Raw genomic sequence first — 57,671 nt, 5'->3', positions numbered from 1 at the left:
GAAAAACCTTCAATATGATCTTTTTCTTTATTAAAAAGAGTTTTTGGAATCAACAAAGGAAAATAAACATTTTTAACTCCAACTTTTTTTAATTCTACATCTAAAAATCTTTGAATATTTTCCCAAATCGCATAACCATAAGGTTTAAAAATCATTGTTCCTTTAACAGCACCATAACTAATTAAATCAGCATTTAAAACAATATCAGTATATCATTGAGCAAAATCAACTTCTCGTGGTGTAATTTTATCTAACTTTTTCTTCATGATTTACTTCTTTCTATTTTCTGTTAAAAGATCAGAAATATTTCCTTTTTCACCTTGAAAAACTTTAATGCTTAAACGATTACTTTTAACATAAGTTTGAATTAGATTTAAATACTGATTATTTTTCATTAAAATCCAACGAATAGCTTCAGGTTTAACATCTTCAAAAATTTTTATTCGGCGGGTAACATCATCATATTCCCAATCCTTCTTTGTTAAAAGAAATAACTTTTTAATATCAATTGCGATAACAGCAATTTGCGATGGATCAACTTTTTGCTCTGCCACTCAACTTCAAAAATAATGCCGTGTTGAATTGTCTAATTCAAATTCCAAATGATCAGGCTTTTCTAAATAAGTTCAAACAACATATTCACTTTCTTTTGCCAAATGAATGTTTTGTACTGGTTGTAATCCAAATTCTAATTGACGTAAAACATTACTAGTATCAGTATAAAATAATAACGATTTAATCCGTTGGTGATTTAATTCTTTAATAATTTTATGTGTTTTACGACGTTTAAAACTAAAACCAGTTTTAATCTTGCCTTCGTCTTCATCATCTTCAAATAAGCTTGTTTCTAAATTATCGGTTATTAATAATTCTTCTTGTAATAAATTTCGTTTTTTTGTTTTTTTAGTTTCTGCCGCGGTTTCTTGCTCATCTTTCTTTTTTAACTTATCAAATAACATCATTAACCCTCCTTAAATAATAATTATACAAAAAAATTATACTTGATTTTTGCACAAGTTATAAGATTGGTGCAACTAATTTTAAACATATTAGTAATAACCGGTAACTTAATGGTTTATATTTAATCGGTCATTCATGTCATAAAATGGCATGTTTATAATCTCATTCCCATCGCGGAATAAAGTTTGCAACAACTACGGGGTCATAAATAACCGCTGTTGTTTGATGATCAGAAAAGAAACTGCGATAATCTAAATTGCATGTTCCAATTACCGCAACTTCATCATCAAAAATTGCAATCTTATTATGATTAAACATATTATTCATCTCATAAATCTTTACACCATTAGCAATTAAATCTTTACAATAACTTTTTGTTAAATCTAACACAAAGATTTTATCTGTTAAACCAGGAATTGTTAAACGAACATCAATTCCTGCTCGTGCTGCTAAAATCAAGGCTCGAATAACTTCATTTGGCGGAATAAAATATGGTGTTGATAATCAAATTCTTTTTCGTGCTTTATTAATTAACGAAATATATAATTCTTCAGTAATTGAATGATCAATACTGGGACTATGATTAACAATTTGCAAATGTGATTTTCCACTAATATTATATTTTTTTTCGGCAAGAATATTTGGTTCTAATTCGGTAATTTTTTCATGCCGTTTTGTCGCAAAGTACCAATCATCTGCAAAAATAACTTCTAAACCACGAACAGCTTCTCCTTCAATACGAACCTGCTTATCATGAAAAATCCCAAATTTTCATGATTGGTCAGCGTACAAATCAGCTAAATTAATTCCCCCCGTGTAGCCAATTAAACCATCAATAATAACATCTTTTCGATGATTACGATAATTCGCATTCCCGCTAATAAAGGGCGTAATAATTGGTAAATACTTATGAACACGAACCCCGGCTTTCATTAATTTTTTAATACTTTTTTTACTAATTTTAAAATAACTACCAACATGATCATAAATCATATAAACACGAACCCCGGCTGTAATTCGTTCTTTTAAAACTGCTAAAAATGATTCAAATAGTTCACCATCAGCAACAATAAAATAAGTTAACAAAATATATTCTTGGGCTTGTTGCAAATCAGTTAGTAATGATTTAAAAACTCGTGTCCCATTCGTTAGAATTTCAATTTTATTATTTTGATATAATGGTTTACTTGCACTATGCATTAATAACTCAACAACATTACCAAATTTTTGTTCAGGACTGGTGTATGCTGCTAAGCTCTTTTTGTTTTTTTCAGTATACATATCATATTCTATTTTATTTAAATGATTGTATAATAATGATTTTTTATTTGAATAGTGATATTTTCGACCAAAAAAAACATATGAACACAACCCAATAAAGGGAACAAAATTAATAAAAATAATTCAAGAAAATTTAACTTCATAACGCCGTTTTGAAAAGAAGAAAAAGAATGAAAAAATTAAATCAATAATAACAATTGCTAAAAAAATATATAAAAATTTTAGGTTAAGAATAACAGTTACCACAATTAAGCCCATAATTGCCATCCCAAATAAAAAAATCATTGATAAAATAATTTTTAATCAATTTTTCATTATATTTCCCCTTTATTGCACAATCTTAATATGTACATTATACCAATAATTTAAAAAGAGTTATGGACATTATAACTCTTTTTTGTTTCTTTTTAGTTTAAAATCAATAATTAATGGCGGAACAGGAGAGACTCGAACTCTCGCGCCGGTTACCCGACCTAACACCTTAGCAGGGTGCCCTCTTCACCAACTTGAGTACTGTTCCAAATCGATACCTTATATATTATACAAAAGATATCATTTTAAACAAGTAAAAATAGTTATTTTCTAAAAAACTAACCAATTAAGATATTTTCTTCAACATAACTATATTCTTTTTCCCCAGTTCCACGAATTGAAACTAATAATGTTGATGAAACTCCCAATTGTCCAATAAACATTAGTAAATTTAACACTAAAGTACTTAAAATCCCTAAATGATATAACTCAGTAAAGCCTAAAGTACTTAATCCCGTTGTTCCAAAAGCACTACAAATTGTAAAGAAGGCGTTTAAAACATCAATATTAGGATTCTCAGCACCAATGCAAATAATAGCCCCTATAATTAGAGCACCTGAAATTGTTGTTACAACTAATGCTCGTTTGACGGTTTCATTTGGAATTTTCCGTTTAAAAACATTAACACTATTATTATTCCGAATGATGGATCAAATCGTAATAATAATAACCGCTAAAGTTGTTGTTCGAATCCCACCAGCAGTTGATGATGGTGCTGACCCAATAAACATCATAACGGACATTACAATTCTTGATCCTGGTAAAAATTTACTCATATCAACTGTTGAATATCCAGCATTTCTAGTTGACATTGTATTAAAGAAAATATTCATAAACCCATTTCAATTAGAAGTTGAATTTCGTAAAATGGTTTCAATGTATGGTCCGTTAACCCCCGCTGTTGCATTAAGATTAGTAAACTCAATTAATCAAACACTTAAAACCCCTACAATTGATAATCCGACATAAGTTATTAAATTAATTTTTGTAAATAAAGTAAATTTAGCATGTTCTTTGCGTCGTCAAGCCACAAACTTACGTTTTAAATCGTAAAAAGTTGGAAAACCTAATCCACCAATAACAAATTGAAACATAAAGACAAATTGCATAAAATAATTACTATTATAAGGCATTAATGATGAATTCCCAATAATATCAAATCCCGCATTATTAATTGAAGATATTGAGTGAAAAATTCCACTTCATAAACTTCGTCAAAAATTATGGTAGGTCACATTATCAATCATATATTTTCCTTCAATTGATGCTGATGAAAAATAAAAATTACAAAATAATAAGATGGCACCAAAACACTCCAAAATAATTAGAAAAATAAAACTATTTTTAATTAAATCAATGGTATGTCCAAAATTACTACTTCCACGTTCACCTTGTACCAACATTTTATCTTTAATTGAAATACGTCGTCCTAATCAAACAAAAATCATAATTTTAAAAGTAACAGTCCCAAAACCACCAGTTTGAATTAAAATTAAAATTATTAATTGTCCTCAAAAACTATAATCTGCCGCTGGATTACTAATTGTAATTCCTGTATCAGAAAAAGCACTTGAAGCAGTAAATAATCCCACTAAATAATTTAATGAAAAATTATAGGTTCCTAAAATATTTCCATATCCATCAAGAACCACCCGATTAACATTATTAACAAAACCCGGAATTGATAACAACAATCCCCCTAAAAAAACAATTAAAATATAAACTAAAAACAATTTTCCCCGCTATCTTTGAGAAAGGTAACCAATGGCGACGACGTGTTAATGGTGCTCATAGGTCATTACTACGTTGCCGCTTACTATCATTTTTTCTTTTAAAAATATTTTTAAAATATAACTGAGAAAACACCTTTTACGCCCCTCTTTCATTAATATTATATACTACAAGTACTAATTATTGCTAATAATAAAAAAAATAGTATAATTAAAGTTGCAATAAGGGGGGCATTTAATGGCACGAAGAAAAAGTTTTGCAATTATTGGACTAAATAACTTTGGTCGTTCAATTATTGAAACATTAATTGTACGAAAACAACATATTATGGTTTTTGATGTTGATCAAGCCAAAGTTAATAATATGATTGCTAGTTATGACCAAGTTGATGGTGTTGCACTAGATTCAACGGTTAAAGCAAATTTAATTGAACAAGGATTAGATCAATATGATACCATAATTGTTACCATGGCAAGTAATATTGAAGCTAGTGTTTTAACCATCATTGGATTACAAGATATTGGCATTACAAATATTATTGCAAAATCAAAAGATATTCGTCATACACGAATTTTAAAAGCACTAGGAATTACTAATATTGTCCAGCCTGATACTATGGCTGGAAGTATTACTGCAACTAAAGCAATGTTTGATATTGAAATTGAAATCCAAACTGTTGATGAAAACTATGCATCATTAACTATTCAAGTAAGTGACCCAAGTATTGAAGGACAATCACTATCTGATTTACGTTTCATTAATAATAAAGATTATAATATTGTTTATGTTAAACGTAAAGGACGAGTTATTTTGCCAGGAGATGTTGACACAATTAAATTAGATGATGAATTATTATTTATTGCTAAAATCAGTGCAATTAATGATTTAACTATTAAACTACAAAAAATTGATCATGAATATGAAAAAGATGGTAATAATAGAGTGCACCCCAAAAAGTAAGTAAAGTAAAAAAAGACTTTGCTAAACTTTTAAAGGAGGTGCATTTTTATATGGCAAGAAAAGGTCAAAAATATAACAAATATACATCAGAATTTAGAACAAAAATCATTGAGGAAATTAAACAAAAAAGTTGTTGAGTAGTAGCAAAACAATATAATCTAAATGCAAATACAGTAGAATCTTGATGAGCAAATCATAAAAAAGGAAAATTAAACAATCATAAAGGACCTAAAATCTCTTTTGGTAAAAGAGATTTAGAATATTATAAAACAAGGTATGAATTATTAAAAAATCTCCATGACTTTTACAATTAAGCAAACTAATAATCGTCTCTTTTATTAAACAAAATTGTCATGAATATTCAATAAAATTATTATTAGAAGTAACGGGGTTAAAACGTAGTTATTGATATAAATATAAAAATTATGACAGTAGCAAAAAAGATAAAGAAGCAATAAATGATATTGTAAAAGTCTATGAAGAAAATTTAAAACAATTTGGATATCGAAGAATTACTAAATATTTAAAAGAAGATTATGATATAAAATATAATTCAAAAAAAGTTTTAAGGATTATGCGTTATAATCAAATACAACCTGAATATGTAAGAAAAATGAGAAGAAAAATGAAATATAAACAGAATAAAGAAAAAAGTTTATTGCAATATCCTGATTTAATTAATCGTAAATTCAATGATATAAAAACAAGGTTTTCAGTGCTATATACTGATGTAACATATTTAATTTGAAAAAGAGAAAAATATTATCAATCAACAATTATTGATGGATATACTAAAGAAATAGTTGATGTAAGGTGATCTAAATATAATGACAATAAATTAGTAATAGATAATTTAAATGATGCAATTAATAAAATAAAATTAATAAAAAAAGATCTGAATGGAATAATAATTCATTCAGACCACGGATATCAATACACATCCGCTATTTATCTCGATAAATGTGTATCTAACGGTATTATAATTTCAATGGGGAAAAATTACCACTGTGCAGATAATATTGTTATAGAAAGTTTTCATTCATTACTTAAGAAAGCTACAATCCATAATAAAATATATAATTCACATGAAGAATATATACAAGATGTTATAAAATGAAATACATGATATTCAAATCGTAAAGAAAAAGATATAATAAAAAAATAGTAAATACTTTTTATTAGTACTTACTAAAATGGGTGCAGTCTACACGGTTCTTTTTTTATTATCTATATTTTACATCAAAATAAAAAAAAGTAAATTGCTTTACTTTCAGTTAATTAATTAATTTATTAAATACATTCAAATTGTAACATACTAAATAAAAATTACTATCTTTTTTTTGCATTTTTATTATTTTTGTGATAAAGTCGCAAACTAAGAAAGAGGGTAAGAAAATGATAAATGTTGATAATAATTTTTTTAAGAATTTTATTAATTTATTATATATACAGAGTATTGAAATTATTCAACAAAGTTTAGAAGATTATGATGAATGAATTTTTAAAAATTATAAAATTGATGAAACTTTAAAAGAATTTAAAAATTATAAAGTAAAAGATAAAATTGAAAGAACATTAGTAATTTTAAATGGAAAAATAACTTTTAAGAGAAGAAGATATTATAAAATTAATTCAGAAACAGGTAAAGAAGAAGATATTTTTCCTTTGGATAAAATTTTAGGAATTGAAAAATGACAAAGAATAGATAATACTGTTAAAGAAAAAATATTATCATTTATTATCGAGAAAAAAAGATATAAAGATATTTTAGATACTATGGAACATATAAAAATTAGTTTAATGACAATATCTAATATTATGAAAAATGCAAAAAATGACGAAGAATATTACATTAATAAAACTAATAAAAAAATAGATATTCCACATACTTTATATATTCAAATGGATGGTACTTATTTGAAAATGTTAGATGCAACAAAACAAGGAAGAAAAAAGATAAAAAAACACACGATAGTATCTACTGTACACACTGGATATGATGAAAAAAAATATACTGTAAAAAGGCCTGTAATCGCAAATAAATTAGGTGTTATAGAACTAGATAATATTCCAGAATATATTAAAAAAATAGTAAATTAACTAATTTTGTTAATAAATTGCTTATTTTAATTACCAGTTATTATGATATTAATGACAATATTGAAATTATGGTTTTAGGAGATGGTGCCCCTTGAATTAAAAATATTGCAAAATTTATTCAAGAATATTTCCCTAGAAATAAAGTGCATTACACCATAGATAAATTTCATCTTACAAGTAGATTTAAAAAACTATATCCCTACCAAAGTAAAAACAAGCAAAATAAAGAAAAATATCATAAGGCAGTTGATTATTTTTATAATTCTAAATATGAAGAATTATTACAATTCCTAGAAAACAGTACTACTTTTATAAAAGAAGCAAAAATGAAATTCTTAAAAAAGACAATTAAATTAATTAAAAATAATGAAGAAGGTGTCAAAAATCAAACACTATGAAATAATATTGGTTGTCACATTGAAGGTGATATATCACATTACTGTAAAGGTGTTTTGGTTAAAAAAGCAACTTATCATGAAAAAACTCTTAAAAATAAATTAAATATTAGCATGATGAATTTTAAAAATAAAATTAATTTATTTAATACTAATGAACCATTAGAAGAAAATATAATTAATTATTCAGTTAATAATTTTGTAAATAATAATTTACAACCAAACTTATATTTTTATTAATTTTATCTAATAAATTAAATAACTTTAATAAACATGTATTTTTGTCGTGGAAAAATTTAAAAAAATAGAAAAATATATTGACATTAAAATTAAAAGTAATACAATTTAAGTAAGTGGTATATTGTTCCACAATTTCTAAGATATTAATTAAAACCCTTAAATAATAAATACAACCTATAATCTTTGCTTTTACCAGCATCAATTACTTCTTTTCTTGTTAAAGTTCCAAATGAATAATTCACATTTGTTGTTTGAAAATTAATAACATAATCTTGTCTAATTTCACTTTTTGATGGCACCCCAACATGAGGAAAAAAGTTAAACTCTTTTTTAGCTGTATCAACTTGATGTTTCTTTGTTGCAATAGCATCCATCGCTATTTGATAGAATTCTGCAAGAGGTAATTCTTGAATGATAAGTTTCTGTAATTTTATTGCTTTTCAATATTTAAATGTTAGGTATCCCGCACAACTTAATGTAACTAAACTTACAAGAATAAGAATAACTTGTCCAATCACCCCCAAGGAACTTAATACAGCTAAAAAGGAGAATCGAATATTGATAAAACTTATTATTAACAAAAATCATAATAAAAAAGTAATTGTCATTAAAAATCAATTTAAATACATATAGCGTTTTTAAAAATACTTAAAATTAATGTTTGTTAGTTTATGTTTCATAACCAGTTCAGTAAATTTCTCTGTAACACCGCTTCTAAAGATGTTATATTATTTTCCATTTGCTAATTTTAATTCCTTCATTAATTTAAAAAATAGAATTAGAAACAATTAATTATTGTCATAAATCTATTTTAACATCTTGGCGATCAGCAACATCTGCTTCAAAATATAAGAACGTATTCAAACGTAATGAACTTGTCGCAACATTTGATGGCCAAGTTTTTAAACTGGCATTAAAATCACGAACTGCTGAATTATAAAAACGACGAGCAACTGCAATATTATCTTCACAATCTTTAATTCCTGTTTGTAACTCAATAACACTGTTGTTTGCTTTTAAATCTGGATAATTTTCTAATAAAACATTAATTTTTCCTGCTTGACTAGTAATTGCATTATTAACTTTGTCTAATTCTTTCACATTTAAGTTTTGATTAGCTTGACTTCTTAATTCAACAATTGTTGTTAAGGTATCTTTTTCATACTTCATATATTGTTTTGTGCTATCAATTAACTTTGTTAACATATCAACTCTTCGTTTTAATTGTACATCAATATCTGATGCTGTTTCTTCAATTTTTTCTTTATTACGAATCAAATTATTTCTTGATAAAATAAATAAGAAAATTGGAAAAATTAAAATAAACCAAATATAAACAAAGAATTTGCCTAGAAAATTACTTTTCGCTGCAACTTCTGCATTATTTACTGTTGGATTATATCCCATTTTTGTTCCTCCTTTACGGGCCTCTTTGTAAGTTATTATATAAGAAAACAATAATAAAAACAAGATATAAACTTTTAAATAATAAAAAATAGCTCCTAAGTGAGCTATTTTTAAAAAGTTAATTATTTGATGATTGAAACAACTGTTCCAGCACCGATTGTACGACCACCTTCACGAATTGAGAATTTTGTTCCTTCTTCAATCGCAACTGGGGCAATTAATTCAACTGTCATTTCAACATTATCAGCTGGCATAACCATTTCTACTCCGGTTGGTAATTTAATTGAACCCGTAACATCAGTTGTGCGGAAATAAAATTGGGGACGGTAGTTTCCAAAGAATGGCGTATGACGCCCTCCTTCTTCTTTACTTAAAACATAAACTTGTGCTTTAAATTCTTTATGTGGTTTAACTGAACCTGGTTTTGCAATAACTTGTCCACGTTCAACATCGTCACGGTTTACTCCACGTAATAAAACCCCAACATTGTCTCCAGCTTTAGCGTCATCTAATAATTTTCTGAACATTTCTAAACCTGTTGCAACAACTTTTTTTGTTTCTTCTTTTAATCCAATAATTTCAACTTCTTCATTAACTTTAACAACCCCACGTTCAACACGTCCTGTTGCAACTGTTCCACGTCCTGTAATTGTGAAAACATCTTCAACTGGCATCATAAATGGTTTTGCAATATCTCTTTCTGGTTCGTCAATTCATTCATCAATTGCCTTTATTAATTCCATAATTTTTTCTTCTCATTGAGGATCACCTTCAAGTGCTTTTAATGCTGATCCTCTAATAACTGGGGTATTTTCTCCATCAAATCCATATTCACTTAATAAGTCTCTAACTTCCATTTCAACTAAGTCGATCATTTCAGTATCGTCACCCATCATATCACATTTGTTTAAGAAAACAACCATTTTTGGTACACCAACTTGTCTTGATAATAAGATATGTTCTCTTGTTTGAGGCATTGGCCCATCAGTTGCAGCAACAACTAAAATCGCACCATCCATTTGTGCAGCCCCTGTAATCATGTTTTTAACATAATCGGCATGCCCTGGACAGTCAACATGAGCATAGTGTCTTTTATCAGTACGGTATTCAACGTGTGAAGTATTAATTGTAATTCCACGTTCTTTTTCTTCAGGCGCTTTATCGATATTATCATATCCTTGTGCTTCTGCAAATCCTTTTTTAGCTAATACAGTTGTAATAGCCGCTGTTAAAGTTGTTTTACCATGGTCAACGTGACCAATTGTTCCAACATTTACGTGTGGTAAACTTCTATCAAATTTTTGTTTTGCCATTTTAATCTTTTCCTCCTATTTTTAATAGACAAATGTCATAACTATTGTAAATTAATTTGTCTTGCTTTGCAATCCTTTTTTTATAATGGTGGATAAAACCATGTTTTTAATAAACTTACTCGGCTGATTTTCCAGCTTTTTTAATAATTTCTTCAGTAACTGATTTTGGTGCTTCTTGATAGTGTGAGAATAACATTGTGTATGTACCTCGCCCTTGGGTAAAGCTTCGTAAATCAGTTGCATATCCAAACATTTCTGATAATGGAACTTTTGCCTTAACAACTTGAGCATTTCCACGTTGGTCGTTTCCTTCTATTTGGCCACGACGTGATGATAAGTTCCCCATTACATCTCCATAGTATTCTTCTGGAACAGTAACTTCAACGGCCATAATTGGTTCTAAAATAACTGGTTTACATTTTTTTGCTGCTTCTTTTAATGCTAAACTAGCAGCAAATTCGTAAGCCATTTGTGATGAATCGACATCATGGTATGACCCATCATATAAAGTTGCTTTAATATCAATCATTGGATAACCAGCTAATTTCCCAGTTTGCATTGATTCTTCAATTCCTTTTTTAACTGATCCAATAAATTCTTTTGGGATTTTTCCTCCAACAATTCCATCAACAAATTCAAAACCTTTATCATGGTTTGGTTCAAACTTAATTCATACGTGTCCATATTGTCCGCGTCCCCCTGATTGCTTAATGTATTTTCCTTCTACATCTGCACTATCTTTAAAGGTTTCACGATATGAAACTTGTGGTGCTCCAACATTGGTTTCCACTTTAAATTCACGCTTCATTCGATCAACTAGAATGTCTAAGTGTAACTCACCCATTCCAGCAATAATTGTTTGCCCCGTTTCTTCATCTGTTCATGTTCTAAATGTTGGATCTTCTTCCGCTAATTTTTGTAATGCTAAACTCATTTTTTCTTGGTCTGCTTTTGTTTTTGGTTCTAGGGCTAAACTAATAACTGGTTCTGGAAAGACCATTGATTCTAAGATTACTTCATTTTTTTCATCACAAAGCGTATCTCCCGTTGTTGTTAATTTTAGTCCAACTGCCGCTGCAATATCACCAGCATAAACTTCCTCAATTTCTTCACGATTATTAGCATGCATTTTTAATAACCGTCCAATTCGTTCACTCTTATCTTTTGTTGAATTTAAGATAGAACTTCCTTTTTTTAACACTCCTGAATAAACACGGAAAAATGTTAATTTTCCAACAAAAGGATCAGTCATAATTTTAAATGCTAAAGCCGAAAATGGTTCACTATCATCAGCATGACGTTCAACTTCGGTTCCGTCTTCTAAAACCCCTTTAATCGATGGAATATCAACTGGTGAAGGCAAGTAATCAATTACTCCATCCAACATTAATTTAACTCCTTTATTTTTAAAGGCACTTCCACAAAAGACTGGAAAAAACTCTCCGGTTAATGTTGCGGCACGAATTGCACTTTTAATTTCAGGAACTGAAATTTCATTTCCATCTAAGTATTTTATCATTAACTCTTCATTAAAGTTAACAACTGCTTCAACTAATTTCGTACGATATTCTTCCACTAAATATTTTAAATCATCAGGAATTGGAATTTCTTGAGCATCCTCATTCGCTGCACCATCGTAATGATAAGCTTTTCGTTCTATGATATCAATAATTCCTGAAAATTGATCTTCAGCTCCAATTGGAATTTGCACTGGGTGTGCATTTGCTTGTAAACGATCATGAATTGTTTTTACTGAATATAAAAAGTCAGCTCCAATTTTGTCCATTTTATTAACAAAGACAACACGTGGTACCCCATAAGTTGATGCTTGTCTTCAAACAGTTTCTGTCTGGGGTTCAACTCCTGACTGTCCATCAAGAACTGCAACGGCCCCATCTAGTACTCGTAATGACCTTTCCACTTCCACGGTAAAGTCAACGTGACCTGGAGTATCAATAATATTTAATCGCATATTTTTTCAAAAGGCTGTTGTTGACGCTGAAGTAATTGTAATCCCACGTTCTTGTTCTTGAGCCATTCAATCCATCTGACTAGCCCCATCATGTGTTTCTCCAATTTTATGAATTTTACCAGTATGGAATAAAATCCGCTCTGTTGTTGTGGTTTTTCCAGCATCGATGTGCGCCATAATTCCAATATTTCTCGTATTTTCTAGAGAATATTCTCTTGCCATTTTTATATTCCTTTCTATGTCTCTTATCAACGATAATGGGCGAAAGCTTTATTTGCTTCAGCCATTTTATGAGTATCATCTTTTTTCTTTACTGCTCCACCGATTCCATTTGATGCATCAATAATTTCACTCGCTAAGCGATCAATCATACTATTTTCATTACGCAATCTTGCATAACTAATTAATCATCTTAATCCTAAAGTAACTTTACGATCATCATTTACTTCAACTGGGACTTGGTAATTAGCTCCCCCAATTCGACGAACTTTTAATTCTAAATGTGGTGTAATGTTTTCGATTGCTTTATTAAACACATCTAATGGATTACTATTTGTTTCTTCTTTTATCATATCAAATGCACCATATAAAATTGTTTGAGCATTTCCTTTTTTCCCATCAACCATAATTTTGTTAATTGTACGAGTCACTAATTTTGAATTATAAATTGGATCTGGTAAAACATTTCTTTTTTCTGCTTGGCGTTTACGCATAAAATTCCTCCTTTCTTTCTAACTAAACTTTCGCTGCTTTTGGTCTTTTTGTACCATATAGTGATCTTCCTTGTTGACGGTTATTAACTCCGGCAGTATCTAATGTTCCACGAATAATATGGTAACGTACCCCGGGTAAGTCTTTAACCCTTCCTCCACGGATTAAGACAACACTATGTTCTTGTAAGTTATGTCCTTCACCTGGAATATATGCTGTTACTTCCATTCCGTTTGTTAAGCGAACACGGGCATATTTTCGTAACGCTGAGTTTGGTTTTTTCGGTGTCATTGTAGCAACACGTGTACAAACCCCTCTTTTTTGTGGTGAGGTTATATTAGTTGGTTTCTTTTGCAAATAATTTAACCCTCTATTTAAAGCGGGGGCTTTTGTTTTTCACACTTTATCTTTACGTGGTTTACGAACTAATTGGTTAATTGTTGGCATTAAACTTGCTCCTTTCTTTTTCACATATCCGAGTGTATCAAAGAATACAATCCATATATAATATTACATAAAACCCAAAATTAAGTCAATAATTATTTAACGGTTTATTAGAAAAAAGACCATATGGTCTTTTTTCTAATATTCTTCAGCTTTAGCAGCAATTCCGGCGGTAATAATATCTTTGGGATTTTTTAATCCTGTTCCAGCTGGAATTAAATGTCCTAACATAATATTTTCTTTTAAGCCTTCTAAACGATCAACTTTTCCTTTGATAATCGCTTTAACTAATACCCGCGTTGTATCCTGGAATGAAGCTGACGATAAGAATGACTCTGATTCTAATGGTGCTTTTTTAATTCCAAAAATAACATGTTTAGCTGTTGGTGGTTTTTTCATTGAGCGGACAGCTTTAATTGTTTCATTACGATAACGTTTAATTGTCACAATTTCACCCGGTAATAATTCAGTATCTCCCGCATCAATAATTTTAACTTTATTCAACATTTGTTTAACAATAATTTCAATATATTTGTCTGAAATTTCAATTCCTTGTAAACGATAAACACGTTGCACTTCTTTTAAAATATAATTGTGAACATCTTCAATTTTAGCAACTTCTAATAATTCTTTAATGTTAATTGAACCTTCCGTTAATTTTTGACCACGGACAACTTTATCACCAATTTTAACTCTTAAAACAGCATTATATTGTGTTTTATATTTTCGTTCATCACTATCTGACGCAACATAAATGGTATGGATTCCACTTTCATCACGAATGTCACTAATAACACCATCAATTTCTGAAATAACAGCAATTGATCCTTTTGGTGTTGTAACATCTAATAATTCTTTAATCCGTGGTAACCCTTGAGTAATATCAGCTCCCCCGGCAACCCCTCCAGTATGGAAAGTACGCATTGTTAACTGTGTCCCCGGTTCTCCAATTGATTGTGCGGCAATTGTTCCAACTGCTTCACCAATTTCAACTTCCATTCCTGTTGCAAGGTTTTTCCCATAACAACGTTGGCAAATTCCTTTTTCAGCTTCACAAGTTAAAACAGAACGAATAATTACTTCTTTAATATCACTAGCAACAATCGCTGCACTATCTTCTTCTGATAACAATGTATTAGCTGGAATTACTTTACCATTTTTTAATTTAATGTCTTTTAAATTATAACGTCCTACTAGGCGATCAAATAATGGCACAATAATATTTGAGTGCTTTTGTTCAATAATATCAGAAACAACAAAACCACGACGAGCATTACAATCTTTTATTGTAATAATAATTTCTTGTGAAACATCAACTAAACGTCTTGTTAAATAACCTGAATCGGCGGTTTTCAACGCCACATCAGCCATTCCTTTTCGCGCCCCATGGGTTGAAATAAAGAACTCTGATACGGTTAATCCTTCTCGGAACGAAGACTTAATTGGTAATTCAATAATATCTCCTTTAGGGTTATTCATTAAGCCCCGCATTCCAACTAACTGTGTAAAGTTTGAAACATTCCCCCGCGCCCCTGAATCAGCCATCATAAAGATTGGATTCTTATGGTCTTCTCGTAAAACATGCTCTAATTCTGTTTGAATATTATCTTTTACTTTTGATCAAACATTAATAATTCGGTGTTGTTTTTCACGACTTGTTAACATTCCCATTTTAAAGTATTCATTAATTTCTTTAACCTTATTACCTGCTTCTTTAAACTCTTCTTGTTTTTTATCATAAACCTTAACATCGCCCGCTGAAACAGTTACTCCTGATTTTCCTGAGTATTTAAACCCTAGATTTTTCATATTATCTAACATTTCAGCAGTTTTGTTAGCACCATAAATTTTAAAATAACGATCAATAATATTTGATAAATCTTTTTTCTTAAATGGTGGATTTACTTCCCATTTTTCTAAATATTCAATTAAATTAACATTATCTTTAATCAATGAATGGGCCGGTAATGCTGATAAGTTTTCAACATTTGGTTCATTTAAATATGGGAACTCTTCTTTAAAAATTTGGTTAAAAATAATTTTTCCTGGTGTTGTAATGATGTAATCATTCATTTCCTCAGATTTAAATTTTTTATTAACAAAACCACTAGCAGGAATTGCAACTAAGGCATGTAAAGCTACAGCTCCAGTTTCATAAGCAATAACTGCTTCGTTTAAATCTTTAAAAATTGTTCCTTCCCCCAACCGTCCTTTTTCCTCGTATGTTAAGTAATAATTTCCTAACACCATATCTTGGGTTGGCGTTACAATTGGTTTCCCATCTTTTGGTCCTAAAATATTACGACTTCCTAACATTAAACTACGTGCTTCAGCAACTGCTTCATCTGTAATTGGCACATGAACCGCCATTTGGTCACCATCAAAGTCAGCATTAAAAGCTGTTGTTACTAAGGGGTGCAAACGGATTGCTTTTCCTTTAACTAATTTTGGTTCAAAAGCCTGAATTCCTAAACGGTGCAATGTTGGGGCACGATTTAATAACACTGGTCGTGATTTAATTACTTCTTCTAAAACTTCTCACACTTTGTCATCTTGGTTTAAAATTAATTTTTCCGCAACTTTAATATTTGATGCTAAACCATCTTTCACTAATTTACTAATAACAAATGGCTTAAACAATATAATTGACATATCACGAGGTAACCCACATTGATACATTTTTAAATCGGGACCAATCGCAATAACTGAACGCCCTGAATAATCAACTCTTTTTCCTAATAAGTTTTGACGAAAACGACCTTGTTTTCCTTTTAAAATACTTGTTAATGATTTTAATGGTCGTTTGTCTTTTCCGGTTACTGGACGTGCTTTTCGTTCATTATCTAATAATGCATCAACAGCTTCTTGTAACATCCTTTTTTCATTATTAACAATAACACTTGGAGCCCCCATTGCTTTAACTTTTTTTAATCGTTCATTTCGAATAATAATACGACGATATAAATCATTAATTTCTGAAGTAGTAAAACGACCACCATCTAATTGAATAATTGGACGAATATCTGGTGGAATAACTGGAACTGCTCGTAAAATCATTCATTCTGGGCGTGAACCTGATTTTTTTAATGAGTCTAACACTTCTAAACGTTTCATTAATTTATTTTGATCTAATTGCGTTTTTTTATCTTTTAAATCTTGTTTAATTTTTTCAATCTCATCATCAATATTTAAATTTTTTAATAATATTTCAACTGCTTCAGCTCCAATTCCAAATCGAGCATTAGTATGACGATTAATAAACTGGGCACATTCATCCATTGAAAAAGGTAATGAAGTATTTTTTAAATCTTCAATCATTGTTTCACCAGCTTCATAAGCAATAGTGCCTTGTTCTAATTTATCTAAAATTTCTCGTAAGGTTTTTGTTAAACGTTGACAAGTTGCCGCCGAAGTTTTAGCATTTCTTAAATCTAAAACCATTTTTTGTTTTAATGATTTAGCATCACCAGAATCTAAAACAATATACGACACAAAATAAACAACTTCTTCTAGTTCTTTTGTTTTCATATCTAAAATTAACGCAATTCGACTTGGCGCTGCTTTTAACATTCAAATATGACTAACTGGTGCTTCTAATTCAATGTGTCCCATTCGTTCACGGCGAACAATTGCTTCAGTAATTTCAACCCCACAACGTTCACAAATTTTTCCTTTATTTTTTGATTTTTTATACTTTCCACAAACACATTCAAAATTTTTAGTTGGCCCAAAAATCTTTTCATCAAATAAACCATCTCGTTCTGGTTTTAAAGTTTTATAATTAATTGTTTCTGGTTTTTTTACTTCTCCATATGATCAACCGCGAATATCTTCGGGGTTCGCTAAACCGATCTTAATCATACGATTATTTTTTTCATTATTTTCAATCATTATTTTCTTTCCCCCTTAATTTAATTCTTCTTGATCATCAACATAATCAACTTCACTTTCAATATCACCGTTACCATAAGAATCTTCTTCTAAAATATCTTGCAAATCAAACTCATTTTCGATTTTAGCAAAGCCATCTAAAATGTCATCTTGTTGTGGTTCATGATTTGTATTTAAAATAAAATTGTCAATATCAAATTCATCTTCAAATTCATCACTATCTGTTAATAAGTCTTCATCAACATAATCTGATTCATCATAACTTTTAATATTTTTAATGTTTCCTTCTTCATCAATCATATGAATATTAAATCCTAACCCTTGAATTTCACGAGTTAGAACATTAAATGATTCTGGAATACCTGGTTCAGGAATTTTTTTATCTTTTACAATTGATTCATAAGCACGAGTTCTTCCTTTAATATCATCTGATTTAATTGTTAAAATTTCTCGTAATGTATGTGCCGCTCCATAAGCTTCTAACGCTCATACTTCCATTTCTCCAAAACGTTGTCCCCCATTTTGGGCTTTTCCTCCTAATGGTTGTTGGGTAATTAATGAGTATGGTCCAACATTTCGGGCATGTAATTTATCATCAACCATATGTGATAATTTCAACATATACATTACTCCAACCGAAACTGGATTATCAAATTTTTCACCACTACGACCATCAATTAAAACTTCTTTCCCAAAGTTTTTCATATTAGCTTTTTCCATAATTTCAATTAATTCTTCATTTGTCATTCCATCAAAAACAGGAGTAGAAACTTTTTGTCCTAATTTTTTAGCAGCCATTCCTAAGTGAATTTCTAACACCTGACCAATATTCATCCGCGATGGTACTCCTAATGGATTTAACATAATATCAATTGGTGTTCCGTCTTCCATATGTGGCATATCTTCTAATGGTAAAATTTTCGAAATAACCCCTTTGTTTCCATGACGTCCGGCCATTTTGTCTCCCTCTTGGATTTTTCGTTTTTGAACAATATAAATTTTAATTACTTCTAAAACATCAGCAGATAGTTCATATTTTTCACGCGGAAAGCGTTTAATTGCTTGAATAATTCCTTCCCCACCATTTGGTACTAGTAATGAATTATCTTTAACATTTTTTGATTTTTCACCAAAAATTGCTTGTAACAATTTATCTTCTGGTGATAATTGTGTTTGACCTTTTGGGGTTACTTTTCCAACTAAAATGTCACCTGGTTTAACTTCTGTTCCAATAATAACTAAACCATCATCATCTAAGAATTTACGAGCATTTTCTGAAATATTTGGAATTTCACGGGTAATTTCTTCTGACCCTTGTTTTGTTTGACGACGTTCAATTGTATATTCTTCAATATGAATCGATGTAAAAACATCTTCTGATACTAAACGTTCAGAAACAATAATAGCATCCTCATAGTTATAACCATTTCAAGTCGTGAAGGCAACAACAACATTTTGCCCTAACGCTAACTCACCCTTATCAATTGATGGTCCATCAGCTAAAACTTGGCCTTTTTCAACTTTTTGCCCATGTTTTACTAATGGAACATGTGTTAATGAAGTTCCTTGATTACTACGCATAAAAGTATCTAAATTATAGTTCTTTAGACCTTCTTTTGTTTTTAAGACAATTCTTGTTGCATCAACATAATCAACACTACCATCATATTGTGACACAATTGCTAATCCTGAATCACGTGCCGCCGCATATTCAACCCCCGTTCCAACATATGGTGAATTTGGCGAAATTAAAGGAATTGCTTGACGTTGCATATTGGCTCCCATTAATGCACGGTTAGCATCATCATTTTCTAAAAAAGGAATACAACTTGTCGCAATTGAAACAATTTGCTTTGGCGAAACATCAACATAGTCAACATCATTACGTATTGCAATAATATTTTCTCCCTGGAACCGTGCAACTACTTGCTCGTCTAGAATTTCTCCTTTATCGCTTAAACGAATATTTGCTTGCGCAACAACATAATTTTTTTCTTGATCTGCTGTTAAATAATCATTTTCAGCAGTAACCTTACAGTCAATCACACGACGGTATGGTGTTTCAATAAACCCAAAGGCATTAATCTTAGCATATGTTGCTAAATTATTAATTAACCCAATATTCGGTCCTTCTGGTGTTTCAATTGGACAAATTCGACCATAATGTGAATAATGGACATCCCGTACTTCTAATCCAGCACGTTCTCTTGATAACCCCCCTGGTCCTAAAGCTGTTAAACGACGTTTATTTGTCAACTCTGCTAATGGATTTGTCTGATCCATAAATTGTGATAACTGTGACAAATTGAAAAATTCTCCAATAATAGCAGACAACGGTTTATTATTAATAATATTTGATGGTTTCATTTTAAATAAGTTTGATGTTGACATTTTTTCTTTAACATTTTTTTCAATTCTTAATAAACCAATACGAAATTGATTTTGTAACAATTCCCCGATTGTTCGAACACGACGGTTTCCTAAATGATCAATATCATCAACTTCACCAACTCCATCTGTTAAATTTAATAAGTATGAAAATGTTGCCAAAATGTCTGGTACAGTAACATATTCATCTGTTGCATTTGGATCGATTCCAATAATATTTGCTACTCGAGTGCGAACCTCATTATCAACATAAACTTTAATTTTTTGGATTTTATTTGAACAAAGAATTTCATCACTAAATTTAACTTCTTCTAAACAAGCTCCTAATTTTAAAATTCCTTTTAATTTATTAATGGCCTCTTTATCCATTAAAGTTCCTTCTTTAAAAACAACTTTACCATTAACATCTTTAATATCTCCAGCTAAAACTTTATTATAAATTCGGTTTTCAACTGATAATTTTTGAACTAATTTAAAGCGTCCCGCTTTTGTTAAATCATATTTACGTTTATCAAATAATAATCCATATAAATATTTTGTTGCTCCATCAGGAGTTGCTGTCTCTCCCGAACGAATTTTTTTATAAATTTCTTGAACAGCAATACTTTGATCATATGCAATATCACAAGTATATGGGTCTAATTCATAAGTACTTTTTACTAGTTTATTATCCCCAAAGATATCTAACGCATCTTCTTTAATAATTCCTAATGCTGTTAAGAAATTAGCAACCGAAACTTTTCGTGATTTATCAATTTTTACATAAAAAACATTATCAAAGCGTTCTTCTTTTCCAACTTTAATTTTTTTATGATCTGATTCAAACTCTAACCATGTTCCTCGCGATGGAATTAAATCAACATAATAAACGTTTTCTCCATTTTTACGGTTTAAATCAATTTTATAATATGTTCCTGGTGAACGAACTAATTGTGAAACAACAACTTTTTCTGAACCATTAACAATAAAAGTTCCTTTTCCAGTCATTAATGGAAAGTCGCCAAAAAAGACCTCTCCTTCTTTTTCAATTGTAATATCCACCAATAACTTATCTTCTAGTCTTTCCTTAATTATTACCGTACATGTTGCTGTTTCATCGCCAGAGTGAATATCATAATAAATAACATCTGTTGATTTTTTTAAAATTGTGATCATGTGCCCAACACGTTCTTCAATTCATGATTTAATTAATTCTGGTTCCCCTTTAACAATTAATTTTTCTACTTCTAAATCTTTTGAATTAATTGTTAATTTTAAATTGGAATAAATTGGTGCTTCAAAAATTTTTGATTCATCTTTTGCTTGAGAAATAGTTCGTCGTGGCTCTCTAAATTCTCAATTTAACATCTCTAAAACAATATTTCCCTCATGTCCCACAATTGGAAATACCTCACTGAACACTTCGCTGATACCGATTTTCTTAAATCAATCATATGTTTCGGTTTGAATTTCAATTAAGTTTGGTAAATCTAAATTCCCACTTACTTTCGTATAATCAATTCTTTTAGCGTAATGCCCAAATTCTTTTTCTTTTAATGCCATTAATTATTAACCTCACTTTTCACAATATACGCTTATAAATTTTATATTGGTTTAAAAGAAAAGTCAATCATTTTTATTATTTCATTATTTTTTTTATAAGTTTTTTATTCCTTCTTGTTGTGATAATTAAAAAAAGCACAATGTGCTTTTTTTAATTATCACAAGTCTTATTACTTATGACGACCACAGACAAAAATCTCATCATCAACTGAACCAACCATTGCTTGTTTCATCTTTCTAAATAAAACTCCTGCTGCGCCGCCAGCGACACCTTGTTTTTCTTGTTCTGCAACACATTTAAAACATTTTGGATTAAAATTTGCCATCTGTTTTACCTCATTTAAGGTCTCCTTAATTTTACTAAAAAATAATTAAGTTTAGCAACTTAATTATTTATCAATTAAAATTCATGCTCATCATCCGTGCTGTACCTTAATATCCCCCGCATTTGAACCATATGCCGTATAAAAAATTGAATTTATCCGATCTTGTCCAAAAGCAAATGCTAAACAAAATGACCCGTTTTTAAAATTGAAAACTATTTTGTCTCGAATTGATTCATAATCATTTTGCCCCCCAATCCACAATGGTTTGTCCTTAACTAGGTTATACATATTAAATAACTCAAGGTCAGGTAATTCTTTTGCCATCTGACTACGTTTAAAATTAGTCAGAAGTTTTTTAAAGATTGCATTTGCACTTCTAATATCATTTTTAATTCTGTAAATATATCACCAACATGGAAGACACTACTATTTTTAAAATTATTAGCATCATTGCTTAAAAGAACTCGTTTTTTCAACTCAATATTATAATATTGATGAAATGCTACAATAATTTTTCCAAAATTAATTAATTTGTTTTCTAACCCTTGCCGACTAATTAAAATATTACTTTCAAAAGTTTGATTATTAATTTTTAAAACCCCCACTAATGGTAAGCCATATAATGAAATATAATTTAAATTAACATTTAATTTTGCTAACATCATATTGTTGTGACCAACATTAAAAATTGGCAGACTTTTCTTATATGCTGTCACAAAGTTCTCTGCTGTTAAACCGGGTGGATTAACACCTTCACCTGCTCAAAGCGCAGGTTGATAATTTCCAATATCCGCCTTTTCTGGAATTTGGCCGGAATTTTCTGCTGTTATTGTTCCAGAAACTAAGCGCATTAATCTTTTATTGCCATTATCGTCAAATACAATCGCATCACGAACTGCCTGCTCAATCTCAGAATCTTCTCTAATCATCTTCTTTAAATTATTAACAAAAATCTCATCCAATGGTTTTACATCTGTATTATAATTAATCTGAAAATTAGTATAAAGTAAGCGAAACTTGTCATCTTTATCAATAACCACTTTTTGATAATTATTAAAGAATTTAATTAAAATTTTAGTTACTACTTGAATAGAATTTTGTAAAAGTTTTTGAATTTCTTCTGGTTTATTTGTAATAATATAGGTCACAGTAAAAGGTATTGGTTGGTTTAAATTTTTAAAACTTAAATTTAATACAAACTTGTATTGTAATTGTACTGCTTTAACACCTGATAATGGGATATTGGTTAATTTACCAATTTTATCTAAATCAATATAATTTAGGACAAACTTAGTTTTGTTTTTGTCAAAAGTTAATGGCACAGTATCTAAATAATAATTCGAATACTCACGAATGATTTCAAAATTTAGATTATCAAAAACAGCATAAAAACCATTCTCAATATTTTCTAACCCCGAACTAATATTTGGATTTGTTTTATCAAGTTCAACGGTCGACTGATCTTTGTTAACTAAATCATAAAACGCTGTTAATTCTGGAAAGGCATTTGAATCCTTTACATTACCATTGTTATCATAATCACTAATGACAGAACTAACTTTACTAGCAATTTTAGTTAAACTTATCATATCATTTTGCAAATTCGAATTGTCATAATCATTAACAACATTTTTATTATAACAACCAACCATATTGACTGTTCCACTAGTTGTTATAACCGAAATGGTTAAAATAGTTAATAGTTTTCTCATACTTTATTTCCTCCAAAAAAATACATTTTTTACATTATATATAAAAAAAAAAAAAAAGCAAGGAAATGAACAATAATTAATAAAAAAACAACCAATGGTTGTTTTTTAACGAAGGGACTTGTCAAAAGGAATTCCTGATGCTTTTGGAATTTTAGAGTATTTGGAGAACGCGACCATTGTTACCAACGCTAAAACAAATGGTAAGATTTTTAGCAATTGGTTTGATGGGTCAGCAATATTTAAACCAGTAAATCGTCATAATGTTCCTGCTAACGCAATTAGGAAACTAAATAAAACGGCCCCTAAAGTGATGTATTGAATTCTTCACTGACCGAAAATCATAATTGCTAAGGCAATATAGCCTTGTCCTTGCACATCGCCACGAAATTGACCCGAAACATAATGGGTAAACATTGCTCCTGCCAAACCAGCTAAACATCCTGAAATAATAACTGCTTTATATCTTGTTTTAATCACATTGATTCCAGCAGCATCAATTGCATTTGGGTTTTCTCCACACCCAGCATAACGAATTCCTGTTTTAGTAAATTTAAAGAAGACAAAGGTAAAAATGGCTATAATAATTGCAATAATTAAGAAAATATTAATAATTTGCGCTCTATCAATCCCGATTGTACTAAAACCAGTTTGAATCATATTTCCGGCAGCTAAAGCTGGAATACTGACAAAGAATAATCCTAATCCAGTTGCTAATAAGTTTAAGGCTGTCCCCGAAATTACTTGTTGTGCTTTTAAAGTAATTGAAGCAAAACCATGTAATAAGGCAAATGCTCCGCCAGCGATCGTTGCAATTAGTAAAGCAACAATTTGCATACCATTGCCATATTGCGAAAGAAATTTTCCTAATAGAGCATAAACTAAAGCCCCAATAATCATCATTCCATCAATCGCAATATTCACAACACCGGCTCGTTCTGAATATAATCCAGCCATTGCAGCAATTAATAGTACAGCAAAAAGGACTGAACCATTGGCAAATAATTGTGAAACTGCTTCCATTAGTTTTTTCCTCCTTCTTGCATTAATTTATGATATGCCGTCTTTTGACGAAGATACTCTGTTTTTAAAATTTTATTATCTTCACCAACAGCCGTAATAATTGTATTTAACTTTTGATTTAATTCATTTCTTCATTGTGGTAAATTTAGACGATGTTTTTCTTGAGCAACTTTATTTTCAGCATTAAATTGTTGTTTCATTGTTGCTAATTGTGTTGCTAAGTTTTGTTTTAACACCATCACTTCTTTTTGAACGCCATGATCATTTCTTAATTTAACATCAATTGTTTTTAATTCCTGCTTAATTTCTTTTCGCACCTGACGATTTGTTATTTTAAACTGATGCATTTCTTGCCGCTGTTGTTGTTTTAGTTTTTTGATTTCTTGATTTAATTGTTTAATAACAACATTTTCTTTACTTTGCAATGTTTTAAAATCAGTTAAATATTTTTGTTGAATTTCAGCAAAGACAGGATAATAACTTTCTCGTAATTTTTTAATAACTTCTTCTTGTCTTAAGACTAAATCACCATATTGTGTTTGTAATTGCGCTAATTTAGCATATAAATCTTTTTTAGGCAAACTATAAAGCTGTGAAAGTTCTTGTCTTGTTTGTCCTTTGGATTTTTTAACTGCTTGAGCATAATTTCGTTTTAAAAAAGTAGCTTCTTGTTTTTTTACTAAATACTCGTTTTTTACTTGCACAAAATGATCCATTGCTAAACCAAGAGCAATAAAAACAGCTAAATCATATTTTGTTTTAATTCCTCGTTGACCAATTTTTGCCGCTTCTTTATATTTTGAATTTTTAAAAAAACGCATTTCTGTTTTTAAAGTTGTAAGCTTCCCAACATATAATGTTAACTGATCATTAATTTCATTTCGATAATTTTTAATTAGCTCCTTATCCCCTTGTTGTTTTAATTTATGAATTTGAGCCCGATAGGTTTTATTAAGCGCTTTAATCTCTTTTTCATATGTTCTAATTTGTTGTTTATATTCATCATATTCCTGTTTTCAATCAACATGATGCCGAATATTTCACCAACGACGAATTCAAAAGATTGGTTTAAAGTAAATAAACAATGCCGAAATCGCAGTCATATAAATGATAATTCCAAAAATTAACTGTCCCATTTGTTTTGACATTTGAAAATCTGGTAATTGTGTTGCTTGTAAAGCTGCTGTCTTAATAATTCCTCATAATAAGGCAATTGGTAAAATTGCAACTCCATTGGTAAAAGCAACTAACGCAACAGCAATCGCATCAAACCCGACCACTGGTAAAGCATCTGTTGTAAACTGTAAAACTGTTGATTGGGTCATATAATATAACATTCCCAAAACCCCAGCCAGACCACCCGATAAGGCCATTGAAACAATCATATAGGCACGAACATTTGTTCCAGCATATAATGATGCATTTTTTGATTTTCCAACCGCTTTAATGCGGAATCCTAATACTGTGTAATTCATAATAAAAATAATTGTTACTAACAATAATATTGCAATAATAAACGGAATGATCCATGTTTGACCATTTAATATTAAATTAAAATTAGGTGCTGCTGTAACAATGTCAATTGTTGAGTTATGATTTGAATTTCACATTCCGTGAGCTGGATTCATAAACATTCATTTCATTACATATCAAACAATTCAGTTTAACATAATTGTTGAAACTACTTCATGAATATTAAAATACGCTTTTAATGCTCCAGCAATCGCTGCTAAAGCTGCTCCAACTAAAATTGAAATAAGTAACGCCCCAACAACACCAGCCCCTTGACTAATAGCTGGGTTTTTTAGTCCTAAAACAATCGTCATACTACCAGCAAGTAGCATTTGTCCAGGAACTCCAATATTAAATAATCCTGCTTTAAACCCTACCGCAACAGCTAACCCTGCAACAATATAAATTGCTCAATATGTTAACGTTTGATCTTTTAATAAAGGATGAAAAGCTAAACGAAAAACATAACTAAAAAATAGCAATGGATTTGAAGCATTTATACCAATAATAAAACTAAGAATAGTTCCAGCAATAATGGCACAAATAGATCCCTTAAAATAATTCATTTTTGTTTTGAATTCATTTGAACGAAAGAAAATTTTAGTTTTTTGTCTTAACAATCAACCATAACTTTTAATTTGTTTTTGCATCAATTTGACTTCCTTTCTGTTGATATGTGCCAGCCATCATTAGCCCAATTTCTTCACGTTTAACCTTGTTTCCAAAAACTTCTCCCGTCACCCGACCATTATGTAAAACGACAATCCGATCAGCTAAACTGATAATTTCTTCTAATTCATAAGAAACAAGAAGAACTGCTTTACCTTGTGCCTTTTCTTCTAAAATTTTATTATGAATATATTCAATCGCCCCAACATCTAATCCCCGCGTTGGTTGAACAACAACCAAAATATTATGTTGGCGTGATAATTCACGACTAATAATTAATTTTTGCTGATTACCACCCGATAACCCTCTTGTCATAGCAAAACCTGAATTCGCCCCTCGGACATCATATTTTGTAACAATTTGTTGGGAATATAACTGAATTGCAGCTTTATCTAATAACCCATAATTCGAAAATGGTTTTTGATTAATATTTTGTAACACAACATTATCAATTACATTAAAATCCAAAATCAAACCATATTTATGACGATCTTCAGGAATATGTGACATTCCATTTTGATAATGTTCATAAATACTTTTTTTTGTAACATTAATATCATTAAAAATTATTTTTCCTGATGTTACTTTTTCTAATCCTGCTAAAGCATTAACTAACTCAGTTTGACCATTTCCTTCAACACCAGCAATCGCAACAATTTCACCAGCTTGGACTGTCAAATTAAAATCATCCAAAGCCATTAGACGGGTTAAACCTTTTTTCTTTACTGATAAATTTTCAATTTTTAATAAGGTTTCCTTTCGCGGTGCTTTTCCAGCATTTTTAATGGCAACCAAATTTCGCCCCACCATTGCTTTTGCAATTTCTTTTTCATTTTTATCTTTAACATCAAATGTTTCAATAACTTTTCCACGCCGAATAACAGTTGCCCGATCAGCAATTTTTTTAACTTCATCTAATTTATGCGAAATAAAAATAATTGTTTTTCCATCGTTTTTTAAATCTAACATAATTTTTAATAACCCCTCAATTTCTTGCGGTGTTAAAACCGCTGTTGGTTCATCAAACACTAAAATATCAGCACCACGATATAAGATTTTTAAAATTTCTACTCGTTGTTGCATTCCAACTGAAATATTGGCAATTTTCGAACGAAAATCAACTTGTAAATTATATTTAATCGCAATTTGTGCAATATGTCGTGTTTCTTTTTGTCGATCAAGAAACACTTTACCAACTACTTTTTCATGCCCTAACGTAATATTGTCTAAAACAGTAAAAATATCAATTAATTTAAAATGTTGGTGAACCATTCCAATTCCTAATTTGTTTGCTTTAATTGGATTACTAATATATTCGGGTTTACCATTAACAAGGATTTCACCTTTAGTTGGTTCATATAAACCAAATAAAATACTCATTAAGGTTGATTTCCCAGCACCATTTTCACCAATTAAAGCATGAATTTCACCTTTTTTAACTTTCAGGGTAATATCATCATTTGCAATTAAATCACCAAAAACTTTTGTAATTGACTTCATTTCAATTGCATATTCATTATTATTTGCCATTATTATGTCCTTTCTTAACTATAAAGCTGCTTCAATTGCATTTAAAATATAATTTTTTAATTTATCACTACTTTGGTAAGTATTTGTTAATGTATGTGAAAATGCTTCAGCAGCAACTGGTGGCTGCCCGCTAATTCCGCGTGAATAAACATCTTGTAATACTTCAAAGATTTTATCAAAAACAGTATCTTTTGCGTGTTCATCTGTTTCATTATGAATGAATGTAACAGTATCTGCATTAATTGCTTTTGTTTTTTCAATTTCCGTTCAAGTTGGATGCTGAATTGATGATTGATCAATATTAATTCAACAATCAGAAGTTGCTTTACTATTATCTCATATTTTATTATTTTCTTGATAACCACATGTTGATAAATAAATATTTTTTAATGCTTCTGAAGTTGAAGTTGCAATTTCTTTTAAAGCACTTGTCACAATAATTTCTTCCCCATAAATTTTTGATTGCTCAGTATCAACTCCAATAACTTTTGCCATTGATTTAGGATATTTAATGCTATCAATTGTGTCTTGTGTTTGGGGGTCCAGCAACTGGAAAAATAATATTTGCTTTACGGGAAATTAATTCGTCAGAAATATCTTTTCCATGTCCAACCTCAAATGATTGTGAAAACCACGATTCATTACTCTTAACAACATTTTGAACTTTGCCAATTGGTTGTAATGTGTTAACCTTTGGATTCATTTTTTGAACTTGTTTTAAAATATCATTTTTAATCTGATGTAGTTTCGGAAAACTACTATTATTAAATAATTGTATTAAAGATATCAGCTGCAACAATAAAACCTCACATATAGTTTGAAACAGCACCAGGGTTATCCATTCCACCATAAGTTGCAATTTTTAAACCATCAGGATATTTTTCTTGATTAGCATTCAATCACAAGGCTGCTGCAATTCCAGCAAAGAAACCAGAAGATTCATCTTCATAAGTTATTCCAATAATATTTTTCACTAATGGTCTTGTTGTATCCATTCCCAAGTGAATGTTTTGACTGCTTCCATCAATATAAATAATATTTTGTGCCACTTCTGCTGCCCAACCAATTGTATTACCATGGGCAAACCCTGGTAAAATTATAGTTTTAGCTCCAGCAATGTTTGCTGTTACATAGGCCGCTCTAAAGTCAGAAGGGGTTTGACTTGCTGGTTCAAAATAACTAGCTCGTCAATTACTTTTTTTCCAATCTACAGCGGAAACTTTCGGGTCTTTTTGTGAAACAACATATTTACTTGATCCATCTCATGCCGATTCATTAAATGATGCGTCAGTAATTGTTCCAGCATCAGTAATAACCCAAATATAACTATCAAAAGTGTATTTTTTTGCACAAGCGACAAGAGAAATACCCAAAGTAGTTACTAACGTTGCTGCCGTTAAAAAACTGAGCAATTTTATCATAGTGTATTTCCTCCTATTATATTTTTAATTTTCTTTTGGCAATTGAATATTTTCTTTTATATTATATTTATGATTTTTGACGCCCCAACAATGTAATATATCATTGCTAATTTATTTTTTGATAAATTTATTATTATTTTAACTATTTGCCAAAAATAACATAATTTATAACAAAAAAATAAAAAATATTGCATTATTATTAAAATTTATATATAATTAATTTGTGGTTAAAAAAATGAATTTACCAGTCAAATAAACTACGATTGTCAGTCAGGTTTCCAAAGCGACTGATTTTTTTATTAGGTTAATTTAGTTAATATTCATATTAATACAAACATTAACAACATGATTTTGTAATTTAACTGGTAAAGCCATTAATGAAGGGAAGTTCATACATAACACCTCCATTAATGTAGATATCATGATTATCTACTAAGGTAAGTATAACAGAAAAAAATAAAATTGTCAAATTTACTATTTTTTATGGTATAATATTCCATTTTAAAATTATAATAATAAATTACCTTAATAAAAAAAATACCTTAGATAAAACTAGGGTATTTTTTTATTTACTATTCTTTTTGCAAAATGGACAATTGGTCTCAAAAGGAATATCTTGTTTTGTATATTTTGAAATATTATGTAAATTAAGATGATTATAATCGACACGTTGGTTATTATTTATCATCACTTCATCTTGTCCTGATGAAGGATTCTTTGCACGATAATAACTTCCCAAACCATACGGGACATCACTAGCGCTAGCTGCGCCATATGTATTTGAATATCCCTTTTTATTGTATAAATTATAGCGTGTTGAAGCTAAGTTAAGATTATCAATTTGTGGATAAAACTGATCAATTGGAACTACCCCATGATAATTAATATATTTTTTTGTTTCAACATCGGCAATTTTTTTTGCAAAATCAACTGCTTTTGTTTCCAATGTTTCCACTTTTAAAGTTAAACTAGTTAAATATTCTTGTACTTCACCTAGTGTTTTTGTATGTGCTGATTGTAAATCAATTGAATTTTTAATTAATTCTTCCAGTTTTTCAAATCGACATTCAAGATTATTATCACCTTCTGTTTGAGATGGTACTGGCACCCGTTCTGGTCCTAGTTCTTGTTTCATTTTTGTTTTGGCCACTGGTGCGGCTACTTGCTCAGTTTCATATTCAATTACTTCATCATCAAGATTTGAAAAATCACCATTCAAAATTTTATTATCTAATTCATCTAAACTATATGATATTTCATCATCTAAAATTGGTTTAATTTCTGATGGTGATGATTTAATTGGTCCACTTAAAACCACATCATCTAATAACTCACCTTCATTATCGACATTGTTCATAACTAACTTATCTTTAATATGTTCCAAATTATTTACTGTTGCTGCTTCTGTTTGAAAAGATGCTATTTTGCTATCGGTAACTGTTGCGCTAAAACTTGCTATTTTTTCAGTAGTTGCTGTGGTCGTTTCTGGCTCAACAGTAGATTCTGGTTGTTCGGGTAAACTTGAATCATTTACATTTCCGTCTGCTTCTTTTGACATTTCTTCAACATGTTCATCATTTTTCAATGTTACAACTTTATCATCATCAAATTTATTTGCAGTTACAATTGAATCTGCTTCATTATTAAAATCATCTAATCCTTTTAAATCAGAAAATGTATAACCATGGCTATCATCAACATAATTAATAACTTCCTTTGTCTGATTATCTGAAGTTTGAATATCCGATAATAATTCCCCTTCCAATTTATCAATATTATATTTTTTTGGAATAAAGGTAAGATCTTCTTGTGGACTATCTTGTGCTGTTTCTACTGCAACAGTTGTTTCAAGAATAACTGCATCATTTTTAGAATTTTCTATTGTAGTAGCATCACTACCATCATTGAATTCATCAAGCACTAGATCATCTGTTTTTATTGAACTATCAACAACATTATTATCTTCTTCCCTATCAATTGTTTCATTAGAAATGTTATCTAAAAGATCATCGGTTGGTACAATAACGTTTTCGTTAAGAAAATCAGTTGTTGCTTGTGAATTATCCCTGAAGATTTCAGCAATATGCATTATTTCCAAATGCTGGTCAGCCCCCAATTTTAACTTTGTTACCAACCCATTTGCTTCTTTCGCAATTAAATTATAAATTTTAGTTTTCTTTTTAATTGATTTAGCTGGAGCATTATTATTTTGAACTTCTTCTTCTATCAAGTTTTTAATATTAAGAGCTTGTTGGTACATTTCACTTCATTTATTGAAAAGTTTTTTCTCTTTTTTTGTTAATACTCTTGCATCAGATACTGATGAAGGATTTAATAATTCATCGTTTAAGAAATCAAAATCAATTTCTTTAGCTGCCGTTGAATCTTCTTTTGACCCCTCATCACTTAAGTTATCATTTTCTTCTAGAGTTGTTGTTTTATCAACAAAAAAATCAACATCAGCATTAACTGCATAATCAGCGTTAATATTAGTTTCTTTGTTAAAGACATTAACATCTTTATTTTCTAACGTACTTGCCTCAGGTTCAACATCCGCTGCTGGTGCAACCGATAGTTCTTCCGCCTTTGCTGTTTCTATTGTTACATCCTTAACAATATCTGTTGGCAATGGTGGTTTTGTTAAATCATTAGGTTTATTCAATTCTGAATTAGAAGTACTAGACACTGTGTGTGTCATATCACTAATTAAATTAGCTAATTCATTTTCATCAACATCATTTTTACCGGAATTAAATAAATTATTTAATTCATTTGATGTAAAAATTGCATTTGATTTCTGCGTAAATAATTTTTTATTATCATCCACGTTTACGTAATCATTGTCTTTGAAATTTTTTCCGGTATATTCGATCCCTACGGTAGTCGCGCCAACTCCCATAGTTGCGCTTCCATGATACTTTCCCTCTTTATTTACCTCTCTTTCAAGTTTTTTATCCTGATGGTAAATAAAAATCATGTTTCGTTCTTCAACAAAATTTTGTAAAGCTTCTACATCAAATAATGATGATTCAATAAATAATAAACCAATAAAGATGAATGCAGCAAGAACTAAAACAGCTACTTTTCCATATACTAATGAAGCAATAATTAATGCAACAAAAATCATCTTAATATATGGTTTTGCAATTCGTTGTCCTTTTTTAACGCGGTTAATTTGAAATGATACTAATGTAATTGTTGCTAAAGCAACAAAGATTGATAATGCGATAATAGTATATGCTCATGCATCCCCAGTTAACTGGTTTAAAATTTCTTCTTGTTTAAAAATTGATGTTTGAAAAATATCGTTTATTGAATTTAAAATTGTTGGAAGCGCAACTTGTTGAATTACCAAAAGATTTAATATTGCCGCAAAAATTTGAACTATTGCGCCAATTATGATTAGGACTCATCCTAAAGTTACTAAAAATGTAAACATATAAACTTATCCTCCTCTAATTTACTTTCCGCCACGCATAGCTCAATAATCAAACCTAATTGTGTCGTCATCTTCTTCCTCTTCAACTGGGGCAAAATTTTGCATTGAATGCTGCGTCTCTTCTTCTACTTTTGATGTTACTTTTTCTACAGAACTACCTTCATCATCATCTCTAATAATATAGCATTTATTAAAAATACTAATTTCATGTTTTATTAATTGGTCTGTTAAATTATTACCATAAATTTGTTTAACATAAGTTTCAATTAAGACTGGATTCAATGCAACAATAAACTTGAATTGAATAATTCCTTTAAAAATTGCGTGCACTAAACTAAAAACCGTTTTAAACTTAGCATATCCAACTAAATCAATGTTATTAAAAATTATTACAATATTATCTTTAATTTCATATGCTCCTAAAATTTCTTCAAATTCTTTCTTAATATATTCTAGTGGATCATCAAATTCTAATTCATTAATAATTACCACTGAATTTGAATCATTAGTTTGTTCTGATAATTCATTGTTTTTTAAAGTTCTTGCAAACAATTTAACACGATCTCATAAAACTTTTTTATCTTCTAAACTAACTTTTGGTAACCCTTTAATAATTCTTTTAAGCAAGAATAAGAATGGTGAAGCATATAACTCAATACGTAACAAATCAATATTAACCAGTGGCATTGAAAAAAATGAACTAACAATTTCGGGCATTGAATCTTGATGTTGATTATCAACTATTGTTAAGAAAAACTGCATCTCATTATTTTTTTCTTTAAATGTTTTTATTAAATCACGAACAATTTCATAATTTGATAATACCATGCCATCAATCTTACCTAATTCTTCTTCGTTTTTATTTTTTTTAACCTCATGACCACTATTTTTAAATAACTCTACTGCCATATCTTTATCCCCATTAACAACCTGTGTTGAATTCATTTTTTGTTCATTGTTCTTTAAATTATTTGGTTTTGTTTCTTCTGTATTTAATTTTAAATTTTTCATTCGTTCGAATGGATTGATGTACATGTTTAGCCCTCCTGCATTATTTCTCCATATTTAAATTATATCATATTTACTAAAAAAACTTATAAAAAAAATTGCAATTTAAAGTGCAATTTGGTATGATATTATTCTTTTTTTATAAAATTAATCTTCTTCCTCTTTTTTTAACTCGGCTAGTTCTTTTTCTAATTGCTTAATTTTTTCTGCTTTTGATTCTTTATTTTTATCTTTTTTACGGTAATCATCAAATAACTTTCTTGTTCCATCTTTAATGTTTTCTTTATTCATAAATAAAAAATGGCCCATAAAATAACCAGTTACTCAAATTCCTAGCAACAAGACGCTAATTAAAAATGCAATTGTATATTTTTTTTGATTAATTACAAACAACACTGTAAAAACAATAGTTAAAATAATTAAACAACAAGATTAACAATTGACATCGTGTACGATGAAGCGGCAAAAAACAACTCTTGTTAGAGTTGTTTTTTTATTTGAAATAAAACAATCTCTAAAAGGAGGTAATGATAATTAAACAACAAAAAATATGTGATGTTAATATTGCTATAAATCAATATCATTCATTACCGAATAATTTGTATCAAATAAAGTTTTATGAACTTGTGAAAAAAATAAAGATTTATTAAATCGCACAAAAGATAAAACACAAAAGAAATTTTATCAAAAACTAGAAAATTCAAAAATTATCTTTGATTATGAAACTGGTTTATTAAAACTTTGATTTTATAAAACTTAATGCAGAGTGGAACGGTTATTTTAAATAACTAAGTGTTTTTTTCCACAAGAGGCGGTCTATCCCGGTGGTAATCAGTCCGGAAATAATAGACGTTTTAACAAGCGATAGTCGTTATAAGTCCAAGGTTAATATCGAACGACAATAAAAAATAGGGGTAGTGACTTTATAAATAAATTTGCGTATAGCATTAGGATCTTCAAGGTGCGAGTGAATTTATTTTAAAAACTGAACGTTTTGACCTGAAATGGTGCGGATGAAGAGAGAAAAAACTCTCTGGCTCCCAACTATAAAAACAACTACACTTTGTAGTACTTTGTAGTTGTTTTATCTTAATTATCATAATTAACAATTTTAAATAAGAGAGGATGAAATATAATGGGAAAAATAAATAATGCAAAAATAGGAACATTTGAATATATGTATTTTGATGAAACAGGTCTTAGAAAAAAGATTTGAAATGCAAAATATAGTGATGAATTTATTATTAATTGTCTAAAAGAATATTATTTTAGTAATTTAACCAGTATGAAAATAGAAGAAAAATATAATTTACCTAATGGAACTGTTAGAGATTGAAATTCAAGATTTAAATATGGTAAAAGTTATCGTTTTTATTGTGAAGGTGGAATTTGTGATCAATTAAAAGGAATAATAAATTTAAAAGATTATATATGTCTCGATTTAGATAGACCAAACAAAAGTAAATATACTGGTAAATATAATCAAATTAAAAATATGTATTTACAAGGATATAAATATAAAGAAATAACTAAAAAATTAGCTGTACACGACCCTACTATTGCACATGTTATTAAAAGATTTAATTTACCCAGAAGAAGACCTGAATATCATACATTAGATTTTATGTGGTAATTTATTATGAAAAAGTTAAATAAAAAAACTATTAATAAATTAAATTAATTAATGCTTAAAAGTTATGCAGTCTCATTTGAAGATATGACTGATGAAAATTGATCATTAGGAAAAAAGAATTAGAAGGAATTAAATTATGAATAAGAAGATAACAACATTAAATGACAGGGAGATAAATAATGATGATGAATTTAAAAGATTTATTAAATGAAATGTTTGATAATTATCCAGATTGTTATAAAGATTATGGTTTAGCAATTATGGATCGTTATGAAATTAAAGTTGCAAAGAAAAAATTAACTCCTGAAGAAATTGATAATCAATTAATTGGTATTAAAGGTATAAAAATTAAAATTAAAGGAGATAAATAACATGGTAAATGAATTACAACAATATATTAAAGGTGCCGTTATTAAATATGAGTTAAAAGTTAATGATAAATATTTAAAATAAAATATACTTGCACTTGAAGAATTAAAAATGAAAAATGGACAAAGTTATTTATCATTAATTAATAATGCAGATAATTCTAAAATTACAGCATTAGGAATTATTAAATTAAGTAATAAAGGTTCAATTTTTAGTAAAGATTTTAATATTATTCCATTTAAAAATAAATTAACAACAATTATTGATAGTAAAGTTTATTGTAAGAAAATTGAAGAAGCTGGATATAGACCAAGAAAAGCAATCATATTTAAAGGCGAAAAATTTGAGTGAGACAGTTTAAATTCTTGTCCCAAAATACATGAAATTAATTTTAATGCTAATACTAGTGATTATAACGAAATAATTGGAGCTTATGCATTTGCAAAAGATAAAAATAATAATTTTCAAGGTATTTTATTAAGAAAAGCGGATATTGATAGACTAAAAGGATCTAGTCAAAGTAGTAATAGTGAATATAGTCCATGAGTTAAATGACCAAAAGAAATGGTAGAAGTTAAATTATATCGTAAATTAGCGTTAGAAATGGGAATTGATATTTCTGATATTGATCTAGATGAAAAAGAAATTCAAGAAGATGGGAATTTTGATTATATTCCATTTAATGATATTACTGTCGCCAAAAATAAGGGGCAGATGAGCGATGAACCCTTACCAAATAATATAAATACCCCATCTTATACAAAAATAGCGGACACAAACGATAATGTAGTTAAAGAAGAAGATATATCAAATGTAGTACCAGTAGTTAATAATAACAATGATGAGGAATGAGCAACTTGATAAAAATAGGTATTTACCCATCAGGAACTGGTACTACCGCTATTGTTGAATTTAATAAATTAAGGGAAATATTTATTGAAACACACCATTTTAAAGATTGAAAAAATCTTAATCGTTTAAATATTGATAATGAAATAGAAAATTATAACATTATTATGAATATTGAAAATTGTTTATATACAAATGCAAATGGATCAAAAGATAGAGATGATTTATTACGATTGTTAGGTGCAATAGAAAATAAATTAAATGAATTACAGATTGATTTTAATTAAGTATCCCCTCGCCATACTAAATCAGTTGTTAAAAACATGGAAAATTTAAGTAAATATAATGATAGTTGTATATGAGAATGTGAAAAAGATAATAATTTAACTTATGAATATGGTAAAGGTTGATTTTATAATAATCAAAAAATAAGTAATCATTTACGAGATGCCATTATTATTGCTAATTATGAAAGTAAAAATAATGAAAACTAATTTAGGTGAATTATATTTAGGTGATAGTTTAGAAATATTAAAAACAATACCTGATAAAAGTATTGATTAATATTAACTGACCCACCATACCTTTACCCTGATATTGCTAAAAAATTAGCAAATAAAGAAAAACATATTGAATATAACTTAAAAAAAATAAATGATCCTAATACATCTAGTATTCAATATCAAATTCGTAAAAGATAACTTGAATTTTTACAAGGTTAATTTATTGATAGTTTTGATATACCATCATATTTTAAAGAATGGATGCTAATTATTAAAAAACCAAATTTTATAATTTATTTATCAAAACAACAATTAAAAGATTATTTAATTGAAATTGATAATTATAATTTAAAGTTTGAGCCAATTATTTATCAAAAAACAAATGATGCACCCACCAATAATGCATATCGGAAAGACAAAGAACTATGTTTATATATTTATGATAAACCAATTTCTTATAGTAATGTTTGAAATCAAGATATGAAAACTATTTATCAAATAACAAATAGTAATAATCAATTTATAGGAACTATTAAACACCCCACCGTTAAAGACATTAATTTAATTAAATTACAAATTAATAAACATAGTAAAGTTGGTGATGTTGTATTAGATTGTTTTTTAGGAAGCGGTACAACCGCTATTGCTTGTGAACAATTAAATCGGCGTTGAATTGGTATAGAAATTAACGAAAAATATTATAAATTAGCAAAGGAGCGATTAAAATATGTCCAACCTAGTTTATTCGATTAAAATAAAATGTGATCAATGTCATAAAAATATTAATAGTGTAAATATCGTTGCTAAAAATAATAAAGCAATGCATTATCTATGTTATAAAAGGTTATTTAAAAATGAAATCAAAAAAATATCAAGTTGTAATTAGAAATATTAATGTTTATCTTAACAAAGAACAAGAAAAAATATGAAATGAATTACCTAGTCTATACACACATAGCCAACGAGTACAGCATTTTATAAATTATTATATTGTCAATGAAAGTAAAAAGATAATGAAAATGGTTAAAATGAATAATTATATTTTATGTTATCGTTCTGAAAAAGGTAATCAACCATGTAAAACTCTACTTAGTGAATATATAACTGGTACTGATGTTGAAGATATAAATATTAATTCAACTGAATATTGATAATATTTATTACTTACATACGGAAAAGAAAACTTAATTATATTAAAGAAAAAATAACCTTAATTGGTTATTTTTTTAAATACTATTTGTTAGTTGTCTAATAGCATCTTTTTGTGCTTGTTTTTTGTCATTTACTTTAACTTGTTTTTTAACATTTTTAATTTGACCTGTTTTTAATGCTAATTCTGTTGCATAATCAGGTCCTCGTAAATGTTTTTCGTGTGCAATAACAGCAGTTCTTAATTCTCTGATTTCTGCTTTATATTTTTTAATTTTTTTAGCAGATAATCCAAGAATACCAAGACTACCCATTCCACCAGTACCCACTAACACAAGTAAAGTAATCATTAATGTATCATTAAACATTTTTTTAATTCCTTTCTTATCCTCACTCAAACAGTGGCCATCCATTTTTTCAGAACAAAATAATTTATTAAATTAAACTATATAACCGCCCAAAAATATCAACCGCCCCTATATATAGTCTATTTTAAATTTAATTCTTTGTTATTTTCATTTTGTATATTTTTTAATTTTTTTTTAGTATATTCATCTTGCATATTTTTAAATATCTCTTCTGTTATACCATCTAAATTATTTCATTGTTTTGCTATTCTTGGCTGAATAACTCGCGGATTAATCCAACAATCTAAACAATGTCTTAAATGGTCTTTTTTTCATTTTGATTTATCAATTCAAATGATAATTAAAGAAATTATTAAAGTAATTAAAGGTAATATTGTAAATACTAATCACATTTTAGATATTTTTAATCGTGGTATATCAATTTTCATATCTACTTTCGGTTTACTACTAGCAACAAATATGCCTTGAATTCCATGTGTAAATAAAGGTGTTAATAATATTGCAATTCCATTACCTCAATATTGTCCATAATTATATCAATTAATTTGATCCTTAATACCATTAATCATCCCATATTCTAACCAGCCATTAAGTAATAAAAATAATATTGTATAAAATCCAACTACTCAACTACGAATTTTATATTTTCTTTCTCATTCTCTAATATCTTTATGAGTTCAATTTGAGGTAGGAATATGATCTTTTTTAAATCAATTTCAAGGTAAGGCACCTTTTAATCAAGTTGTTTTATCTTGTTTCATTATTAACTCACCAATTTTCTTTTAATTTTTAAATTCCTAATTTTTTATAAAGTATTATATTTTGAATTAGACCCCTAGGAAAATTTACAAAAAATATTTTTCCACTTTCAGGATGTATACTTACAATTAAATTATCATCTTGTGTCGGAATATATCTTGTTCATTCAACACTACCGTTATAATTTAAAGGTGTTTCAATAGAAGTAGTTAAAGTATCATTCTGTTGATACTTATAAATTAATCATAATTTATATTGATATTTTGTTTTATCAAAACCTTTAATAAAATAGTGTGGTATACTTGGTATAAAATCACTTGTATCAACCACTTCTCATTTACTTTCACTACTAATAGAAATATCACCATTGCCTAATAATGAATTACCATTAATAGTTTTAATATTTGTACCACTTACTAATTTATCTTGTTTTGTATTAATATCTTGTGATGTTTTTACAATATATTTATCATTTTCTTTATCAATATAATCTTTATTTAAATCACTGTCTTTAATAACATCTGATGGTATATCGCCACCTTGTTTTGTTTTTCAAACATTATTTTCATAATAAATAGTATCATTATCAAATGGAACAATAAGTTTAATATATTCGTTATAATCAATTTTAGAAAAGTCATTAATAGTTGTATAAGTAATATTTATTGAATTATCTGTTTGTAATCGCTCTTTTAATCAAAATAATAATGTTGGATAAAAAGTTTTTTTACTAATATGTTTATATTCTTCTTCTCATGGATGAGCATAATTATCTAAACTATAATTATAAGGTCTAGATACTGTTTTACTAGATATAATATCAATTATTTCACCCGCTAATTTTAAAGCATTTTTAACATCACGAGTAATATTTTCATTTGCTTCTGGGTCATTAGTTTGTGAATATGCTACACCACCTTGTGAAAATGAAGCACTACCAGTTAAATCATTAACTCCTTTGGGTAAATATCAATTTATAACTGCTAATAAACAAGCAGATTGAATATAACTTAATCATTTATCATATTCAATTAAACCAGTATAGACTGCACCCATTTTAGTAAGTACTAATAAAAAGTATTTACTATTTTTTATTATATCTTTTTCTTTACGATTTGAATATCATGTATTTCATTTTATAACATCTTGTATATATTCTTCATGTGAATTATATATTTTATTATGGATTGTAGCTTTCTTAAGTAATGAATGAAAACTTTCTATAACAATATTATCTGCACAGTGGTAATTTTTCCCCATTGAAATTATAATACCGTTAGATACACATTTATCGAGATAAATAGCGGATGTGTATTGATATCCGTGGTCTGAATGAATTATTATTCCATTCAGATCTTTTTTTATTAATTTTATTTTATTAATTGCATCATTTAAATTATCTATTACTAATTTATTGTCATTATATTTAGATCACTTTACATCAACTATTTCTTTAGTATATCCATCAATAATTGTTGATTGATAATATTTTTCTCTTTTTCAAATTAAATATGTTACATCAGTATATAGCACTGAAAACCTTGTTTTTATATCATTGAATTTACGATTAATTAAATCAGGATATTGCAATAAACTTTTTTCTTTATTCTGTTTATATTTCATTTTTCTTCTCATTTTTCTTACATATTCAGGTTGTATTTGATTATAACACATAATCCTTAAAACTTTTTTTGAATTATATTTTATATCATAATCTTCTTTTAAATATTTAGTAATTCTTCGATATCCAAATTGTTTTAAATTTTCTTCATAGACTTTTACAATATCATTTATTGCTTCTTTATCTTTTTTGCTACTGTCATAATTTTTATATTTATCTCAATAACTACGTTTTAACCCGTTACTTCTAATAATAATTTTATTGAATATTCATGACAATTTTGTTTAATAAAAGAGGACGATTCTTAGTTTGCTTAATTGTAAAAGTCATGGAGCTTTTTTAATAATTCATACCTTGTTTTATAATATTCTAAATCTCTTTTACCAAAAGAGATTTTAGGTCCTTTATGATTGTTTAATTTTCCTTTTTTATGATTTGTTCATCAAGATTCTACTGTATTTGCATTTAGATTATATTGTTTTTGCTACTACTCAACAACTTTTTTGTTTAATTTCCTCAATGATTTTTGTTCTAAATTCTGATGTATATTTGTTATATTTTTGACCTTTTCTTGCCATATAAAATGCACCTCCTTTAAAAGTTTAGCAAAGTCTTTTTTTACTTTACTTACTTTTTGGGGTGCACTCTAGTGCACTCTATATTTTTTTTTGTCTTTAATTTTATCTTTATCAGTATCAGATAATTTTGTTATTCTAAGTATAAACATAATATTTCAATTATTTTGTTCAGTTAAATATAAATTTGGATAATATCCACTTGACAAACAATTAGTATAAGCAGTAGCAAATGTTTGAACATCATTTACTTTTATATTATCTGTATATAAAGTTATTGTATTCTCAAAATTAACATTATCCTTTTGTTCTAATCCTGTTTTTTGTAAAGTTATATTAGATAATAAACCACCATTTAAATTGCAACCATTAGCACCACCAGATAAATTAACATCTCTATCACGAATAAAATGTTCTATATCGGGTTTTAGACAGTTAACTTGTAAATTAGCCAGATTACTTATTTCTATTTTTTTATAAGCATCTTGGAATTTACTAATACTTTGAATTGTTGGGTCAATTTTTCTTAAATCAATTTCAGTTTCATAATAACCATAACTAAAATCATTAGGAAATAAAGTTGGTGAATATTAAATTTTGTTATTTTTACATTGTGCTGGTGCTGTAATTTTAGTTATTAATGCTTGTCCTGTGTTACCATCTCAGATATCTTTTGTATAAACTTGATAATTATATGGTACTGGTGACAATACATATTCAGGGTAATTAAATGTTGGTATTTCATAGTTATGGGGTAATAAGAAACTAGTTTTATAATTAGTCGTCATATCCCGTAAATAATTATTTAATACACTTTTTGTTTTACCACGAAAACTTCATACTGATAAGCGTAAATAATCTTCTTCATTATTAGTATATGGGTTATCAGCATAAAAGATAATTTCAAAATTACCTTTATATAATGCTTGGATTGAAAACATATCAATTATATAACTACAATTTGTTCCATCAGGTTTTTGTAATAATTCACAATCATTATCTTTTTCGCTATTTCCAACTGGGGCTGGGGCATCTACTGCTTTTGTTTGTTCATTAATTAAATATATTCGATTAGTTTTAGGATTTAATTGTTTTAAATTATATGTTGAATAAACTGTTCTTGTATCTAGTTCTCCATTAACATGTAAAACATCACCTAATACTTTATCAGTTAATAAAGTAGTAAAACCTAAACTAGTAGCATTTGCACCAAAGATAGCACCAACTTTATCATTACCTTGTTCTCTAAATATTTCAAATGGTAAATAACCTTTACCTTTGGCATCATAACCTCAAAATGCATCATTATAAAAACTATAAATATTAGCAATCATAAAACAATTTAATCATTGAAAATTAGGTCAAGTTTTTTCATCTTGATTAATAACTCATCCTCATGGAATACCAAATGAAATAAAGTTTAAGAATTTACCAACTCCACCAGGTATTGTAAAAGGATTAAATACTAATTTTTGTGTATAGTTTAAAGGTAATATTGTTATTTGTCGATTAATAAAATTATTTACATTTAAAATATCTCAAACATTACAAGACCCCATTTTATTATATTCAAATTGAACTTGCCCAACTGTATTACCAAATTCATCTTTTCTTCTAAAATATGATGAAGCTTGAGTACTAATAATATTATCAACATTACCACTATTTACTTTTATTTTATTAGGTGGAGTTATATTTCAATTTTTAGATCAATAAAATTTAGATTCTTTATTTTCTGTATGAATATTTCTACCAACACTAGCATTAGTAGCTGATGTAGTAGCGGGGTCTGTTATAACAATACCCTTACTATTTTTTGAACTTCAAAAATCATATCTTGCTTCCATAAAATCTTTTCAATCTTTAAATACTATTATCATTGTTGGTTGAATACCTTGAATATTATGTCAACTTACATCAGGTGAAGCATAAGTATTTATTTTATCCGGAGGAGAAGGATACATATTATACATTAATAAATCACGAGAATTCATTACTTTTTTATTAAACTGACCTTTAATAATTGGACGACCAATAACTGGTATATCAAATAAAATTGGGTTACCATAAAATTTAACTGACATTGCTCTAACACCAGGATCTTTTAATAAAATATCATCTAATTCAACAATACCTTTATTTAGTTTTTCATCATAAGTTATTTTATGAAAACAATAACCTTCACCTGGGGCACTTGTTTGAATAAATTGTCTTACTGATAAACCACTATGACTAATTTTGTCATTAATACTTGAAAATGTAATTTCTTGTCATAAGAAACTACCATCATAAGGTGAATAATAATTAATAACATTAGAGGGATATAATCATTGTCTATCTTGGGGTGCAGAATTAATATCACCCACCACCAATATTTAAACCACGATCATTAAATACAGTTAAATACAGTATAAAAATTATAATAATCATTAATATTTAATTTATCAACATCTTCATCTAAAATTAATAAAGTATATTGTCTTTCTGTTGATTGTTGAGTAAATACTTGTTCAAATTTAGCTTCACCGAATTGGATTGAACTTCTATCATCAATCATATAAGCATCTCAATATTTACCAACTTTAACTTCTTTTGTATAAAATTTATCATCTTTATTATCATTATTAATAAAATAACTTAATTTATATTGGTTTAAGTATTCTAACATTCTATTAATATCATAAATGTTTTCACCATCAATTAATTTTCAATAAACATTATTATTTTCATCTTTTAATTTTATTGAAAAAGGTGTTTCATTATTTGCTCATATCGTTGAATTAATAGGTTGTTTATTAAAATCATCAATAGTTAAAATAATAATTTCTTCACCTTTATATTTTTGAACTATTTTGTCATTGAGCAATTGTACTTTCCATATTATAAAATATTCTTGTATAACTTCCATAATCACTTGGCTTTGCATTATTCGGTTTTCATCCTGTTTCTGTATCAGGAATATATGAACTATAAACATTAAAAGGAAATACCATTCAATGGCGATTATCTTTTATGTTTTCTCTTATATCTATTAAAGTATCGTGAGCTTGTCTTCTTAATTCTTCCATAACACCGGGGTTAATTCTATTCATTTTTTAATTCTCCTTAATTTCTGTTCTACCTTGTACGGCATTTTGATTATTACCAGTTTCATCATATTCTATTAATTTATTATTATGTTCAATTTCTTTGGCTTGCATTTTATCTTGTCATTGTTCTATTTTTTGAAAATGTATATTGTAAACCAAATGCAACACTTTATGAAAAATAAAGTGTTTTTTTTATTTTTCTATTAAAAAAACATAAATTATTTGCATTATTCATCGGATAGTATCTTTAAATTTAGAATTTTTATCATAAAAACAGATTAAGTTCTGTTTTCCCTACACAAAATAAACGATATTTTTATAAATTTCCTTTCAAATAAAGGTATTATCCGATGAATAATGCAATACCAAAACTTAATATTTTGATGCTTAAAGATGAACAACTCATCTATGGCGCGAAGCTTTAAAGAAAGTGTGAAAGCGAATGGATTTACTCCTATTTATTTCTTTAATTCTCGGCAAGATTAATCACTTGCGAAATGTCAGAGCACGTGTTTTTTGCTTGTTTTCATAAAAAGAGTGCTGTTAAACCGAAAAAAACAATATCGGACACTAAAAAAACAAAAGGGTTGGAGCTCCAAAAGGTTATTTTCTTTATATAAAGTTGTCTAGGGATGGATGAAGCGTAATTAATAACTGGGTAAACTTTTTTACTTCCGTAGGGGGGTAAACTATTTCTAAATATTCTACCGCCCCCCGCTCACCCCCAAAGTGAAGCGGGCGGCGAAATAAATAAATACTAAAATACAATACATTATTTACTAAATATCAAAACATTAACCAACAAAGGAATTTTCTGTTTATTTAAAAAATAAATAAAAAGAAAGGAATAAATATTATGCAAGAATATAAAAGTAAATATATCAATAAAACTTGAAATGAAATAACAACATCATTTGATTGAGTTAATTGTCAACCTGTTAATTGTCGTATTTCCCACCATAAAAATCATTATGATTTACAGTGTTTAGAGTGAGCAAAAATGTATTTAAATTTATTTGCAGATAAATGAGATGTTGTTGCTTCTTATATGCAACATTACAAAATTAATGATATTTTAGATTTGGCTGCGGATGGTTGAAAAATATTACAAATTGAGAAAAAAATAAAACAAATAAATTAAAATATATTATTGCAATTGACCCCGCTGGAAGTGGACAAACTGGTATTATTATTTATAATGTTTTACAAAAGAAAATAATTAATAATATTACCTTTCATTCTAAAAATGAAGAAGAAGCAATAAATAATATCTATTTAATATTAAATGAATTTAAAAATAAAACTTGTTCTTATTTAAAAAAAGTTCTTGTAATAATTGAAGATTATCAACTTCATAAGGGATTAAAAATAACAAACCCACTATCTACTCCTAAATTAATCGGTGGTTTAAAGGTTTTATGTAAATATCTATTTAATTTAAAATATGTTTTACAATCGCCCGTTGTTAAGAAAAATTATATTTATAAAGGAAATATTAAAATGTCAGAGCATGAACACGATGCATGAAAACATTTACAATATTTTTTAACAAAAGGAGTTGATAAAAATGGCACAAACAAAAAGTAATTTACCTAAAAAAACAGCTATCAGTAAAACAAAAAATAAAAGAGTTAACAAATTAGAATTAACTGTTAGATTACATGAAAACCCAATTAAAACTAAAATTAAGGCTTTGGTTGCTGGTGGTGTTGAAGTTGATGCTTGCTCTGCTAAATGTCAATGAGAAGGATTAAATTATTCAACATTATCAATTTATAATCCGTCGGTTGTATCTGCGTTTTTGAAATTAAAAAAAGATGATGAGATAAAAATTAAAGGCTCCGTATTTAATCAACTAAATTTAAAAAATAAACGCTACTTTTTATCTTTTCGAGTTGATAGTTTTGAAATTATCCAAAAAGCAATTAGAAAAAGAACAAATATTAAAAAATAAGGAGATAAAGAAATGATAAAAAATGTAAAATATGTTCTTATTGATAAAAATAATGAGCCTATTAAAAATGAAGATGGTAGTTTTGACATTAAAACTTCTGAAATTATTTTAGAAAATACTGCTGAAGTTGAAGAATTTAATGCAAGTAATTTAGAAAATAGCAATCATCAAATCAACGAATTACAAACAAAAAACACTGAATTAATTTCACAATTAGAACAACAAACCCTGCAATTAAAACAAATTGAAATTAATAATTTTAATAATTCTTTAACTGATAATGAAGAATTTAAAAACGTCTTATTAAAATCTTATGATATTAATGATGATATTGATGTCATTAAAACACACTTACAAAGTGTTTACGATGAATTAATTAAAGTACAAACTGTTAATACTGGTGGTGTACCAAAAACAGAAAATAAAGAAACTAATATTTTAGATACAGACAATGTATTTAATAAATAGAAAGAAGGAAATAAATTATGGCACAAAACCCACAAAGAATATTTGGTGATATTGTTAACCAAGCAACAAAAAATGATCGTGAAACATTTGAACAATGATATTTACAAACTTATCAACAAAAATTTAGTTGAGAGGCATTATTTGCATGAAAAGAAGCCAATAAATTTGGTTTAACATATAAAAGAAAGAAAAATATTCAATATAATAAAGGTTTAGGAAAAGATGAACAAGTATTTAATACTGACGATAGTCTTTTAAACTACACTGAAGTAAAATTTGAAGATGGAACAGTTGAATTAGATACAATTTTAACTTTTGCTCGTAAATTAGACCCTGTAGAAAGTGATTTTAATCCCAATCTTTGAGCTGCAGATATTGAACAAGCAATGGATACTGAAGTTGCTTATAAACGCAATAAAATTTTAGAAATTATTAATAAAGAAAAAGTTACAAACTATTCAAGGGCAAAAAGCAGATGATAAAAATGCTTTACAAATTCATGATGAAATTATGGATAAAATATATGAAAATGGCTTTACCCCGTCAGAAACAGTTGTCTTGGGTTCGGCTGATTTTATTCGTGGCATTCGTAATAAATTACAGTTACAACTTGGAGCAAACGACCAAATAAATAGTGTAATAACAACAAGCGGAGCAATGAAAACTGTTGAAGGAACAACATACTATATGGTTCCTAAAAAATTACCAATTATTAATAAAGATGGTTCGGAAGGAACAATTAGTTTATTACCCGATGGCGTTAATGCAATTGCCTTTAAGTTTAGCAAGAAATACGACCCTCTTATTTTACGCAAAAAAGACCACACCCCATTAAGGGTTGGCGCTGCTGCATTAGGTACTGGTATGGGTAATACTTTGATTATGGAAAGGGTTTTATATTTAGGTGGAGCAGTAGTTGAAGCTAAGGGAATTATTAAACATATTGTTGCAAAAATTGATATTAGTAAAATTAATAAATTAGACAAACCAACTATTCATGTTACAGATCCAACACAAACAACATCCGAACAATTAAAACCACAATTTAAAGATATTGTTTTAAAAGCAGTTAAAACAGTAGATAGTTCTTTAACTGAAAATGATTTTGATTACTTTATTGAAAACAAAGGTGAAGATTGACCGATTGATATTACAAACAATAAAACTGTTGCTGTTCAAATTGAAGGAAAAAACAGCGCTACTGGTCAAACAAATCCGATTGATGTTGTAATTAAAAACACTTAAGTACTAAAAAATAGTACTTTTTCGTTTTATAAAATATGCCAATTGGAACAAGTAAAACTGCTCTGATTTATCCTGTTAAAAAAACACCAACTAGATTGTCCATTCAACAACAAGAAAAAAGTTTTGGTTTACAATTATTAAAATTTTTAGGAATACAAGTTTTAGCTCTGGGTTTATCTATTTTGACAGGGGGAATTGCTTCTGCTATTGGATTAGGAGCAGGATTATCTAATTTTGCTGCAGCATTTATCTCATTTGGAGTAGAAACAGCAACAGATTTTGCTGTAAATCAAATATACGATAAATTAACATCAGAAGTAACTGCAAAAAGTACTGCCTTAAATTTGTTACCAGCAATTGGCGGTATTGGTAAATTAACGCGTGCTGCTCGAACAACTAGAATTTTAAAATTAGCAAAAGAAACTAAACTACTTGAAAAATTAGGTGTAATAACTGCTAATAATTTAGAAGATGTTGTAAAACAATTTACGGGTAAAAAGATTTTATCTGATAAATTAATATTTGATTTTACAAAACAGGCTAATAATAAGACTTTATTATATACTATTGGAAAATTAGCGCGAAATGATTTTTATAAAGGTTTTAAAGTTTCTAATTTAGAAACAATTAATAATTTATTAGAAATTGAAAAAAATATTCAAAAAATAAGTCCTACATTAGTTCAAAAAATACCACGCGTAAATGAAAAAAATGCTAATAAATGGTTATCTGAATATGGATTAAATATTAATAAAATAAGCAAAATTAGTACTAATGAATGATATAACATTATGGCCAATCTTCATAAAAAAGGTGTTGGTAAAAACGTCTTGTTAAATGCTAATTTAATGCGTAGCAGTAAAATATATAATAATAAATTATTAAACATTTTGCATCAAACGCCAATTAAATTAAATAAAGTCTTAAATTATTTAAACCCAAATTTTTATATTCAAAAAGTAACTAAAAAATTATTAGCCCCCATTGAAAAACAAATAATTACTATTAAACAAAAAGTAATTAGTAAAATTACCGATAAAACTAAAAAAATATTATCTAAGTATGAAACTAAAGCTATTCAAAAAGGACAATTATTACCTTTTGCGTATGGTTCTGATGTTTTTCTAGCAGTTAAAATTGTTCCTTTATCAGTTGCGGATGAAATTGCCCTAACTATATATTATAAAAACCCTAAATATGCCCCTATTGTCGTTATGACAACTTTAATCAAAGCAGAACAGTTTGTTTTGGCTCCTGAACCGTTTAAATTCTATATGAACAGCGAATGGTTTATTGGTTGGGGATTTAAAAAAACCAGTTTGTTTAATTTAGTTTCTTTTGCCCCAGTTGCTTATCAACAAGTAGTAAAAGATAGTTTTAAAATATATCGTTCAATTGCTAAGGTATTAAAGTTGCAAGAACAATTTAAAAATAATTTTACTAATAAAGATAAATTGTTAAATACGCTAGAAGATAGTGCGGTTACTAGTTTATTGGGTAATGGGCTAGCATTTCAAACATACAAACAAATAAGAACAAAACAAGATTTAAACAAAACAATTAAAACAAAAACACTATTAAATAGTAAAAATTTTATTTTAAATAAAATATATTCTAAAAAAAGTAAATGATAAGGAGATGATTAAATGTTAAATGAATTATGACAAAATGTTACTTTGGAAAATTATAATAATTTTATTCCAATGACAGGTAAAATTACACAAGTTCCAGTTCGTTATAATAAGTTCTTTAAAGGTGATGTAGAATTATGATTTAAAACATTTGCTTTAAGAGCCCAAAATATGATTAATTCTTACTTAAACTATCCATTTTCAAAAATAAAATTTGAAACATTTAAAGACCCGTTATTAAAGAAAATTTGTATTAATATGGTGTTTATTACCATTGAACATTGAACATTTAACCGTATTCCAATTGAGTTTTTTACTTCGGCAAATATGAGTATTGGTAATATTAATTATTCTTCACAAAATGACCCCATGGCAACATGACAAGGTCTATTGCCTACCTATGCAAAATCATTGGCTAATTTAACAACTTTAAAGAAAATGTTTCGTACTTTTCAAAAAGAAGGTATTGATTTAACAATGATAGATTTAGAAGCATATTATACCCAATTAGAAGTTGATGCATTACTAGATATGGTTGTTATAGAAAAAATTAAAGATGATAAACTTGTAAAAATAAAAGAAGAAATATCAGATGAATTAAAAAAATTAATTGTTATACAAGGTTTCTCGGATTGAGAAGTTGTTGATACTAGTGATTTTGTATCTAATAGTATTTCGGAATATAAAATTAAGAATTTTGATAAGTCAAAATATGTTTATAAAATTTGAGCTAATATTGAACAATATCCGATATTAATGGTAGAAACTTTTAAAAATTATAGTGAAGATATTCATTCGCATTCTCAAATTACTTTATTTATTAAAAAAAACGGGAATGTTCTTATGTGATTAAATAATTCACCCTATAATATGTCAATATTACATATTCAAAGAAAAAAAGTAAGTTAGAAAGGAGATGATTTTGTGCCAAAAGTAGAAGTTAAAGATGTAATTATGTTTTTGAAAATCTTTGGAGTTTCATCATTGTTTTTTATCGCAGGAATTATTATTTGTTTTATCGGAGAAAAAACATTAGGTATTTCTTGACCAGCGTATGTTATTGTTTCAGCAATGCTTATCGGGTCTGGAATTATTGTTTTAATTATTGAAACTATTAGATTTATCAAAACTCATAACAAACAACAAAAACAAGATAGTATTGAAGATGTTATTAAAAAAGAAGATACAAAATAAAGAGGTGATATAAATGGGATTGTTACCAGCCAAAAAGAAATTAAAGAAAAGCTATGATATTGATAGTTATTATCTTAATTTAGCATCAACGATTACTAATCGCAAAAATGTTACTGTTCAAAAACATAATGAAATTTTAGAAAAAAGAATTTGTGAAGATAATGCTAATTTTTTAAATCCACGAGATTTAGAAATTAGCATTTATAATCCACTTACTAATCAAAAATTAGATACTAAATTAATTAATAACTTTTTAAAAATGCAAGACTTTACTAATAAAAATTGATATAACGAATATAAAATTAATAGGAATGGTAAAGGTGCATATTTTATTTTTGCTAATAATTCAAAACTAAATTTTATTACCATTGATTTTTACAATGACCAATATGATGAATTAGGTAATTTAGTATCTTGTACTTTTGATTATGACCCTTATCTTAAAAATAACCAGAGTATTTTTATTACTGAAAAATTAGAAATTGATTATGTAACTAAACAAGTAAAAGTTATTAGAAAGTTAAAAACACGATTATACAGTACTATTACCGACTTATATATTGATGATGTTAAATGAAATAACTATACAACATTACAAAGAGAAGAAATATTACCAATTGATTTTATACCAATTGAAATTATTCCTAATAACCCTAATTTTGAACCTTCTGCTCGCTATGGTAAACAATTTGCTAGTATTTTAGATATTATTGCTGAAAAGATAATGTTAGACCCATTATTAAATAGTGGTAAATTTACTATTAATACTAATGGAGTGACTGGTGTTGTTGACCAAGAAATTAGTAAAATGTTAGCTTCATTTATTGAAAATGATTTGTTATTAGTTGAAGGTGACCCCGATAGTAATTTTCAACCAGTAGACTATATTGCTGGTAATTTTAAAGGTGAACAATTAACCAAAATATATGATTGATTATTAACTAATTACTATAAAATAAATCGCCATCATGTTCCTGCAATTGCTAAGGGAGCACAACAAACGCAAGCGGAAGTTGCTGGTGTAAATATTCAAACAAACGCATCATACGAACAAATGATATATATTAGAGAGATTAAATTAACGGAATTTATCATTAAATTAATTAAATATGATAATGCGATTTTAAACAGTAGAACATTTAATATTAAAAATATTGATGAATTAATTGTTGATGTTCACTTACCGGTAAATGCCACGTTAAACAGACAACTAAATAACAACGAAACTATTATTAATATGTCTAATGAAAAAGGAGAACAATAATAATGTTAAAACCATCGGAAAAAATGTTAGCACAATTAGCAGAAAATGATGAACCAATTGACTATTCGATTGATAGTATTCCGTTAGATTTTGCTAGTCAATCGCAGTACAGCGACCCTGATTTAGAACAGTTATTTACTGAAGACCGTGCTAGAACCTTATATATTTATAAAATTAATAATCTTGTTAAGACAAAACAAAAACCAACCTTAAACTACTCTCAAAATAGCTTTAAAATAGGTTTTATTGACAAAGATGAATATATTAAAATAACGTTGAAATCAGTGATTTTAATTTTAAATTACAAATTCAACAAAATACCACAGTTCAAGATAATAGTACAAGTTATGTAATGGTTGATGAAAAAGATATTTTAATTAATGATATTTCAAAACAAGACAAAGAATTTTTAGAAACATTAGACTTAAAAATAGTATCTATTAATGAACCAATTAGTGAAGACAATAAAAATGAATGTTATATTATTGAAGAATATAAACGCCCTTATTCACCTGATGGTGTTGACATTATTAAATCTACGCATTTAGTTAAAATAACTGATTTTAAATGAAAAAATCAAAATAGTATTCATTTAGTATTACAAAAATCATTACCCGAAGATACAGTATTTACTGGGATTGATATTAAATATCCTAAATCTATGCTATTTGGAAATATTAAATGTTGAGGCAATATTAATGGTGTTTATTCTTATCCATCATCAATTGTTGAAAACGCTAGTTTAGTACCGTTATTATCAATGCCAATTGAGACAGAACCTAATTTAAGAGTATTTCAATATTGATTTACCGAAAGTTTTTTACCATGAAGTATTGCAAAAAATTATATTCAAGGTGCTGATATTTTAGGTTTAATAAATAAAAATGGTTTAGAACAAGTTTTATTAAATTATTTAACATTTCGTTATAATTATGATAGAAAATTTCAAGGGGCAAAATACGATGAAAAAGGAAATCCTATAAATAAAGCGGCTGAATTACGCCAAAAATTTGAAGGACAAAAACCCGAAGATGTAATTGATGGTTTATTTGAAAACTGAAAATTAGATAATTATAAATTTTTAAATGATAATGCTGTAAAAAGATTTAAACAAATTATCTATATGTTATCAAACTATACATATAGTAAATACGCAATTAATAAAGGTTATAATGACGATATTAAATTATTTGCCCCTTATTATTTTGAATTAATATCTAACCCACGAGAATTAGAAACTGGATATTGAGAATTTGAAAACTGTAAAGTTAAATTAAATTCATTATATTTTAATTTTTCTGGTGGTACTATTCCGCCAATACCAATAAATTTTTGACAAGAAATTTTTGAAAAGAACAGACCCTTAAAAGAAATTGATAATAAATATTATTTTGTAGTTTGACGTAGTGATACAAATAGTAATTGAAGAATTATTAAATTTTTGAATGATACAAATAGTAAAAAAGAATTAGATAGTTATGGTAGATATAAACTTATTTTTAAAGAATATAGTCCTTTTTATGATTTTACATTATTAATTAGAGGTGAGCGAGGTGATGTAGATCATACTTGAAAAAATGATAATGGCACATATTTTAAGTTTCTTTATCGTTGAGATGGAACAAATGAACCAAATACACCCTTTATATCACCAAAAACAGGACAAATTACAGATTGAAATTTAAAACAACAAAATAATATTAATAGTAATGATGAAATTAAAGTAACTGTTAAAAACAAAGATATTTCAGAAAACCCTATTTATCAATTAGAAGCCAATTATTTTAATTGATTATCAATAACAAATGAATTGGAAACAAATAATATACCTTCCCTTATTCCTGCTGAAATTAAATTATCTGATGGTGAATATGGCAAATATTTAACTAATTTAATTGTTTCTAATAATAAGATAGAAGAATATTTAAACTATTTTTCGCAATGATATAGATTACTTTATTCTAAGGCAGTTTGAGCAAATATGACCAAAGATTTAGTTAAAGATAATATTAAAATATCTTTTTATAACCATCAAAAACTATTTATTTTAAATCAAATTGAATTATCTGGAATATGAGGTTATGGAAATTATGATATAAATATTTTTGTTGAAAAACCAAATGAAAAAATAATTGAAGGAAAAGATATTAACTTAGAATTAATCAAAAATTGTCCGAATGAAACTAAAGTAAGTGGAAAAGACAGAAATACATATTTACAATTAATCGAAAATAATACCTGATATTTATATAAAAATGGTATTGAAGATGAAAAATCTTATTCAAATATTGCAGTTGTTAATTTTTTAAAACAATCAAATAGTGTAATATTTTCCTATCCACCAGTAAAAGAACAAATTAATATTAATAATTTACATTTATTTAATAAAAACAACGAAAAACTATCATTAATTACAATAGAAATATAAAAAGTCATTTTAAAATGACTTTTTTAATTTATATATTATTTTTCTTATTTAACATTTATATTATTCTTATTATCAAGATATAAATCAGGTGCTTGTTTATCTACTAAATTTCAACGATAAAGAAACTTAAAATATGTGCCATTATCATTTTTTCAAGTATGATCTGCATCACCTCGCTCACCTCTAATTAATAATGTAAAATCATAAAAAGGACTATATTCTTTAAAAATAAGTTTATATCTACCATAACTATCTAATTCTTTTTTACTATTTGTATCATTCAAAAATTTAATAATTATTCAATTACTATTTGTATCACTACGTCAAACTACAAAATAATATTTATTATCAACTTTACTAAATGGTTTTTCTTGATATGCTATTCATTCTAAATTGTCTCTTATTTCTTGGTTTGTTGTATCTATTTTATGTTTTTCTTTTTGTTCTTTTAATTGTTCTTCGGTATATTGTGGTGTATTACAAGCAATTAAACTGGTTGTGCTTGTTCCTATTAATGATATTGTTCCTAAAAGATTTAATATTTTTTTCATCTCTAATCATTATATAGTCTAATTCTATTTCCAACTTTAAGTATTTGTTTGAAATTTAAAGTACATTGACCACTATCTGCATGTTGACGAGATAAAAATTGCAGATAATAATTTTTATTTTCTCAATAAAATGTGAAACCTACAGATTGTGAATGGTCAAATCATGCAGGATGTACTGAAACTCCTTCTCTTTTCAATTTATCAAGAATAATATTATTTCCAAATAATTCATTATCATTACCAATATCTTTAATATTTTTATCAGAAAACTTATAATTTCTAATTATTTTTTCAAAATTAGTTGAATTAATAGAATTTATTGTTTTTTCTCCTCAATAAATGTTATTATTGCCTCAAATATTTTTTGTTCAAAAAGGTTCATTTCCTAAAATTTCAATTTTCTTATAACTTAATGGACTAATTCTTCCTAAATTAAAAGTTTTTACAATTCTATTATTATCTACAATATTTTCATTTTCTAAAACCAGATCAGATTTATCATCTTTATAATACATTATTATTTCTTTTTCTATATTTGAACTTTCAACATTAAAAATTTGTTGACCAGTCAAAAGACCATCATTTGAAAGAAAATCTGTGTTTATAAAATAAATTTCTTTTTTATCAGTGACAGCATAAACGTTGCCATTTTTATGAACTGTAATATTAATAATTGCCTTATCATTAACATCAACAGCCTTAATAAATAAATTACTATTATATTTTTTTAGGTAAAATCCCTCATTAGTTCCAATATACATGTCTAATTTAGATAAATTATTTCCTTTTGTATTTTCATCTAAAATTTTAATGGCAGTTATTTTTTTATTTTTTAAAGGATAATTTTTTTCTTTTCCTTTAATTGCATCACAATATTCATTTTTTATATCATTATTTATACTTCTCGTTCTTCTTCTATCACAATTTAAAACTGGTTGCATAAGTAATCCAAGAATTACTCTAACATCGGTATTTGAAAGAGCCTGAGCAATTGTATTAATTGGTAATTGTGATAATAAACTATAAAATCATTCACTAATACTTGTACTATTATTACCAAATCTTGCTTGAATATTATTAATTGCATCAATAATGTTATTACTTATACTTTGTCAATTTGTTACAATGTTACGAATATTAACTTGCCCACCATTTTCATCGGGATTTCAATATATAGGACCATCGCTGTGATTATCAATAATATTATTAATAATTAAATTATATATTGATCTAAATCTGAAAGCTTCAGATGTTATTAAAACTATACGACCTAATGCTGCTTGAACAACTGGTCTTTGACTTTCAATTCTAGTACCCACATTTGAAATTTCAAAAAATGAAATAGCAATATTTTGTCAATAAATTGATTGATCTCTTTCACCCATAAGATTATTATAATGACCAGTATATCTTGTGTTGGTGTGGTTATTAAAACTACTAAAATTATTATTAACATTTAGTTGTCTTACTTCTGGATGTCTAAAATTAATATTTTCTTCAAGTTGATCATTTGTGTAATTATTTCTTATTTCTTTTTCATCTTCCTCATCCGCAAAATAATAATAGTGATCATTATTAATAAAACCTAATAAATATAGATTTCTTATTCTAAAAACTAAATTTATATTTCTTGTATCATCTCTTCGAACTATAGAAACAGGTATAGTAAAATAATCATAATTTACATTTTGATTTAATTCATATATTACTCCGTGTTCATTTTCACTAGATTCAAAA

At 27.6% G+C, this 57,671-nt stretch carries 56 protein-coding genes, 1 tRNA gene and 2 pseudogenes (1 of these 59 only partly in view); 25 read left to right on the top strand and 34 right to left on the bottom strand.

Translation table 4 applies throughout. The annotated features are described in order from the left end of the window. The 5 genes and pseudogenes from proS to NL276_RS04155 form a co-directional block, all read right to left on the bottom strand. Nucleotides 1-266, bottom strand: a pseudogene (gene proS, locus NL276_RS05245) (proline--tRNA ligase); it reaches 1,152 nt to the left of the window's first position. A gap of 3 nt (nt 267-269) precedes the next feature. Continuing rightward, complete coding sequence (locus NL276_RS04170; protein WP_253301319.1) at nt 270-962, bottom strand: acetyltransferase; 693 nt, start codon at nt 960-962, stop codon at nt 270-272. Nucleotides 963-1,017: 55 nt separating this feature from the next. Continuing rightward, the gene (gene cls, locus NL276_RS04165) at nt 1,018-2,556 is read right to left on the bottom strand and encodes a cardiolipin synthase (RefSeq protein ID WP_253301318.1); all 1,539 of its coding nucleotides are present in this window, start codon (nt 2,554-2,556) and stop codon (nt 1,018-1,020) included. A gap of 114 nt (nt 2,557-2,670) precedes the next feature. After that, a tRNA-Ser gene (locus tag NL276_RS04160) sits at nt 2,671-2,761 on the bottom strand. 70 nt (nt 2,762-2,831) lie between these two features. Then, nucleotides 2,832-4,286 (bottom strand): TrkH family potassium uptake protein, encoded by a 1,455-nt coding sequence (locus NL276_RS04155; RefSeq protein WP_253301317.1) that lies wholly within the window; start codon nt 4,284-4,286, stop codon nt 2,832-2,834. A gap of 235 nt (nt 4,287-4,521) precedes the next feature. Here NL276_RS04155 and NL276_RS04150 point away from each other — a divergent pair, with 235 nt between their 5' ends. The 6 genes and pseudogenes from NL276_RS04150 (at nt 4,522) to NL276_RS04130 (ending at nt 7,979) form a co-directional block, all read left to right on the top strand. Beyond that, on the top strand, nt 4,522-5,244 hold the full coding sequence (locus NL276_RS04150) for a potassium channel family protein (RefSeq protein WP_253301316.1): 723 nt from the start codon (nt 4,522-4,524) through the stop codon (nt 5,242-5,244). 50 nt (nt 5,245-5,294) lie between these two features. After that, nucleotides 5,295-5,558, top strand: a complete 264-nt coding sequence (locus NL276_RS04145) for a transposase family protein (protein ID WP_253301315.1) — start codon at nt 5,295-5,297, stop codon at nt 5,556-5,558. Beyond that, nucleotides 5,525-5,845: pseudogene (locus tag NL276_RS05240) on the top strand (IS3 family transposase); the annotation flags it as partial. The gene NL276_RS04145 and the pseudogene NL276_RS05240, both read left to right, overlap by 34 nt. A gap of 12 nt (nt 5,846-5,857) precedes the next feature. Then, nucleotides 5,858-6,409, top strand: coding sequence for a DDE-type integrase/transposase/recombinase (locus NL276_RS04140; RefSeq protein WP_253301314.1), 552 nt, complete (start codon nt 5,858-5,860; stop codon nt 6,407-6,409). 230 nt (nt 6,410-6,639) lie between these two features. After that, nucleotides 6,640-7,344, top strand: a complete 705-nt coding sequence (locus NL276_RS04135; RefSeq protein ID WP_253301313.1) for a UPF0236 family transposase-like protein — start codon at nt 6,640-6,642, stop codon at nt 7,342-7,344. Nucleotides 7,345-7,361: 17 nt separating this feature from the next. Next, nucleotides 7,362-7,979: a UPF0236 family transposase-like protein gene (locus NL276_RS04130; protein ID WP_253301312.1), complete on the top strand. Its 618-nt coding sequence runs from the start codon at nt 7,362-7,364 to the stop codon at nt 7,977-7,979. A gap of 143 nt (nt 7,980-8,122) precedes the next feature. Here the strand turns inward: NL276_RS04130 and NL276_RS04125 are convergent, their stop codons facing one another. From NL276_RS04125 to NL276_RS04030, 20 genes are all read right to left on the bottom strand, one after another. Further along, nucleotides 8,123-8,587: a hypothetical protein gene (locus NL276_RS04125; protein WP_253301311.1), complete on the bottom strand. Its 465-nt coding sequence runs from the start codon at nt 8,585-8,587 to the stop codon at nt 8,123-8,125. Nucleotides 8,588-8,771: 184 nt separating this feature from the next. Next, nucleotides 8,772-9,386, bottom strand: coding sequence for a LemA family protein (locus NL276_RS04120; RefSeq protein WP_253301310.1), 615 nt, complete (start codon nt 9,384-9,386; stop codon nt 8,772-8,774). A gap of 122 nt (nt 9,387-9,508) precedes the next feature. Continuing rightward, complete coding sequence (tuf, locus tag NL276_RS04115; protein ID WP_253301309.1) at nt 9,509-10,699, bottom strand: elongation factor Tu; 1,191 nt, start codon at nt 10,697-10,699, stop codon at nt 9,509-9,511. Nucleotides 10,700-10,814: 115 nt separating this feature from the next. Further along, on the bottom strand, nt 10,815-12,893 hold the full coding sequence (gene fusA, locus NL276_RS04110; RefSeq protein ID WP_253301308.1) for an elongation factor G: 2,079 nt from the start codon (nt 12,891-12,893) through the stop codon (nt 10,815-10,817). Between the two features lie 23 nt (nt 12,894-12,916). After that, entirely contained in the window at nt 12,917-13,384 is a 468-nt protein-coding gene (rpsG, locus tag NL276_RS04105) for a 30S ribosomal protein S7 (protein ID WP_253301307.1), read from the bottom strand. A 22-nt stretch (nt 13,385-13,406) separates the two neighbouring features. Continuing rightward, on the bottom strand, nt 13,407-13,829 hold the full coding sequence (rpsL, locus tag NL276_RS04100; protein WP_253301306.1) for a 30S ribosomal protein S12: 423 nt from the start codon (nt 13,827-13,829) through the stop codon (nt 13,407-13,409). Between the two features lie 135 nt (nt 13,830-13,964). After that, nucleotides 13,965-17,717, bottom strand: a complete 3,753-nt coding sequence (gene rpoC, locus NL276_RS04095) for a DNA-directed RNA polymerase subunit beta' (protein WP_253301305.1) — start codon at nt 17,715-17,717, stop codon at nt 13,965-13,967. A gap of 15 nt (nt 17,718-17,732) precedes the next feature. Next, on the bottom strand, nt 17,733-21,647 hold the full coding sequence (rpoB, locus tag NL276_RS04090; RefSeq protein WP_253301304.1) for a DNA-directed RNA polymerase subunit beta: 3,915 nt from the start codon (nt 21,645-21,647) through the stop codon (nt 17,733-17,735). A gap of 170 nt (nt 21,648-21,817) precedes the next feature. Continuing rightward, entirely contained in the window at nt 21,818-21,973 is a 156-nt protein-coding gene (locus tag NL276_RS04085) for a hypothetical protein (protein WP_253301303.1), read from the bottom strand. 63 nt (nt 21,974-22,036) lie between these two features. Continuing rightward, nucleotides 22,037-22,297, bottom strand: a complete 261-nt coding sequence (locus NL276_RS04080; RefSeq protein WP_253301302.1) for a hypothetical protein — start codon at nt 22,295-22,297, stop codon at nt 22,037-22,039. Then, nucleotides 22,249-23,685 carry a hypothetical protein gene (locus tag NL276_RS04075; RefSeq protein ID WP_253301301.1) on the bottom strand — a complete coding sequence of 479 codons (1,437 nt, stop codon included), beginning with the start codon at nt 23,683-23,685 and terminating at the stop codon, nt 22,249-22,251. Before NL276_RS04075 ends, NL276_RS04080 begins: the two co-directional genes overlap by 49 nt. 105 nt (nt 23,686-23,790) lie before the next feature. Then, a complete protein-coding gene (locus NL276_RS04070; protein ID WP_253301300.1) occupies nt 23,791-24,705 on the bottom strand; it encodes an ABC transporter permease in 915 nt (304 codons plus the stop codon). Further along, nucleotides 24,705-26,867 carry an ABC transporter permease subunit gene (locus tag NL276_RS04065; protein WP_253301299.1) on the bottom strand — a complete coding sequence of 721 codons (2,163 nt, stop codon included), beginning with the start codon at nt 26,865-26,867 and terminating at the stop codon, nt 24,705-24,707. The genes NL276_RS04070 and NL276_RS04065 overlap by 1 nt, the downstream gene beginning before the upstream one ends. After that, nucleotides 26,851-28,416 carry an ABC transporter ATP-binding protein gene (locus NL276_RS04060; RefSeq protein ID WP_253301298.1) on the bottom strand — a complete coding sequence of 522 codons (1,566 nt, stop codon included), beginning with the start codon at nt 28,414-28,416 and terminating at the stop codon, nt 26,851-26,853. The genes NL276_RS04065 and NL276_RS04060 overlap by 17 nt, the downstream gene beginning before the upstream one ends. A gap of 18 nt (nt 28,417-28,434) precedes the next feature. Then, nucleotides 28,435-28,911, bottom strand: a complete 477-nt coding sequence (locus NL276_RS04055) for a hypothetical protein (RefSeq protein WP_253301297.1) — start codon at nt 28,909-28,911, stop codon at nt 28,435-28,437. 19 nt (nt 28,912-28,930) lie between these two features. Next, nucleotides 28,931-29,119 carry a hypothetical protein gene (locus NL276_RS04050; protein ID WP_253301296.1) on the bottom strand — a complete coding sequence of 63 codons (189 nt, stop codon included), beginning with the start codon at nt 29,117-29,119 and terminating at the stop codon, nt 28,931-28,933. Nucleotides 29,120-29,180: 61 nt separating this feature from the next. Further along, the gene (locus NL276_RS04045) at nt 29,181-29,837 is read right to left on the bottom strand and encodes a BMP family ABC transporter substrate-binding protein (RefSeq protein WP_253301295.1); all 657 of its coding nucleotides are present in this window, start codon (nt 29,835-29,837) and stop codon (nt 29,181-29,183) included. A 565-nt stretch (nt 29,838-30,402) separates the two neighbouring features. Next, nucleotides 30,403-33,276: an AI-2E family transporter gene (locus NL276_RS04040; RefSeq protein ID WP_253301294.1), complete on the bottom strand. Its 2,874-nt coding sequence runs from the start codon at nt 33,274-33,276 to the stop codon at nt 30,403-30,405. 21 nt (nt 33,277-33,297) lie between these two features. Continuing rightward, nucleotides 33,298-34,287, bottom strand: coding sequence for a hypothetical protein (locus tag NL276_RS04035; RefSeq protein WP_253301293.1), 990 nt, complete (start codon nt 34,285-34,287; stop codon nt 33,298-33,300). Nucleotides 34,288-34,431: 144 nt separating this feature from the next. Then, complete coding sequence (locus tag NL276_RS04030) at nt 34,432-34,680, bottom strand: hypothetical protein (RefSeq protein ID WP_253301292.1); 249 nt, start codon at nt 34,678-34,680, stop codon at nt 34,432-34,434. Between the two features lie 739 nt (nt 34,681-35,419). Between NL276_RS04030 and NL276_RS04025 the strand changes: the two genes are divergently transcribed. From NL276_RS04025 to NL276_RS03995, 7 genes are all read left to right on the top strand, one after another. Then, on the top strand, nt 35,420-35,917 hold the full coding sequence (locus NL276_RS04025; protein WP_253301291.1) for a helix-turn-helix domain-containing protein: 498 nt from the start codon (nt 35,420-35,422) through the stop codon (nt 35,915-35,917). Between the two features lie 182 nt (nt 35,918-36,099). Continuing rightward, complete coding sequence (locus NL276_RS04020; protein ID WP_253301290.1) at nt 36,100-36,288, top strand: hypothetical protein; 189 nt, start codon at nt 36,100-36,102, stop codon at nt 36,286-36,288. Nucleotides 36,289-36,397: 109 nt separating this feature from the next. Further along, on the top strand, nt 36,398-37,150 hold the full coding sequence (locus NL276_RS04015) for a recombinase RecT (protein WP_253301289.1): 753 nt from the start codon (nt 36,398-36,400) through the stop codon (nt 37,148-37,150). Then, nucleotides 37,144-37,422 carry a hypothetical protein gene (locus NL276_RS04010; protein WP_253301288.1) on the top strand — a complete coding sequence of 93 codons (279 nt, stop codon included), beginning with the start codon at nt 37,144-37,146 and terminating at the stop codon, nt 37,420-37,422. The genes NL276_RS04015 and NL276_RS04010 overlap by 7 nt, the downstream gene beginning before the upstream one ends. Before the next feature lie 36 nt (nt 37,423-37,458). Further along, nucleotides 37,459-37,629 carry a hypothetical protein gene (locus NL276_RS04005; protein ID WP_253301287.1) on the top strand — a complete coding sequence of 57 codons (171 nt, stop codon included), beginning with the start codon at nt 37,459-37,461 and terminating at the stop codon, nt 37,627-37,629. Between the two features lie 270 nt (nt 37,630-37,899). Then, nucleotides 37,900-38,391, top strand: a complete 492-nt coding sequence (locus tag NL276_RS04000) for a DNA methyltransferase (RefSeq protein ID WP_253301286.1) — start codon at nt 37,900-37,902, stop codon at nt 38,389-38,391. Nucleotides 38,392-38,492: 101 nt separating this feature from the next. Further along, nucleotides 38,493-38,792, top strand: a complete 300-nt coding sequence (locus tag NL276_RS03995) for a hypothetical protein (protein ID WP_253301285.1) — start codon at nt 38,493-38,495, stop codon at nt 38,790-38,792. Between the two features lie 72 nt (nt 38,793-38,864). On the opposite strand, the gene NL276_RS03990 is transcribed toward NL276_RS03995, so the two are convergent. From NL276_RS03990 to NL276_RS03960, 7 genes are all read right to left on the bottom strand, one after another. Continuing rightward, nucleotides 38,865-39,200 carry a hypothetical protein gene (locus NL276_RS03990; RefSeq protein ID WP_253301284.1) on the bottom strand — a complete coding sequence of 112 codons (336 nt, stop codon included), beginning with the start codon at nt 39,198-39,200 and terminating at the stop codon, nt 38,865-38,867. Nucleotides 39,201-39,274: 74 nt separating this feature from the next. Further along, complete coding sequence (locus tag NL276_RS03985; protein ID WP_253301283.1) at nt 39,275-39,916, bottom strand: hypothetical protein; 642 nt, start codon at nt 39,914-39,916, stop codon at nt 39,275-39,277. A 28-nt stretch (nt 39,917-39,944) separates the two neighbouring features. Continuing rightward, entirely contained in the window at nt 39,945-41,813 is a 1,869-nt protein-coding gene (locus NL276_RS03980) for an IS3 family transposase (protein ID WP_253301282.1), read from the bottom strand. 887 nt (nt 41,814-42,700) lie between these two features. After that, complete coding sequence (locus NL276_RS03975; protein WP_253301281.1) at nt 42,701-44,479, bottom strand: hypothetical protein; 1,779 nt, start codon at nt 44,477-44,479, stop codon at nt 42,701-42,703. A 20-nt stretch (nt 44,480-44,499) separates the two neighbouring features. Beyond that, on the bottom strand, nt 44,500-44,976 hold the full coding sequence (locus NL276_RS03970) for a hypothetical protein (RefSeq protein ID WP_253301280.1): 477 nt from the start codon (nt 44,974-44,976) through the stop codon (nt 44,500-44,502). Next, the gene (locus NL276_RS03965; RefSeq protein WP_253301279.1) at nt 44,945-45,202 is read right to left on the bottom strand and encodes a hypothetical protein; all 258 of its coding nucleotides are present in this window, start codon (nt 45,200-45,202) and stop codon (nt 44,945-44,947) included. The genes NL276_RS03970 and NL276_RS03965 overlap by 32 nt, the downstream gene beginning before the upstream one ends. A gap of 3 nt (nt 45,203-45,205) precedes the next feature. Then, on the bottom strand, nt 45,206-45,358 hold the full coding sequence (locus tag NL276_RS03960; RefSeq protein WP_253301278.1) for a hypothetical protein: 153 nt from the start codon (nt 45,356-45,358) through the stop codon (nt 45,206-45,208). 697 nt (nt 45,359-46,055) lie between these two features. On the opposite strand from NL276_RS03960, the gene NL276_RS03955 reads away from it, so the two are divergent. The 12 genes from NL276_RS03955 to NL276_RS03900 are packed head-to-tail and all read left to right on the top strand — an operon-like array spanning nt 46,056 to nt 55,383. Continuing rightward, entirely contained in the window at nt 46,056-46,340 is a 285-nt protein-coding gene (locus NL276_RS03955) for a hypothetical protein (RefSeq protein WP_253301110.1), read from the top strand. After that, a complete protein-coding gene (locus tag NL276_RS03950; RefSeq protein ID WP_253301277.1) occupies nt 46,295-46,786 on the top strand; it encodes a hypothetical protein in 492 nt (163 codons plus the stop codon). Before NL276_RS03955 ends, NL276_RS03950 begins: the two co-directional genes overlap by 46 nt. Next, the gene (locus NL276_RS03945) at nt 46,767-47,153 is read left to right on the top strand and encodes a hypothetical protein (RefSeq protein ID WP_253301108.1); all 387 of its coding nucleotides are present in this window, start codon (nt 46,767-46,769) and stop codon (nt 47,151-47,153) included. The genes NL276_RS03950 and NL276_RS03945 overlap by 20 nt, the downstream gene beginning before the upstream one ends. A 12-nt stretch (nt 47,154-47,165) precedes the next feature. Then, nucleotides 47,166-47,621: a hypothetical protein gene (locus NL276_RS03940; RefSeq protein WP_253301107.1), complete on the top strand. Its 456-nt coding sequence runs from the start codon at nt 47,166-47,168 to the stop codon at nt 47,619-47,621. 17 nt (nt 47,622-47,638) lie between these two features. Next, nucleotides 47,639-48,103, top strand: coding sequence for a hypothetical protein (locus NL276_RS03935; RefSeq protein ID WP_253301276.1), 465 nt, complete (start codon nt 47,639-47,641; stop codon nt 48,101-48,103). A gap of 28 nt (nt 48,104-48,131) precedes the next feature. Continuing rightward, complete coding sequence (locus tag NL276_RS03930; protein ID WP_253301275.1) at nt 48,132-48,866, top strand: hypothetical protein; 735 nt, start codon at nt 48,132-48,134, stop codon at nt 48,864-48,866. A gap of 35 nt (nt 48,867-48,901) precedes the next feature. After that, nucleotides 48,902-50,500 (top strand): hypothetical protein, encoded by a 1,599-nt coding sequence (locus NL276_RS03925; protein WP_253301274.1) that lies wholly within the window; start codon nt 48,902-48,904, stop codon nt 50,498-50,500. A gap of 12 nt (nt 50,501-50,512) precedes the next feature. Next, nucleotides 50,513-51,406 (top strand): hypothetical protein, encoded by an 894-nt coding sequence (locus tag NL276_RS03920; protein ID WP_253301273.1) that lies wholly within the window; start codon nt 50,513-50,515, stop codon nt 51,404-51,406. A gap of 15 nt (nt 51,407-51,421) precedes the next feature. Beyond that, on the top strand, nt 51,422-51,691 hold the full coding sequence (locus tag NL276_RS03915; RefSeq protein ID WP_253301102.1) for a hypothetical protein: 270 nt from the start codon (nt 51,422-51,424) through the stop codon (nt 51,689-51,691). Nucleotides 51,692-51,704: 13 nt separating this feature from the next. Further along, the gene (locus NL276_RS03910; RefSeq protein ID WP_253301272.1) at nt 51,705-52,955 is read left to right on the top strand and encodes a hypothetical protein; all 1,251 of its coding nucleotides are present in this window, start codon (nt 51,705-51,707) and stop codon (nt 52,953-52,955) included. 2 nt (nt 52,956-52,957) lie between these two features. Further along, nucleotides 52,958-53,308: a hypothetical protein gene (locus tag NL276_RS03905; protein WP_253301271.1), complete on the top strand. Its 351-nt coding sequence runs from the start codon at nt 52,958-52,960 to the stop codon at nt 53,306-53,308. Continuing rightward, nucleotides 53,308-55,383, top strand: coding sequence for a hypothetical protein (locus NL276_RS03900; protein ID WP_253301270.1), 2,076 nt, complete (start codon nt 53,308-53,310; stop codon nt 55,381-55,383). Before NL276_RS03905 ends, NL276_RS03900 begins: the two co-directional genes overlap by 1 nt. Nucleotides 55,384-55,427: 44 nt before the next feature. Here the strand turns inward: NL276_RS03900 and NL276_RS03895 are convergent, their stop codons facing one another. Together NL276_RS03895 and NL276_RS03890 are read right to left on the bottom strand one after the other, a co-directional pair. After that, nucleotides 55,428-55,934, bottom strand: coding sequence for a lipoprotein (locus NL276_RS03895; RefSeq protein ID WP_253301269.1), 507 nt, complete (start codon nt 55,932-55,934; stop codon nt 55,428-55,430). Nucleotides 55,935-55,936: 2 nt separating this feature from the next. Beyond that, a partial coding sequence (locus NL276_RS03890; protein WP_253301268.1) for a ribosome-inactivating family protein occupies nt 55,937-57,671 on the bottom strand: 1,735 nt, incomplete at its 5' end.

The sequence above is a fragment of the Spiroplasma endosymbiont of Phyllotreta cruciferae genome (assembly GCF_918697755.1).
Note: the sequence above shows the minus strand (reverse complement) of the source record. Positions and strands in the feature narration are given on the sequence as shown.